This window comes from Klebsiella sp. 4_1_44FAA, assembly GCF_000238715.1.
Taxonomy (GTDB): Bacteria; Pseudomonadota; Gammaproteobacteria; order Enterobacterales; family Enterobacteriaceae; genus Klebsiella; species Klebsiella pneumoniae.
The window spans coordinates 630,410-681,635 of record NZ_JH414798.1 but is presented as its reverse complement, the minus strand read 5'-3'; the positions used below and the strand labels follow the sequence as shown (position 1 = coordinate 681,635).

The window sequence follows — 51,226 nt, the reverse complement described above, 5'->3', positions numbered from 1 at the left end:
CTTCTGCTGCTCGGCGACGGCGACCGGCGCGAGGCATACCGCGCTTTTGTTGATCGCCAGCTTGATCTTGTAGGGCTGCGGCAGGCGCAGCGCCGGATGGGCATCGCCGCCGGCCATGTCCGCCATATCATGAGCCCACAGCGGCAGAGAGACCCCGGCCAGCGCCAGGCCGCCGCTGAGCTGTAAAAAACGGCGGCGGGAAAAAGGGGTTCTGATCATGGCGTCACCTCGGCGGCGGGCACGCTAAAACGGCGGTCAAAGGTCGGCTTCACGTCCAGCCGGGTGCGGATCAGGCCGTTGGCGAGATAAAAGTCCGCCGTTGCCTGCTGCTGGGCCACTGTTTCCTCGGCCAGCGGCTGCCACTGCGACTGGCGGTTGGCAAACTGCGCGCGGGCGATCTCCGCCGGGAAGCGGATGATCTCCCCCAACGTTTTGCCGTAGCTGTGGAGATTGGCGTAGGCCCAGCGCTCGGCGCCGGCCAGGCGCTGGAGATAATCCTGCAGCGCGGCGCGTTTTTGCGGATCGTTAAGCGCGGAATCCGTTGCCGCGAGGAAGGTATTCCCCGGCAGCAGCCCTTTGCCGCTCACCAGGATCTGCCCCTCGTTGGTCTTCACCATTTGGGTGGTGTAGGGCTCCCAGGTCGCCCAGGCGTCCACCGAGCCGTTTAGCAACGCCACTTTGGCGTCCACCGGGCCGAGGAACACCCACTGCACCTCCTTCGGTGAAATCCCCGCCTGCTCCAGCGCTTTCAGCGCCACGAAATGACCAATCGACCCTTTACCGGTGGCGATGCGTTTGCCTTTTAAATCAGCGCCGCTTTTTAACGTGCTGCCGGGGGATACCAGCACCGCGGTCCCCGCCGGGTTGCTTTTATCCACGGCAATAGCTTTGACCGGCGCACCGTTGGCCAGGGCGAAGAGCAACGGCGCATCGCCGATGATCCCCGCGTCCACGGCGCCCGCGTTGAGGGCTTCCGCCAGCGGCGCGTCGGCCGGGAACTCGGCCCACTTAATGTCGTAAGGGAGATTTTGCAGGGCGTTGGCCGCCTCCAGCTGCGAACGCATGCCGCCTTTTTGATCGGCGATACGCAGGGTAAGCCGCTCCTGCGCTGTCGCGTAGCCGCCCAGCGCCAGCAGCATCAGCGCGGCCGCCAACCGGCCTGAAAATGATAGACGCATCGTGATTATCCTTGTGATTGAAAGACGAAGTTGCCGGCTGCCAGCCAGGCGCTGTCGCTCTGTGGGGTATGTACCCGTCCGCAGAGCACATTGCGGTAGTGGCGTTCCAGCGGGTTCTGTCGACTCAGGCCATGATTGCCGGTCAGCTCGAGCGCAATATTCACCGCCTGAATGGCGTTGTCGGTGATGGTGACTTTCGCCAGATTGGCTTCGATAGCGGAAAAGCGCAGCGCGGCGGCCTGCTCCAGCAGGCTGTGGTTGACCAGCAGCAGCCCGGCGATCTGCCCGACTTTCTCCTGCACCCGTGGCAGACGAGAGAGCGGATGGCCGAGACCGGCGGGCACCCGCCCCGCCAGCCACCTCACCAGCCAGTCGTGAGCGGCGTGGGCAATGCTGTCATAGATCGCCGCCAGCAGCGCTGTCTGCCGGTTGGCGAACAGGCGAAACGGTTCGGCCTGGGCGGCGGGTGGCGCATCGGCCGGCCAGACATCCACCGCGTGCTCTGCCGCCACCCGAACGTGGTTAAAAATAACTTCATGGCTGCCGGTGGCCCGCATCCCGGCGTGATCCCAGCTCTTCACCACCGTGATACCCGGGCTGTCGCCAGGCACCAGCCAGGTACCCACCAGCGGCGGGTTATCATCGCTTCTGGCCCACACCGCCAGCCAGCGCAGCCCTTCAATGCCGGTGGTATAAATTTTATGGCCGCTGATGTCCCAGCCCTCCGCGCGACGGATCGCCACGGTGTCCGGCAGGCCGCCCCGCGCCGGGGAGCCCAGCTCCGGCTCGACGCGCAGGCTGTTGATGAGGCCACCGTGTTCGACAGCATCGTGAAAAACCTGCTGGCGCAGCGGCGCGTGCCAGGCGTCATTTTCCGCCAGCCGCAAATGGTGGAGATACTGCATGCAGACGATCAGCGCTGTCGCCGGCTCTCCCCAGGCGATGGCGGCGATGACCTGCTGCAGCTGGGCCAGACTGGCGCCCGCGCCGCCGCAGGATGGCGGCACGGCGAGACTTAACCAGCCCCCCGCACGCAGATGGTCGATATTACGCCAGGGAAACTCGCCGCTGGCGTCAAGGCTGGCCGCCTGCTCCGCCATCTGCTGGCGAAGCGCCGTCAGCTGCCGGGCCCAGTCGTCGCGCTCAGGATGGATCACGATGCGCGCTCCGCCACCGCACGCCGCGCGGCTTTTTCCCGGGCGATCGGCAACAGCGCCCGGCCATAGTCGGCCGCGTCGTTCAGCGGATCGAAGCCGCGGATCAGGAAGTTACGCACCCCGAGGTCGTAGTAATCGAGCAGCGCATCCGCCACCTGCTCCGGGGTGCCCACCAGCGCGGTGGAGTTATGTCCGCCGCCCACCAGCTGGGCGATGCCGGTCCACAGGCGTTTGTCCACCACTCTGCCCTGCGCCGCAGTAGCCCGCAGCCGCTGGGCGCCGATGCTCTCCGGTTTGGCTTTGAACCCGCCCCCGCGCTGCGCCGCCTGCTCGGTGGCGACGTGCAGGATATGCTCGGCTTTCTCCCAGGCTTCGGCTTCGCTGTCGGCGATAATCGGCCGGAACGAGACGCTGAAGCCGATATCACGCTGGTGTTTCGCCGCTTCGGCGCGCACCCGCTGGATGGTCTCGCCGGTTTGCGCCAGCGACTCGCCCCACAGGGCGAAGACGTCGGCATGTTTGCCGGCGACGGCGATGGCCGCTTCCGACGAGCCGCCAAAATAGATCGGAAGATGCGGTTTTTGCAGCGGGCGAATGGCGGACCAGGCCTGCTCGGCCTGATAGAAATCGTTGTGAATATCCACCGGCTGCTCGCTGGTCCACACCTGGCGCACGATGTCGAGGAAGGCGTCGGTGCGGGCGTAGCGCTGGTCGTGGTCGAGATAATCGCCATCCCGGCGCTGCTCGGCATCGTTGCCGCCGCTGATGATATGCACCGCCAAGCGGCCCTCCAGCAGGTGCTCAAGGGTAGCGAATTTGCGCGCGGCAAGGGTTGGGGAAACAAAACCGGGACGATGGGCCAGCAGGTACTGAATTTTCTGCGTCGACAGTCCGGCCAGGGCCGTCACCAGAAAGCCGTCGGGTTGATCGGACCAGTGGCCGACCAGCAGACGATCAAACCCGGCGGCTTCATGGGTTTGCGCAAAGCGAACGATATAGTCGCGGTCAAAGATCGGCCCCACCGGGGCAATCGTTTCGGAAGAGAGGCGGTGGCCAATCATGCCGAGAAACTGAATGCTCATGAACAACTCCTTGCGTCAGGGTAATGGAGTGGCCGCGACAGCGGCGCTGGTCATAACCCTATACAGAGCGTGTTAATGAGCAAAATGCATTTTTATCATATCTTAATATGCTTAATTAGCATTAAACAAAAATACATAGTGCTTTCAGTCGGATACGGTCAGCTGCTGCATCACTTTGCTGGCAAAAAAGGTCAGCGGCGGCTGCAGGTTCGCCAGATACTGGGCGTGGATCAGCCACAGTGAGACCGCAGGCTGAAAATCGCTGAGGCTGAGGACCGCGACCTCGTCCCGCCACGGGCTGCTGGCCAGCGCCGCCCTCGGCACCAGACCCAGCCCCAGCCCCTGCGCCACCAGCGCTATCTGCAGCTGCGCGCCCGCGCTCTCGACGTTGAGCGTCAACCGCAATCCCTGGCTCTGCAGCTCGCGAATGAGCCCGGCGCGCAGGCCACAGCCGTCGGGGTTAAGGATCCAGCCCCGTTCGGCGCACTCCCGCAGGGATGACGCGCGCAAATTCAAACGCCGGCCGACGATCGGCACCACCTCCAGGGGACACAGCAGGCGCCCGCTGTAGCCCTCGGCGAAGCTTTGCTGGGCGGGCCCCATCGCCAGCATGCCGTCCAGCTCGCCGTTTTCCAGCCGGCGCTGCAGCTGTCCGCTCCAGCCGCAGGTGATCTGCGGCGACAGTCCGGGAAACTGCTGGCTCAGCGCCGACAGCGCCGCCGGCAGGGCAATCTCGCTGAGACTCTGCGGCACGCCGAGACGCAGCGCGCCGCGCGGCTCGCCTTGCGGATCCAACAGGCTGTAGAGTTTTTTCGTCTCACGCTTAATGCTCAGACACTGCTCGTACACCCGGTGTCCGGCGGCGGTCAGAGTCAGCGGGCGGGTCTGGCGCTCCAACAGCGTGACGTTCAGCTCCTGTTCCAGACGCTGCAGGCGCCGGGTGATGGCCGACTGGGTGATCCCCAGATATTCCGCGGCCTGATTGAGGGAGGAAAACTGCACCGTGGCCAGCAAAGCGTCGATATCGTCAATGCGCATAGGAACCTTATGTGAAATTTGCATATTAATATATGCGTAAATTGCATTTAAATAATATTAACGCCTCTGTTAGCGTTTTGACCAGTCCCTCTGACAGGAACCGCACATGACTGCACCACGACTGGAAAAATTACGCCATTTCATTCATGAGGTAGACCGCCTGCACCGCGAACACCACCAGACCGCCCCGCTGCTTGACGCCGTGGCGCAGCGGCTGGCGGCGCTGGTGCGTTACGACGACTGGCTGCCGGAAGAGTACACCCTGCCGCATCCGCACCATTACCAGCAGTATCTGCTGCATGCCGACTCCGGGGAGCGCTTCTCGATTGTCAGCTTCGTCTGGGGACCGGGGCAAGCGACGCCGATCCATGATCACCGGGTGTGGGGAGCCATTGGGATGCTGCGCGGCGCGGAGGAAAACCAGCGCTACCAGCTGGATGCCGATGGCATACCGCGCGCGCTGGGCGCCGCCACGCTTCTGGAAGCAGGCCAGGTGGAGAAAGTCTCCGCTGACGATGGCGATATTCATCGCGTCAGCAATGCGCTGGCGGATCGCGTCTCCATCAGCATTCATGTCTACGGCGGCAATATCGGCGCGGTGAAGCGCGCCGTGTATACCCCGGAAGGGCAGCAGAAACCGTTTATCTCCGGCTACTCTAACCGCCATTTACCCAATATCTGGGATTCCTCCCGCGAACATCAAGGATAACCACTATGTCCACCTACGCTTATCGCCAGGCCGCCGGGATCCGCCAGGCGCTGCTCGACCGTCGTGAACTGGCGCTGATCGACGTCCGTGAAGAGGCCGATTTCGCCACCGCTCATCCGCTGTTTGCCGTCAATCTGCCGCTCAGCAAACTGGAGCTGGAGGTCCGCCGGCGGATACCGCGCTTCACCACCCCGCTCACCGTCTACGACAACGGCGAGGGTCTGGCGGAGATCGCCGTCGAACGGCTGCGGTCCTGGGGCTATCAGGATGTGGCCCTGCTGGCCGAGGGTCTCGCCGGCTGGCGCCGCAGCGGCGGCGAGCTGTTTCAGGACGTCAACTCCGCCAGTAAAGCCTTTGGCGAGCTGGTGGAAAGCGTGCGTCACACACCGTCGCTCAGCGCCCAGGAGGTTCAGGCGCTCATCGACAGCCGGCAGGAGGTGGTGATCGTCGACGCCCGGCGCTTCGATGAGTACCAGACCATGAGCATCCCCGGCAGCATCAGCGTGCCCGGCGGCGAGCTGGCCCTGCGGGTGGAGAGCCTGACGCCCTCCCCGCAGACGCCGGTTATCGTCAACTGCGCCGGACGCACCCGCAGCATCATCGGCACCCAGTCGCTGATCAACGCCGGCGTGCCAAACCCGGTCCATGCCCTGCGCAATGGCACTATCGGCTGGACGCTGGCCGGCCAGACGCTGGCGCACCAGCAACAGCGGCAATACGATCCCTCCGCCCGCGCCTCCGGCGCCCGGGCCGCTGAGGTGGCGCATTTTGCCGAACGGGCCGGGGTGGCGGTCATCGATGAGGCCACGCTGCAACGCTGGCTGCAGCAGAGCGACCGCACCACCTTCCTGTTTGATGTCCGCAGCCCCGAAGAGTACGCGGCGGGTCACTATCCCGGCAGCCTGAGCGCGCCAGGCGGCCAGCTGGTGCAGGAGACCGACCACTTCGCCAGCGTACGAGGGGCGCGCATTGTGCTGCTGGATGACGATGGCATCCGGGCGGCGATAACCGGCTCGTGGCTGGCGCAGATGGGCTGGGAGACGGCGCGGCTGAGCGCGCTATCGACCAGCCAGTTGAGCGAACGCGGGGTGCCTGCCGCCGAGGTGCCGCCCGGTCCGCAGGCGGAGGAGATAAGCCCGACGCAGCTGGCGCAACAGCTGGAAGAACCCGGTACGGTGGTGCTCGATTTTACCACCAGCGCCAACTTTGTCGCTCGCCATATCCCCGGCGCGTGGTGGCTAACGCGCTCGCAGCTGCGCCAGGCCCTGGAAGCAATCCCTCCCGCCCAACGTTACGTGGTGACCTGCGGCAGCAGTCTGCTGGCCCGCTACGCGGTGCCGGAGGTGGCGGCCTTGACCGGTAAACCGGTGCAGTTGCTTACCGGCGGGACGCTGGCGTGGATCACCGCCGGTCTGCCGCTGGCGCATGGCGACAGCGGCCTCGCCGTCGAGCGCCGTGACCGCTATCGTCGTCCGTACGAAGGAACCGATAATTCCGCCGAGGCCATGCAGGCCTATCTGGAGTGGGAGTATGGCCTCGTGGATCAGTTGGCCCGCGACGGCACCCACGGTTTTCGGGTGCTCTAGCGCGAGCCCGCCTCAGGCTTCGCGCATGATCCACGAATACTGAAAGCTCTTCGGCGCCGGAAAATGGGTCCGGCGCCGGTAGGAGCCCAGCGACTGCGGGGTGCAGTAGGTACAACTCCCCAGCCATTCAACGCTCGCCGGCGCCACCCCCGCCTCTGCGAAGATCGCTTCGGCAAAGGCGCGCAGATCAAACCACAGATTATCGCTGCCACGCGCGGCGGCTTTGAGCGGATCGCTGACCGGGCCCGAACGGGAGTGGAACAGCCGCTGGCGATGGCGGGCCACCCGGTCACCGCCGGGCTGGTCCAGCAGTTGCTGATAGAATCCGGCGGAGACTTCGTAACAGCAGGGGTGAATATACGGCCCCACGGCGATGACCAGATCGGCCAATGCCACCCCCTGCTGGCGAAAACAGGCCAGACTGTTGTCGACAATACCGCTGACCAGCCCCTGCCAGCCGGCATGCACGCTGCAGACGTAGCGACCGTCGCGCGAGGCGATCAGCAGCGGCAGACAGTCGGCGGTCACCACCCCCACCTTTTGCCCGGCTACCGCGGTAAACACCGCGTCGGCGTGCGGGCGCGTCGGCAGCGGCTGCTGATAATGATGAACCTCATTACCATGCACCAGCTTCACCGGAGCCAGCTCGGCATAGGGAAAGGCGGCGGTTTCATGGACATCGAGAAAAGCGTGGCGGATGCCAGGGATCGCATTGAGCAAACGGGAGGTGTAAGCCATAGGGACGATAAGCGTCAGGGAATGATGTCTTACCTTAGGCCAGGGGACGCGGACAGGCAAGGCGGCGGCCCGGCATTTTTTTACCAGGCCGCCGGATGCATATCAGACCATGGCCGCGCGCTGCTGGCGATGCATCAGCCAGAACACCGCCACGCCGGCCAGCACAATGCCCGGCGCCGAGGCCGCCATCACCCCGACGGTGCCGGCGCCGAGGGCCAGCATCTTGCCGGCCAGCAGCGGGCCGCTCATCGCCCCAAGACGCCCCACCGCCACGGCGGTGCCCACCCCGGTGGCGCGGATGGCCGCGGGATAAAAAAGCGGCGCCAGAGCGTAAAGCACACTTTGTCCGCCGGTGGCGAACAGCCCGGCGACAAACCCCGCCAGCAGCATGCCAGTCAGCGACGACGCGCTGCCCAGCGCCAACAGCGACGCCAGAATGCCGCTGTAGATCAGGAGCGACATCCGCAGCGGGGTGAGCTTATCCATTAGCGCCCCCAGCAGCAGCGTGCCGCAGGCGGCGCCGATCTGCAGAGAGAACATCACCCCCGCCGCCTGGCTGGCGCGGAATCCCTGGCCCACCAGCAGCATCGGCAGCCAGTTGATCAGCATATAGACCACCAGCAGGGTGAAAAAATAACCCAGCCACAGCAGCAGCGTAGCGGCGGCCTGGCCCGGGGCAAACAGGGTGCGCAGCGGCACGCTGGCCTCCGCGCGCTGAAACGCCTGCGACTCCGGCAGCCAGCGCATCAGCAACGGGATCAGCAGCAGCGGGACCACGCCGCCAATCCAGAAAATAGTCTGCCAGGCCGCGGCGAGACCGGAAAAGCCCAGCGCTGCCGCCAGCGCGGCGCCAATGGGTACGCCGCAGTACATCAGGCTTACCGCCCGGCCGCGGAAACGTGAGCCAGCGGCTTCCGAGGTTAAGGCAATCAGGTTCGGCAATGCCGCCCCGAGCCCGACGCCGGTGAGCAGGCGCGCCAGCAGCAGCGTCGGGAAGCTCCATGCGAGCGCGGTGGTCAGCGAGAACAGGCCAAACAGCAGCACCGACCCCAACAGAATGCGCTTACGCCCGTGGCGGTCCGCCAGCATGCCGCCCACCAGCGCGCCGGGCAGCAGGCCGAGGATCCCGGCGCTGAAGATCCAGCCCATCTGCATTTTATCCAGCGCAAAGGCCTGCGCCATGCCGACGGCGGCGATCCCCGCCGCCTGCAGATCCAGCCCTTCCATCAGGGCCACCATAAAACAGAGCCCGATGGTGACCACCAGGCGCGAGGGGGTTGCAGTCGTTATCTTGGTCATAGGGTACCTTGGCGATAGCCGAACAAACGGAGCAGGTGACTGGCGGCCGATGCTTTGTCAGCCGCACGTTCTTAGTTATTTATTGCGGTTAAGCAGATCCAGCGCGACGTCGACGATCATATCCTCCTGGCCGCCGACCATCCGCCGCTTGCCCAGCTCGACGAGAATATCCACCGCGCTGAGGCCATAGCGCTTGGCCGCCGCTTCGCTGTGGCGCAGGAAGCTGGAGTAGACTCCGGCGTAGCCCAGCGCCAGCGTTTCGCGGTCGACACGCACCGGGCGATCCTGCAGCGGCCGCACCAGCTCATCGGCCGCGTTCATCAGGGCGTAGAGATCGGTGCCATGCTGCCAGCCGAGCTTGTCGGCGGCGGCAATAAACACCTCCAGCGGCGCATTGCCCCGCCCCCGCCCCCATCCCGGCCAGGCTGGCGTCAATGCGATCGCACCCCTCTTCCACCGCGACGATCGAGTTCGCCACCCCGAGGCTCAGATTATGATGGGCATGCATCCCGGTGGCGGTCTCCGGCTTCAGCACCGCCTTCAGGGCGCGGAAGCGGTCGCGAATGTCGTTCATGTTCATCGCCCCGCCGGAATCCACCACATAGATACAGGTCGCGCCATAAGATTCCATCTTCAGCGCCTGCTGCGCCAGCGCCTGCGGGGAGATCATATGGCTCATCATCAGAAAACCGACGGTGTCCATCCCCAGCTCGCGGGCAAAGGCAATATGCTGCGCGGCGACGTCCGCTTCGCTGCAGTGGGTGGCGACCCGCACCACCCGCGCCCCGGCCTGATACGCTGCTTTCAGATCGTGCAGCGTGCCGATGCCCGGCAGCAGTAAGGTGGCGATTTTCGCCTGGCTCACGACATCCGCCGCCGCTTCAATCCACGCGATGTCGCTGTGAGCGCCAAAGCCGTAGTTGAAGCTGGATCCCTGCAGGCCATCGCCATGGGCCACTTCGATGGAGTCGACCCCAGCCTTATCCAGCGCGCCGGCGATCTGCTGCACCTGCGCCAGGGAATACTGGTGACGAATAGCGTGCATACCATCGCGCAGCGTCACGTCCGAGATATAAAGTTTTTTACCGTTCATGCTGTCGCTCCCGCCGCGCTGTGCATTGCCCCGGCCATTTGCTCCGCCGTCGCCAGCGCCGCCGAGGTCATAATATCGAGGTTGCCCGCGTACGCTGGCAGATAGTGCGCCGCCCCTTCCACTTCGAGGTAAACCGCGGTTTTCAGGCCGGAAAAACAGCCGACGCCGGGCAGGTTGACCGGCTTATCCTCGGGGATAACCTCAAACTGCACCTGCTGCTTCAGCCGGTAGCCCGGGACGTAAGCCTGCACTGCCGCCGCCATTTCGGCGATCGAGGCGGCAATCGCCTCCTGCGACGCCAGCTCGCTCAGGACGTAGACGGTATCGCGCATCATCAGCGGCGGCTCCGCCGGGTTCAGTACAATAATCGCTTTGCCCTTGCCCGCCCCGCCGACTTTTTCAATCGCCTGCGAGGTGGTTTCGGTGAATTCGTCAATATTGGCCCGCGTGCCCGGCCCGGCGGATTGACTGGCGATCGAGGCCACAATCTCCGCGTAATGCACCTTCGCCACTCGCGAGACCGCGGCGACCATCGGGATGGTCGCCTGCCCGCCGCAGGTCACCATATTGACGTTGCCCTGATGGAGATTGTCCGCGAGGTTGACCACCGGTACGCAGTACGGGCCAATCGCCGCCGGCGTCAGGTCGATAACGCGGATCCCCGGCTTCGCTTCGCGCAGCGCGGCATCGTTTTTGATGTGCGCCCCGGCGCTGGTGGCGTCAAAAACAAAATCGATGTCGGCAAATTCCGCCATCTGCATCAGGCCGCCCACCCCTTCGTGAGTGGTCGCAACGCCCAGGCGCCGGGCGCGGGCCAGGCCATCCGACTGCGGGTCGATGCCGACCATCACCGCCATCTCCAGATGCTGGCCGTGGCGCAGGATTTTAATCATTAAATCGGTGCCGATATTCCCGGAGCCGATAATGGCGACTTTACGTTTACGCATCACGATCTCCTTCTCCGGCGGCAACGAAGCGTGCCGCGACTGAGCCAATACCTTCGATATGGGCGACAAAGCTGTCCCCCTCGTTAATCGTCACCATCGGGCCTAACGCCCCGGTCAGCACGATATCCCCCGCCCGCAGCGGTTCGCCGAGACTCGCCAGCTTGCGCGCCAGCCAGACTGCGGCGTTCAGCGGATGCCCCAGACACTCGCTGCCGCGGCCGCTGGAGACCAGCTCCTGGTTGCGGGTCATGTGCATGGCGCACTGCTTCAGATCCAGTCCCGCCGGGCGCTGCGCCGGGCCGCCAATGACGTACAGGCCGCAGGAGGCGTTATCGGCGACGGTGTCGACAAAGCCGATTGACCAGTCGCGAATGCGGCTGCCCACCACCTCCAGCGCTGGCAATACCCATTCGATGGCGTTATACAGTTCATCAAAAGTGGTATCGGCATGCGGCAGATCCTGCTTCAGCACCAGGGCGATCTCGGCCTCCACCTTGGGCTGCAGCACGCGGCCAAACGGCACCTCGGCGTTGTCGCCGTAGCACATGTCGGCAAACAGGGTGCCGAAGTCCGGCTGATTGACGCCCAGCTGCTGCTGCACTTTGGGATGGGTCAGGCCCACCTTGCGGCCCACCACCCGCCGGCCATGGGCCACGTGGTGCTGGACGTTCAGACGCTGGATGGCATAGGCGGCGTCGGCATTGTCGACGCCGAGAATATCGCGCAGCGGGGCGATCGCCTGGCCGCTCTGTTCCGCGTCGCGGAGCTGCCGGGCCAGCGCGTCAAGAGAAAAAGTCATCATTTACTCCTTAAGCCCGTGCGAGGAAATTGAGCACCAGCTGATTAAAACTGTCGGCATGTTCCCACTGCGCCCAGTGGCCGCAGTCGCGGTAAATATGCAGTTCCGAACCGGCGATCCCGGCGAGCAGGCGCAACCCGGCGTCCATCGGCACGAAGCGGTCATTGCGTCCCCAGACGATCAGAGTTGGCGCGCTGATTTCGCCCAGCCGCGGGCCAAAGTCAGGAAACTGCTTCGGGTTGGCTTCGAGGCTCTTGACGAAGTTGTCCAGATGGTCGCGGCGCGACAGCATATTGTTGAGACGCGCCTCGAACAGCGCCTCGGTGAGGTCGCGGGTGTCGAAGACGAAGATGCTCATCATCTTTTTGAGGTTTTCAATGGTCGGCTCGCGGTACAGGGCGTTCAGCAGCTTGATGCCCTCGGTCGGCATCGGCGTGAACAGGCTCATGCCGCCGGTCCCCCCGCCCATCAGCACCAGCTTAGCCACCCGCTCCGGCCAGCTCAGGGTGAAGGCCACCGCGCTATGGCCGCCCATCGAGTTGCCCAGCAGATGGACTTTATCGATCCCCAGCTGATCGACCACGCTTTTCAGAATGCGGGCGTTGAGGTCCGAACGCGAGCCGCTGTTGACGATAGCATCGCTTTTGCCCCACCCCGGACAGTCGAGGAGCAGCACGCGATAGCCCGCCTCGACCAGCGGGTCAATATTGCGACTGAAGTTAGCCCAGCCGGTGGCCCCCGGCCCGGAGCCGTGCAGCATGACCACGGTCTCTTTCCCGTCGCCGCAGTCATTGATATGGATACGCAGCGTGCGGCCCCCCTCGTCGACATTGAGGAATCGGCTGGTGGCGGCTTCAGTTTGCGGTTGATAGCTCATGTTAGTCTCCCGGTTAATCAAATCTCGGTGGTGGCGCTCAGCGAGCCGAATCCGGCGATCCACTCGGGGATCGGCCGGTAATAGCGGCCTTCACTGCGCCAGCGGCCAAAAGCGGATAGCGCGGCAAAAGCGGCCACCCAGGTCTTAATTTCGTGCGTCGATTTCCCGGCCATCGCCGACAGCTCGTCATTGCCGATCGCGTCCAGTTCGCTCAGCCGCCCCTGCTCCAGCAGGCTCATAAAGCGGTTGTCCCAGACCGGGTTGAGGGGATGGAGCGAGTGCGGGTCTTCGGTAAACCGTCGGGCGGCGCTGATTACTCGCTGCTGGCGCCGTTCGCGTTCGTCCGGCGGCAGCTGCTTTCCGCCGCCGAGCAGGCGATCGCGCAGATGGGCGTCGGCCTTCGCCAGCTCCGGCACCGGCGGCTGGTGCGAGAGTCCGCCCGAGCCGAGGATCAGCACCCGCTTATTGAGGGTATTGAGAAAGCGGCCCATCGCCTCGCCCAGCAGCCGGGTACGTTGAAAACCCGGCAGCGGCGCGGCGACGCCGTTAATAAACACCGGCAGCACCGGCACACGGTCCAGGCCACCCAGCAGAAACTCCAGCGGCTGGGCGAAGCCATGGTCCACCTGCATGTTGTACGACACCGCCAGGTCGATACCGCTGTTGAGGATGGCGTGGGCGCAGGCTTCCGCCAGCTCGGCGGGCACCGGCAGGTCGCCGGCGGCGCTGGCGAAGTCGCCAATCGCGGTGGCGCCGACCCCGAGGCAGAACGGCGGCATCACGTCATAGAAAAAACCGTTGTAGTGATCGGGGGCGAAGAGCACCACCAGCTCTGGATCGAATTCAGCGATCCGCCGCCGGGCGTCGGCAATCACCCCGTTCACTTCATCGAGGACCGCCTGCTCCGGGTCCACGAATCCCACCAGCGGGGTGTGGGAGAGACAGTGCAAATAGGCATGCATATCAGGCCACCTTCTCTTCAGCGTGGGCGGTATCCCCGGTTGCGAGGGCCATTTTTTCCGCCAGAGCGGTCAGCTGCGCGCCGAGGGTCTGCGGGATGGCGAGAGCGGCGACAAAGCGGTCCGGTCTGACCACGGCGATGGCGGTGTTATGCTGAGCAAACCAGCTCTTCAGGCGATTTTGCCTGTCGCCCACCCGCAGCGTGCCGGGGGCGTTATCCTGCTCGCGGTGGATCTGCACCTCCGGCACCACCTGGATAAAGCGCACGCCAATCGCGCGCCAGCGGGCGATCTGCCCGGCGTTGAGCCCCCACTGCGGGTTGCAGCCCCAGCCGATAATGGCGAAATTCGCCCCGATAACCTCGTCGAGCAGCACGCTCTCGCCGCTCTCCAGCGTCACCTGCGGTTGAATAAACATTTTGCCCACCGGCGAGGTCTTGCCGGCGCCGTCGGTCAGCAGCGCCCCCTCGCGGTACTGCGGCATCGGCTTAAAGCGCATCTCGAGGAAGTAGCGTTTCACCGGCGGCAGGTAATTCAGCAGCCAGGAGAGACCGTCGCGCACGGCCCCCTGCCAGCGCTTCGGCGGCGCCAGCACGTAGCCGGCGGTGACCGACAGATCAATCATCGCTTTAGCGTGGTCGCGGCGCTCCTGCTGGTAGCTGTCGAGCAGCGCCTCTCCCGCTTTACCGTTGACCACCAGCGCCAGCTTCCACGCCAGGTTGAAGGCGTCGCGCATGCCGCTGTTGTACCCCTGGCCCTGCCAGACCGGCATGATGTGCGCCGCATCGCCGGCCAGCAGCACCCGGTTAATGCGAAAGCGCTCGGCAAGGCGGGCGTTATGCGTATAGACCCGCTGGCGGATCAGCTCGACGCGGTCCGGGTCCGGCAGCACTTTGCTCAGCAGACGGCGCATATTGTGCGGCTCGCTGAGCTGGGCTTCGGTTTCTCCGGGCATCACCATAAATTCAAAGCGGCGCACACCGTGGGGCAGCGCGGCGGAAACGTAGGGTCGCACCGGGTCGCAGCACAGATAAACGTGTGGGGTGGCCAGCGGGTCGTTAGCGATATCGATGACGATCCACTGATTCGGCGCGGTCTTGCCTTCGAAGGGGATGTTCAGCATACGACGAATAAAGCTGGCGCCGCCGTCGCAGGCCACCAGCCAGTCCGCGCGCACCGTCTCCCGTTCGCCGTCCGGTCCTTTAAGATTTAACGTGACACTGTCACCGGTCTGGCTAAAGGCTTCCACTTCGCGGGAGAAGAGGCAGCGGACCTGCGGGAAACGCTGCAGACCGTGATACATCACCGCATCGACCTGCGGCTGAATGAAGGCGTTGCGCCGCGACCAGCCAAACTCATCGGTCATCGGCTGGATATCGGCAAAGCAGCGGCCTTTTGGGGTGAGAAAACGCATGGCGTGCCACGGCGTGGTATGCGGCAGCACGTCATTCACCAGCCCCACCGCCTGCATCGCCCGCAGGGATTCATCGTCAATGCCGATGGCCCGCGGGTAATCGATCAGTGTGGCGAGCTTTTCCACCACCAGCACGCTGATGCCCATCTGGCCAAGGTAGTTGGCCATCATCAGACCAACCGGACCGGCGCCAACGATGGCGACCTGAGCGGTATGCTGCACGGCGGGTTGAATATCGGGTGTAGATGTTGTCATTCTCAGCGACCTCACGACTCGGAAACTGCCCGGCTGACAGGCAATTTGTTAATCATGTGTAAACGTATTTTTATAATGGGCTGAGTATAGGGCGGGGGTTTTCGGCTACAATCAAAACATCATCGAATGTGCACCAGGTGCACAACACTGTTTTTAAAGCATTTTAAGGGAGGGTTTATGCGTGACAATGAGTCCGCAGCGTACAAAACGGTGCGCGGATTAAGCCGGGGTTTATTGTTATTAAAATTGTTAAATAAATTCGACGGCGGCGCGACGCCGGGCCTGCTGGCGGAGTTTAGCGGCCTGCATCGCACCACCGTGCGCCGGCTGCTGGAGACGCTACAGGAGGAGGGTTTTGTCCGCCGCAGCCGCTCCGATGACAGCTTCCGGTTGACCATTAACGTCCGCCAGCTGAGCGATGGATTTCGTGACGAACATTGGATTTCTGCCCTCGCCACGCCGCTGCTCGGCGAGCTGCTGCGCGAGGTGCAGTGGCCAACGGACATCACCACCCTCGACGTCGACGCCATGGTGGTGCGCGAGACTACCCACCGCTTCAGCCGACTGTCGTTTCACCGCGCGATGGTCGGACGGCGGCTGCCGCTGCTGCTCACCGCCTCCGGACTGACGTGGCTGGCCTTTGCCCCCGACGCGGAACGCGACGCCATCGTCAGCATGCTGGCCGCCCGTCCGGAAGCTGAGTATCAGTTGGCCCGCGAACCGGAACGGCTGGCGGCGATCCTCGCCCGCACCCGCCAGAACGGCTATGGCGAAAACTTCCGCGGCTGGCGGCAGGAGGAGAAAATCGCCTCGATCGCCGTGCCGGTCTGCAGTCAGCAGTGGGTTATCGGCTGCCTGAACCTGGTCTATATCGCCAGCGCGATGACCATTGAGCAGGCGGCGCAGAAGCATCTCCCTGCGCTGCAGAGGGTGGCGAGGCAGATAGAAGCCCGCATGGAAGAGGAAGAAGTGTGGTACGAAATGCCCTGATCGTGATGAGGATAAATGCGATCAACCATTGCGCCCGGCTTCGTTATATAATTTAATACACAACGAATTTTCACGCCATTCGGGCCACACCATGTCAAAACACCCCTTACTGCTGGGCCTGACGCTGCTCAGCGCCAGCCTGTTCACCGGCCAGACCTTCGCCGACCGCACCGTCACCGACCAGCTGGGTCGCCAGGTCACCCTCCCCGACCACGTCACCCGCGTTGTGGTTCTGCAGCATCAGACGCTCAACCTGCTGGTACAACTGCATGCGGCCGAGGATATCGTCGGCGTCTTAAGCAGCTGGCAGAAACAGCTCGGGCCGCAGTTCGCCCGCTTTATGCCCGAGATCGGGCAACTGGCGACCCCGGGCGATCTCACCCAGGTCAATATTGAAAGCCTGTTGGCGCTGCGTCCGCAGGTGGTTTTCGTCGCCAACTATGCGCCGCCGGCGATGATCGCGCAGATCCAACAGGCCGGGATCCCGGTGGTGGCCATCTCGCTGCGCCATGATGCCGCCGGGGAAAAAAATAAAATGAACCCCACCATGGCTGACGAAGAGCAGGCCTATAACGCCGGGCTGATGGAGGGGATCCGCCTTATCGGCGAGGTGGTCGAGCGCCAGCCCGAGGCCGAGGCGCTGATTCACTACACCTTCGAGGCGCGCAAGCAAGCCAATGCGCCGGTGGCCGATATTCCACCGAACCAGCGGGTGCGGGTGTACATGGCCAACCCCGATCTGAATACCTATGGCGCTGGCAAATACACCGGGCTGATGATGGCGCACGCCGGGGCGCTGAACGTGGCGGCCGCCAGCGTAAAAGGCGCCCGCCAGGTGTCGCTGGAGCAGGTGCTGGAGTGGAACCCCCAGGTGATCTTCGTCCAGGACCGTTATCCGCAGGTGGTCAAACAGATAGAGAACGACCCGCAGTGGCAGACGATCGATGCGGTGAAACATCACCGCGTGTGGCTGATGCCGGAGTACGCCAAAGCCTGGGGTTACCCGATGCCGGAGGCCCTGGCGCTGGGTGAGCTGTGGATGGCGAAAAAACTCTATCCTGCGCGCTACCAGAGCATCGATGTGGACAGTAAAGCCAGCGATTATTATCAGCGTTTTTACCGCGTGGCGTGGACGCCAGATGCCCGCTAACTCTCAGCCCTGGCTGGTGCAGGGAAGCCTGGCGCTGGCGACGCTGGCGATCGCGGTCGCCTCGCTCTGTTTCGGCCAGTACCCGTTAAGCCTGAGCGCCGTTGGCCACACCCTGGTCCATCTGCCGCCAGGAGAAGGGGTGATCGGGCAGATCGTCTGGTCGGTTCGCCTGCCGCGCGTGGTGATGGCCCTGCTGGCCGGGGGCGCGCTGGGGCTGTGCGGCGCCACCTTGCAGGGCGTGTTCCAAAACCCGCTGGTGGACCCGCACATCATCGGGGTAACCGCCGGCTCCGCCTTCGGCGGCACGCTGGCGATCCTGTTGGGCGTCGGCAGTCTGCTGATGATGGCCTCGACCTTTTTCTTCGGCCTCGTCGCGCTGGGGCTGATTTACGCCCTCGCCGCCCTGCAGGGGCGGGACAGCACGCTGGGGCTGATTCTGTCCGGGATCATTCTCAGCGGCTTCTTCGCCGCGCTGGTCAGCCTGATGCAGTACCTCGCCGACAGCGAAGAGACGTTACCGAACATCGTTTTCTGGCTGCTCGGCAGCTTCGCGACCGCCAGCTGGCATAAGGTACTGCTTATGTCCCTGCCCCTGGCGGTGGCTGCCGGGGCGCTGTGGAAGCTGCGCTGGCGTATCAACCTGCTGGCCCTGGAGGAACGCGATGCCCGCAGTCTTGGCGTTCCGGTGGCCGCGCTGCGTCGCGGCGTGCTGGTTTGCTGCGCGGTGCTGGTGGCAGCCCAGGTGGCGGTCAGCGGCAGCATCGCCTGGATGGGTCTGGTGGTCCCGCACCTCGCCCGTCTGCTGGTAGGGGCTGACCATCGTCGCCTGCTGCCCACCGCCTTCTGGCTCGGCGCCGCCCTGATGCTGGTGGTGGACGATCTGGCGCGTACGCTGACCCAGGCGGAGATCCCGATCGGGATCATCACCGCCCTGCTCGGGGCGCCGCTGTTTACCGTGTTGCTGGTGCAATCCCGACGCCGGAGTACGACCCGATGAACAGCTCATTATCGCTGCAAGCGCTACGCTACGGCCACCGTCAGCCGCTCTTCGCCCCGCTCACGCTGGCCTGCCGGCCCGGTGAGATCTGGGCGGTGCTGGGCGCCAATGGCCGGGGAAAAAGTACCCTGCTGGATACCCTGACCGGCGTGTTGCCGCCGCTGGGCGGCGAGATGCAGTGCGAGGGCGGCGTGGCCCTGGTTCCGCAGTCGTTTCGTCCCGCTTTTCGCTGGCGCGTGAGCGATGTGGTGCTGATGGGCCGGGCCCGTCACGTGGATCTCTTTGCCCAGCCGGACGAGGAGGATGCCCGGCGGGTTGAGCAGGCGCTGGCGCAGCTGGGGATTGCCGCCCTGGCCGAAGATGACTTCGGCGCCCTCTCCGGCGGCCAGCAGCAGCTGGTGTTGATTGCCCGCGCGCTGGTCAGCGCCAGCCAGAATATCCTGCTGGATGAGCCCTGCTCGGCGCTGGACCTTGGTAACCAGCAGGTGGTATTGCAGCTGATCGGCGATCTCGCCCACCGCCAGGCGCGCACCGTCCTGTTCACCACCCATGATCCCAACCACGCCCTACAGGTGGCCAGCCATACGCTGCTTCTGCTGCCGGAGGGCCGGTGGCTGGCGGGTGAGACCGCCGACGTACTGAGCGAAACGCATCTCCGGCAAGCGTACGGCCTGCCGGTACGCCTGATCCGCCATGCCGCCTCCGCGTTCCCTCTGCTGGCGCCGGGGTTTACGCTGCGTCGCTGAACGGCATAAAACCCGCCTGCCGGAGATACCCCTGGCCAACGTCGTCGAGGATAAAGCGATACAGGGCCAGCGCGGCGGGATCGGCCCTGAGACGCGCCAGCTGGTAATCGCAGCGAATATTCCACGGCGCCGGGATGGTCAGGGTACGCAGATCGTCGCAGGTGGCCAGCGCGGGGCCATAGTGCGCATAGCCGATAAACAGATCCGCCAGATTCTGGCGAATAAGCCACGCGCCGGCTATCTCTCCCGGCGGCACGCTCAGTGAGTCTCTGCCGCCGACCAGCTGCTGCGCCCGCCCGGCCATCGCGTTGCCCAACCCTGGATAGCGTGCCTCAATTCGGGCGAACAGCTGCCAGGTATAATCTCCCGACGGATCGCAGCCCGGCGTGGAGGTCGCCAACCGCAGGCGGGTCGTGCTGAGCAGCGCCAGCCAGTCCAGGCCATCGTTATCCGGCGACCGCCGGGCGGTCAGCATCAGCTGGTTGCTGGCAAATCCCTGGCATTCCTGCGCCAGACCCGCCTGCAGCAGCGCCTGCGGGTGCGCCGCGTTGGCGGAAGCAAAAACCGCGCACGGCGACCCGGCTTCGATCCGCTCGCGCAGCAGGCCGGCAGGGCCAAACTGCGCATCGACCGCCAGGCCAGTGTGCTGCCGAAAGTGCGCCACCAGCGGCAGGAAAGCGCTTCTCAGGCTTCCCGCCGCCAGCAGCGTGAGAGTGGTGTTTGTCATAAGAGGTCGCTATAAACAGGATAATATAGCGTTATATTACCCGGTTTGCCGTCGCGTCAGTAACGAATTTCTGCCAGGGTCCGCAGCTGCTCGGGGGTGGCTACCGGTAGGTCAAAAAAGCGCAGATAGGCAGGGATCATTTCAAACAGCATGTCGGTCCCGCGCTGGATGTGGCACTGTCGTGCCTGAGCGGCCCTCAGCAGCGGGGTGTACTCCTGAGTCATGACGACTTCCCCCACCCAGGCGCCTGGCGCCAGACGGTCAACGTCCAGCGGCAGCGGATCGCTGGCCTTCATCCCCAGCGGGGTGGCATTGACCACCAGCTCGTGTCCGGCAGGATCGGGCTGCATCAGGGTGATATCGAGCTGCGGATAGTGCTGATGCAGCCGCCCGGCGAGGGCGTGCGCCACCTCGGGCCGGGTATCGTACAGGGTCAGGGCGCTGACCCCCGCCGCCGCGAGGGAGGCGGCGATAGCCGATCCCACCCCGCCGCTGCCAACCACCAGCGCCCGCGTCCCCTGCGGGTTAAACCCTTTACGACGCAGGCCCAGCACAAATCCCTCGCCATCGAACATGTCTCCGCTCAGGCTACCGTCAGCCTCGCGGCGGATGGCATTGCAGGCGCCAGCGATGGCCGCCGTCGGGCTCAGGCGCTGCACCAGATCGCAGGTGGCGATTTTATGCGGCATCGTCACCAGCGCGCCGATGATATTGGTCATCGTAAACAGCGGCGGAATAAACGCGGCGTAGTCCTCCGGCCTGACCCCCATCGGCACCACCTTCACGTCCACCTGCTGGTCAACGAACCACGGGTTGTAGATCATCGGCGCCTTAAAACTGGCGGTCGGATAGCCAAGGTGCGCTATCAGCCGCGTATGCCCACTAATCACCATGCCTTGCTCCTTTGCTTACTGCGATAACTCGATACGTTTGACGTCGCCGAGGATAAACAGATAGGCCACCACGCCCAGCAGCGCGGCGCCGCCGATGTAGATCAAGGCGTAGAAGAAATTGCCGAACCCGGCAACGATAAAGCCGATCACCAGCGGGGTGATGATCCCCGCGAGGTTGGCGCAGAAGTTAAACAGGCCGCCGGTCAGGCCGCCCAGCCCCTTCGGGGCGATATCGGAGATCAGCGTCCAGCCGAGACCCACCATCCCCTGGCCAAAAAAGGCAAACGACATCACCAGGATCACCGCCAGGTCGCTCTCCAGCCAGTTGGCGGTAATGATGCAGCTGGCCATCAGCAGACCGGCGACGATCGGCAGCTTACGGCCAAGGTTGGCCGACCCGGTGGCCTTGAGCAGTTTGTCGGAGAGCCAGCCGCCAAACATCACCCCGCCGGCGGCGGCGACAAACGGCAGGATGGAGAAAAAGCCGACCTTCAGCCAGGGCATATGCCGCTCGGTGGCCAGCCAGGTGGGGAACCAGGTGAGAAAGAACACCAGCACGGTATTGCCGGCAAACTGGCCGATACTGGCGCCGATGATCTGCCGTTTGCTCAGCAGCTGGCGGACCAGCGGCCAGCTGAACGCCACCTGCTGGTCGGTCGGGGCGCTGAGGCCGCCGCCGTTTTCGATATGCTCGCGCTCCTGCGGGCTAAGACGCAGGTCTTCATGCGGTTCGCGGTAGCAGCGCCACCACACCAGGGCAAACAGAATGCCGACGGCGCCAACGCTGACGAACAGCACCCGCCAGCCGAAACCGTCCATGATCCAGAACAGCAGCGGCGCAAAGCAGGCCAGCCCGAGATACTCCCCCACGGTGTACACCGCCGTGGCCTTCGCCCGCTCCTGCTGTGGGAACCAGGCGCTGACCACCCGGCTGTTGACCGGAAAGCACGGCGCTTCGCTAATACCGAGCCCGAAGCGGCACAGCAGCAGCGTCTTCAGCCCCACCGCCATGCCGTGGAACAGGGTAAACAGCGACCACAGGGTCAGTGACAAAAAGTAGGTCACTTTGTTGCCAAAGCGGTCGAGAAACAATCCGCCGGGGATCTGCGCCAGAGCATAGGTCCAGGCGAAGGCGGAGAAGAGGATTCCCATGATCGCCGGGTCGATCCACAGCTCAGCGGTGAGCTTTGGGGCGGCGATCCCCAGTACGGTGCGATCGAGATAGTTGATCATGGTGCCAATGGCCAACAGCGCAAGAATGCCGATACGCCGCCGGGAGCGGCGCACGGTGACGGCTGGCTGGGCGGCAGCCGTCGGGTTAGGGCTATATGAGCTCATAGTCGGTTCCTGTCTCGGGTACAGAGGGTGTTGTTATTGTGTTTAACGCATAATGAACCATTTGATTCAGGCTAACAATACTGCATCGCCGCCAGACGGACGGCCGCATTCGCTGCGCCATAGAGCGCATAGCCAGCCCGGCGCTCGGTTAACTCAAAGAAAAAGCGGCCGGCGGTAAACGGCCGGGTGTAAAGGTGCAGGAAATCTCCCCCCTGCGGATCGCGGTCATAGAGGAGCTGCTGGCGCTGAAGCTGCCCGACGTCCAGCTCGCCGCCAAAGCGCGCCAGCAGATCGTCATAATAATTGGCCGGGATCGGCAGCGTATGGCGGGCAACCTCGGCAAGCTGGTCGCAGGCGGCCGGCAGATCGCGGCAGGCAAAGGCGGCATGCTGCAGCCCCGCCCCCTGGTAGCAAGCGACGGAGCGGGCGATCTGCGTCGCCCGGCTCTGCGAAATATTCAGCGCCAGACGGATATCGCCCTGCGGGCTGCGCACCGCCAGGCTGCGCACCAGTCCATACGGGTCCGGCAGCGTCTGCTCATGCTCAAGGGAAAAACCAAACACCGTACGGAAGAACATCACCCAGTTATCGCGGCTGTCGGCCTCCATTCCCAGCGCCAGATGATCGATACCGAGATAATCCTCGCGCACCGTCACGCCATCACGCAGATGAAAATCGCGCTCGTAGATAGCCTCCCCGGCGTCGATGAGATAGATAAGGCTGCCGTCGGGGGCGCAGATCGCCGGGATCGGCGTTTCGTTCGGCCCGGCGTCGCCCTGCCAGGTGGCATACCCCAGCGCGCGGGCGCGGGCGACAAGCGACGCGCTGTGCTCGACCCGCAGCGCCATCGCGCAGAGCGATACCCCGTGGCGTTGATAAAAATGGTCGGCCCAGCTGTGCGGCTGATGGTTGATGACGATCCGCGCCCCGCCGTTGCGCCACAGCGTCACCTGTCTGGAGCGGTGGCTTCCCTCGTGCTGAAAACCCAGCGCCTGCAGATGTTGCCCCAGGCGCTGCGCCTCGGCGGCGCTGGCGGCGAATTCGATAAACTCCAGCCCGTGATAGACCGGCAGCGGCGGCGGTGAAAACAGATCGGCATCGCACGTCGGGAGCCGGCGGCGGGTTTGCTCCTCCAGCCACAGCAGCGAACGATAACCATCTTTGGCCGTCGCGCCGTTCGGCGAGGCGCGAAAACCGTCATTGAAGATCTCCAGCGACCAGGGGCCGCGGTAGCCACAGCGGGTGATCTGCTCGGCAAACGCCTCCAGCGGCAGCTCCCCCTGTCCGGGAAAGCAGCGGAAGTGGCGGCTCCACTCCAGCAAATCCATTTTCATATACGGCGCATCGGCGAGCTGTACAAAGGTGATTTTCTCCACCGGCACCGACGGTAGCGCGTCCAGCGTGTCGCCGCGGGCCAGAATATGGAAACTGTCGAGCACCAGGCCCAACGCCGGGCTGTCCACCCGCCGCACCCGCTCCCAGGCCTGCTGCCAGCGGTTCACATGGGTTCCCCAGGCCAGGGCCTCATAGCCGATAGCGATCCCCTCCTCTTCCGCCAGCGTGGCCAGCGCCCGCAGGTCCGCGACCTGCAATTCGCTATCCGCCGAGCAGTCCGGCTGTACATTGCTGCACAACAGCAGCGTCTCGCAGCCCAGCTCGCGCATCAGAGCAAACTTGCGCCGAGCGCGGGCCATATTCGCCGCAAACTGCGCCCGACTGGCGCCTTCAAAATCGCGAAAGGGTTGAAAAAGCGTGATTTTTAACCCTAAATCGGCGGCAAGCTGGCGGATTTCCGCCGGCGTCCCCGTATAATAGAGCAGATCGTTCTCGAAAATTTCCACCCCCTGATACCCCGCCGCCGCAATAGCGTGCAGCTTCTCAGGCAAGGTGCCGGAAATCGAAACGGTGGCGATAGAGCGCAGCATAAGGTCCTCGGGTCAACAGCTGACGTAAACCTTGAATATGTATCATTTGGTTCATTTGCGCCATACTAGGTTGCTAAATTGTGATCATTATGTGTATTTTTTGTCACCCAAAAAAAAGGAGTTGCCATGACCGTCGTTGCCCATGATGAAGCACAATCCCTGAAGGCGCGGATCTTCAGCGCCGCTATCGCTGTCTTTGCTGAACACGGGCTGTCAGGCGCCCGCATGGAGCAGATCGCCACCGAGGCGCAGACCACCAAACGCATGGTGGTTTACTACTTCAAAAGCAAAGAACAGCTCTATCAGGAGGTGCTGCAGCATGTGTATGCGCGGATCCGCGAAACCGAGCAGCAGCTGGGGCTGGAGAATGTGCCGCCGGTGGAGGCGCTAGTGCGGCTGGTGCGCTGGAGCGTGCGCTATCACGCCACCCATGCGGACTATATGCGCGTCATTTGCATGGAGAATATGCAGCGCGGCAAGTGGTTAAAAAGCTCGGGTGAACTGAAGCCGCTGAATCGTACCGCCCTGTCGATACTGGAAGACATTTTACTGCGCGGCCAGCAGCAGGGCGTCTTTCAGGCGGGGCTCGACGCGCGCGATGTCCACCGGTTAATCAGCAGCTTCAGCTTTTATCAGGTGTCGAACTTCTACACCTTCAGCAGCCTGTATCTTGACGATCCGCTACCCGCCATCGACGATGAAGCGATGGTGGCTCACCATTGTGACATTGCCGTCAGGGCGGTGATCCGCTTCGTGATTTCCTGACCCGCCGGCGCAAGGGATCAGTGCCCGGAAAGCGCATGAATGACTTTCTCCATAGCCTCCACGGTGAGCGGCGAACGCTGGATTTTGCGGTTCGCCAGCGAGGTGCGCAGCACACCGGCAATGACAATGTGTTTCGGCTCCTGACCCAGGTCACGCATTTCCAGCACGACTTTACCCACCACGCGGCACATTTCCTGGTACAGGTCGTCGTCTTTCGCTTTATTTCCCATAGAATTTGGCTCGTATTTTATCATTATCAATCAAATCATTATTGTTAGATTTCCCGCACAACGCAAACCATCGCCACTTTAAAGGTTCAATGACGCATTTTACCGGCTCATGATGGCGAAATAATCCATTTCTTTTACCCTTTTTCATAGCCGGTGACGAAAAAGTGTGTTGCGTAGATTTTTGCATAACGTGCCGGTTTTGTTACGCGTTTTGTCCATAATTTGAAACGAGGTTTTTATTTTCCTTTTTGATTTCGGCAGCGTATAATGCGCTTCGATTCTTTCTTGAATGGTTTCAGCGCATTGGACTGCATGATAAAACGCATAACACCTTGCCACATTTCATGGGCTGAACCGCCAGCACACATTCTTCTGCACGCTTCAGGGTTGTCACCTATCCTTAGGGCGTGGCTTAGCAACTTTCGTAATACAGGTTTGGCTCCCCGGCAGTGCGCCCGCGGAGCGAGAATTCCATATCCTTCACAACTTAAAGACTAAAACTGTCATGAAAAAGACCAAAATTGTTTGCACCATCGGTCCGAAAACCGAATCTGAAGAGATGCTGACCAAAATGCTGGAAGCCGGCATGAATGTGATGCGTCTGAACTTCTCCCACGGTGACTATGCGGAACACGGTCAGCGCATCCAGAACCTGCGCAATGTGATGAGCAAAACCGGTAAGAAAGCCGCTATTCTGCTGGACACCAAAGGGCCGGAAATCCGTACCATCAAGCTGGAAGGCGGCAACGACGTCTCCCTGAAAGCAGGCCAGACCTTCACCTTCACTACCGATAAATCCGTCATCGGCAACAACGAAATCGTTGCGGTAACCTATGAAGGCTTCACCTCCGACCTCGCCGTCGGCAACACCGTCCTGGTGGACGATGGCCTGATCGGCATGGAAGTTACGGCTATCGAAGGCAACAAAGTTATCTGTAAAGTGCTGAACAATGGCGACCTCGGCGAGAACAAAGGCGTTAACCTGCCGGGCGTCTCCATCGCCCTGCCGGCGCTGGCTGAGAAAGACAAACAGGATCTGATCTTCGGTTGCGAACAGGGCGTGGACTTCGTCGCGGCCTCCTTCATCCGTAAACGTTCCGACGTCGTCGAGATCCGTGAGCACCTGAAAGCCCACGGCGGTGAAAACATCCAGATCATCTCCAAAATCGAAAACCAGGAAGGCCTGAACAACTTCGACGAAATCCTCGAAGCGTCTGACGGTATCATGGTTGCGCGTGGCGACATGGGCGTGGAGATCCCGGTTGAAGAAGTTATCTTCGCCCAGAAAATGATCATCGAAAAATGTATCCGCGCGCGTAAAGTGGTTATCACCGCCACCCAGATGCTGGACTCCATGATCAAGAACCCGCGTCCGACCCGCGCTGAAGCCGGCGACGTGGCTAACGCCATCCTCGACGGCACCGATGCGGTGATGCTGTCCGGCGAATCCGCGAAAGGTAAATACCCGCTGGAAGCGGTCACCATCATGGCGACCATTTGCGAACGTACAGACCGCGTGATGACCAGCCGTCTGGACTTCAACAACGACAACCGTAAACTGCGCATCACCGAAGCGGTGTGCCGCGGCGCGGTAGAAACCGCTGAGAAACTGGAAGCGCCGCTGATCGTGGTCGCCACCCAGGGCGGTAAATCCGCACGCGCTGTGCGCAAATACTTCCCGGATGCCACCATCCTGGCGCTGACCACCAACGAAACCACCGCTCGTCAGCTGGTGCTGAGCAAAGGCGTGGTACCGCAGCTGGTGGAAGAGATTGCCTCTACCGATGATTTCTATCATCTGGGCAAAGACCTGGCGCTGAAGAGCGGCCTCGCGCGTAAAGGCGACGTAGTGGTGATGGTTTCCGGCGCATTAGTGCCGAGCGGCACGACTAATACCGCTTCCGTACACGTGCTGTAATAATTTACAGGTTAATTGGTTTTTTTTAATAAAGCGCCTCGCGGGGCGCTTTTTTTTATTCATTGATTAGCTCTTCCTATTAAAAATGCAAATCGGAATTTACTATTTAATAAGGGATTATCTAAGATGAATCCGATGGAAGCGCGCTGTTTTCACTCGCCTTTTTCAGCGATTCTGAGCAATTCGATGCTTCTTTGAGCGAACGATCAAAAATAAGTGCGTTCAGGTAAAAAAAATATTCTCATCCCAAAAAACTTTGTGTAATACTTGTAACGCTACATGGAGATTAACTCAATCTAGAGGGTATTAATAATGAATCGTACTAAACTGGTACTGGGCGCGGTAATCCTGGGTTCTACTCTGCTGGCTGGTTGCTCCAGCAATGCTAAAATCGATCAGCTGTCTTCTGACGTTCAGACTCTGAACGCTAAAGTTGACCAGCTGAGCAACGACGTGAACGCAATGCGTTCCGACGTTCAGGCTGCTAAAGACGACGCAGCTCGCGCTAACCAGCGTCTGGACAACCAGGCTCACTCTTACCGTAAGTAAGAGTTCTGGTAATAAAAATGGCGCACTCTGTGCGCCATTTTTTTTGCCCTCAGCATGAGGGCTATTGGGTAAGCAGACCGTTGTCAGACGAGCTATTCTGCGCCGACAGCGACGTCGCCGTGCTACCTGCCCCCGCCGACACCACCACCGGATACCCCGCCCTTCTCGACATCGCTTTTTTCAACTGCAGATCATCCACTGCTTTATCCTCTGCGAAGGCGTGAAACGCCGCTGGCAGCGTGTAAGCGATGGTCCGGGTGTTTTCCCCTTCGGTCTGCGAAAGCGGCCTGTGGACTTCGACATAGCGTTTACCATCCGGCTCGACGGCAAACTTCACCGGCTGATTGATAATCCGTACCGGCGTCCCGGTTTTCACCTGGCTGAACAGCGCTTTGATGTCATCAGCGTTCATCCGCATACAGCCCGAGCTGACGCGCAGACCAACGCTGTCTGGGGCGTTAGTTCCGTGGATGAGATATTCACCGTTACCGTAGGCCAGACGCAGCGCATAGCGGCCCAGGGGATTGTTCGGTCCGGCCGGGACCACTGCCGGCAGCGTCACCCCTTTCTCCAGCGAGCGCGCGCGGATGCCGGCGGTAGGCGTCCAGGTAGGGTTAGGGATCTTCTGCCCCACGCGGGTGGTCATCTCCGGCGTTTCCAGACCTAACTGGCCAATGCCCAGCGGATAGACCTGCACCTGATTCTCTCCCGGCGGGAAGTAATACAGCCGCAGTTCGGCGAGGTTGACGACAATGCCCTCCCTCGGCACGTCGGGCAGCAGCATCTGAGAAGGGATAAGGACCTGAGTGCCGGGCTTCGGCTGCACCGGCGCAATCGTATCGTTGGCTTCGAGGATCAGCATCGCCGCGGTATCGAAATGGCGCGCAATCGCCTGCAGGTTGCGATCTCCCTCCTGGACCGTCCAGTACTGATTCTGACCAATCAGCCGACTGTTGGCGGGAGGAAGCGGATAATCAACGGCCCAGGCGGCCGTGGAGGCGCCAAGGGCGCTGAGAAGGGCTAAGGTGATCATCGTTTTGCGTTTCATACTGAGATTCCTTCTTTCGCTGATAAAACGCCAGGAGACTGAACGGCGGCAGGGTCAGCGCCCTGCCGGACGTAACAGAATGAAATCTACCTGTTTATTCTAGCTAATATTTGCCGCTTTCGCGCGTATCGCGCGGATCATGGCTTCGAGGCCTTGCGAGCGGGAGGGGGTGAGATGCTGGGTGAGCGCCATTTTTTCAAACCACGGACGCACGTTGAACTCGGTGATGTCCTGAGCGGTCATCCGGTCATAGAGGATAAACACAACCGCTATCAGACCCTTGACGATCGCCGCATCGCTATCGCCGCGCAGGGTGATCACGCCTGTGGGATCCTGGTCCATCACGATCCAGACCTGGCTTTGACAACCCTGAATAATGTTCTGCACGCTATGTTCTTCCGGGCTTAGCGGCGCCAGACGCTGGCCAAGCTCGATGATATAAAGATACTTCTCTTCCCAGTTGGCGCAACGGCTAAAGTTACGCAACAGTTTGTCTTTGTCCGGTAGTGCCGCCATTGTCCCGTCCTTTACCCTAACAGTTTGCGGATCCGCTGGAGGCCGGCCACCAGGCGGTCCACCTCTTCCGTGGTATTGTACATCGCCAGCGATGCCCGACACATAGCCGGTACCTGATACCGGGCCATCAACGGCATCGCGCAGTGGTGTCCGGTCCGCACGGCGATCCCGTAGTTATCGAGGAAGCTGCCGACGTCATAGGCGTGATGCTGACCGAGGTTGAAAGCAATTACCCCTTTACGCTGCACCGGGCCGTAAAGGATCAGATCCGGTACCGCGCGCAGGGCATCGAGCGCGTAGCGCATCAGCGTCTGCTCATACTCGGCAATCTGCGTCAGTCCCAGCTGGCTGACGTAGGTCAGCGCCGCGCCGAGGCCAATGATCCCCCCGGTATTCGGCGTGCCGGCCTCAAAGCGCCACGGCGCCTGATTCCAGGTGGTGCCCTCCGTCAGGCTGACGGTGGCGATCATCGACCCGCCCCCTTCCCAAGGCGCCATCGTCTGCAGCAGCTCGGACCGGGCGTAGAGCACGCCGATCCCGGTCGGCCCATACAGCTTGTGGGCGGAGAAAACATAAAAATCGCAGCCCAGCGCCTGGACGTCTACCGGGTGGTGCATCACCGCCTGGGCGCCATCCACCAGCACTTTCGCGCCATGCTGATGCGCAAGAGCAATCAGCGCCGCCAGCGGGTTTTCCGTCCCCAGCACGTTGGAGACCTCGGTTATCGCCAGCAGGCGGGTGCGCGGGTCAAACAGTCCCGGGACAACATCCAGTTGCAGCGTACCGTCCGGGTTCAGGGGGATCACCCGCAGCTCAGCCCCGACGCGGGCGCACAGCATCTGCCACGGCACAATATTGGCGTGGTGCTCCATTTCGCTGATGATGATGTTATCCCCGGCGCCGACGTTGGCGTTTCCCCAGCTGTTGGCCACCAGGTTGATACCCTCGGTGGTGCCGCGGACGAACACCACTTCCTCCGCCGACCCGGCGTTAAGGAAGGTGGCCGCCTGCTGACGCACGGCTTCCATCCGCGCGGTGGCTTCCGCGCTGAGGGTATGGATGCCACGATGCACCGCCGCGTAGCCGTGGCGATAGAATTCCGCTTCGGCGCCGATCACTGCCTCCGGCTTCTGGGCGCTGGCGGCGCTGTCGAGATAGACCAGCGGCTGACCGTTGACCTCCCGGTTCAGTACCGGAAAATCGGCGCGAACCTGTTCTACTGAAAATGTCATACTGTGCCTCCCGGCAAACGCTGTCCAATACGCGCCAGCACCTGCTCTCTGAGCGCGTCGCTGCGGATAGCCTCGGTGAGCTCGGCGGCGAAGGCGTAGAGGATCATCTGCTGCGCCGCCTGCTGTTCGATACCGCGCGAGCGCAGATAGAACAGCTGCTCTTCGTCAATGCGCCCCACCGTCGCCCCGTGGCTGCATTTCACGTCATCGGCGTAAATCTCCAGCTGCGGTTTGGTGTCGACCTCCGCCAGCCGCCCGAGCAGCAGATTATTGTTGGTCATCTGACCGTCGGTTTTCAGCGCGAGCGGCGCGACGTTGATCAGCCCGTTAAACACCGCCCGCCCCTTATCGCTGACGATGGTTTTGTGCAGCTGGCGGCTGGTGCAGTAGCCGACCTGATGGTCGAGCCAGGTGCGGCTATCGCAGACCTCATTTTTCACCGGCATCGCCAGCGAATTGAGGCGCAGGTTGCTGTTTTCGCCGCCCAGGCGGGTGCTGGTCTGGTGACGCAGCACCTGGCCGCCAAGCAGGAAACTGCTGCTGAAGGCCGAGGCGTCGCGGCCCAGCAGCAGGTCGTTATGGGCGAAGTGATAGCTGCGGGCATTCTCAAATGCCAGCTTGATATGCTGGAGGTGCGCGTTATCGGCCACCGTCATGGTCAATCGCCCGCCGGTGAAATGCGGCTGCTCATTGAGGCTCAGGTAATGCTCGACAATCGTCGCCTCCGCCCCGCTCTCCAGCGCCAGATGATGGCGATAGTGGGCGGTATTCAGCGCATCGCCGGCCAGGCCACTGGTGATATGCATCAGCAGCAGCGGTTTATCCAGGCGGCGGTTGCGCGGCACGCGAATGCGGGTCACCGTCTGGGCCAGGCTTTCGGTCAGATGGAGAAACACCTCCGGCTGCAGGGCATCCGGCAGATGCTGGCGCTGATTATCGACACTGACCTCCACGCCGCTGGCGGCAAGATCGTCGCTCAGCTGAGGATGATAGCGGCCATCGATAAACACCAGCCGCCAGGCGTCCAGCGGCAGCGCCAGCGCATCACGCTGTTCAGCACTGAGAGAGGCTCCCTCATCGGCGACAAAGCGACCGTTAAGTAGGGCATCCAGCGGAGTGTATTTCCAGTCCTCGTGCTTGCGCGTCGGCAGCCCAAGGCGCAGCAGCTGCTGCAGATGCTGACTGGCCTCCGGGGTACGCGGGCCGCCCTGCGCTTCAAACAGATGGTGCCACTGTTGCAGCGCGTTACTGCTGTTCGGTAAGCCAGCCATAGCCCTGCTCCTCCAGCTGTTTGACCAGAGAGAAATCGCCCGACTTCACAATCCGCCCCTGATACAACACATGGACATAGTCCGGCTTGATATAGTCAAGGATGCGCTGATAGTGGGTGACAATGATAAAGGCGCGTTTGCCGTCGCGCAGGGCATTCACTCCCTGCGAGACGATTTTCAGGGCATCGATATCCAACCCCGAATCCGATTCATCGAGAATGCACAGCTCCGGCTCAAGCACCGCCATTTGCAAAATATCGTTGCGCTTTTTCTCACCGCCGGAGAAGCCAACGTTCACCGAGCGGGTCAGGAGATCTTCCGGCATCTGCAGCAGCTTGATCTTTTCTTCCATTAAGTCCTGGAAATCGAAACGATCCAGCGCCTCCTGGCCACGATAGTTGCGCACGGCATTCAGCGCAGTCTGCAGGAAGAACTGGTTGCTGACGCCGGGGATCTCTACCGGATACTGGAAGGCCATAAAGATACCTTCCCCGGCGCGATCTTCCGCAGCGAGTTCGAGCAGGTTTTTGCCCTTAAATTCGACGCGACCGCCAGTCACCTCATAATCTTCACGCCCGGCCAGGGTGGCCGAAAGCGTACTTTTGCCTGAGCCGTTCGGCCCCATAATGGCATGGACCTCTCCCGGGCGCACCTCAAGGTTCAGCCCGCGCAGGATCGCTTTATCTTCGACGGCGACGTGTAAATCTTGAATACTTAACATCTTTTTTCCTTAATTATCAGCCGACGCTATGTTCAAGGCTAATGGCCAGCAATTTTTGCGCCTCTACAGCGAACTCCAGCGGCAGCTCGGAGAAGACGTCTTTACAGAAACCGTTGACGATCATCGAGATGGCATCGTCTTCGCTGATCCCGCGCTGCAGGCAGTAGAACAATTGATCTTCGCCAATCCGCGAGGTGGTCGCCTCGTGCTCCAGCTGGGCGCTATTGTTGCGGCATTCTACATACGGGAAGGTATGCGCCCCGCAGTCCGGGCCGATCAGCATCGAATCGCACTGGGTATAGTTGCGGGCGTTGGTGGCGGTCGGCATGATTTTGACCAGCCCGCGATAGCTGTTCTGACTGTGTCCGGCGGAGATCCCTTTCGAGATGATGGTCGAGCGGGTGTTCTTGCCGATATGGATCATTTTGGTGCCGGTGTCCGCCTGCTGATGGCCGCTGGTCAGCGCCACCGAAAAGAATTCGCCGATCGAGTTATCGCCGCGCAGGATGCAGCTGGGGTATTTCCAGGTGATGGCCGAGCCGGTTTCCGACTGGGTCCATGACATTTTGCTGTTCTCCCCTTCGCACAGGGCGCGCTTGGTGACGAAGTTGAGGATCCCGCCGGTGTTGTTATCGCCGGGGAACCAGTTCTGCACCGTGGAGTATTTCACTTCCGCGTCTTTATGGATGATGACTTCAACGACCGCGGCATGCAGCTGATAGCTGTCGCGCACCGGCGCCGAGCAGCCTTCAATATAGCTGACGTAGCTGCCTTCATCGGCCACCAGAATGGTGCGTTCAAACTGCCCGGTCTTTTCGGCGTTGATGCGGAAATAGGTCGACAGCTCCATCGGGCAGCGGACGCCCTTCGGCACATAGATAAAGGTGCCGTCCGAAGCCACCGCGGCGTTCAGCGCGGCAAAGAAGTTGTCATTCCCCGGCACTACGGTGCCCAGATACTTTTTCACCAGTTCCGGATGATCGTGGATCGCCTCGCCGAAAGAACAGAAGATGATCCCCTGCTCGGCCAGCTTTTCTCGGTAGGTAGTCGCCACCGACACCGAGTCAAATATCGCGTCCACCGCCACCTCGCGCCCTTCGCGTACCGGCACGCCCAGCTGGTTAAAGGCTTCTTCCACCTCGCTGGTCAGAAAGGTATTGGCCCCGGTCTGCTGCACCGCGCCAGGCTCGGAGGCACAGGTCTCATCGCAGTTGCCGCAGGAGGGCGCGGAATAGTAGCTGTAATCCTGATAATTCAGCTTATCGTAATGCGCTTTCAGCCAGTGCGGCTCCTCCATTTCCAGCCACGCCCGGTAGGCATTCAGACGAAACTCCAACATCCACTGCGGCTCATTGCGGCGAGCCGAGATAGCCCGAACGACTTCTTCATTAATGCCTTTGGCCAGCTCATCGGTTTGCAGGCGAGTAAAAAAGCCCTCTTTGTAGTTGAGCGGGCCGCCGGTCCAGGTTTTGACATCGTCAGTTGCTTCAGTATTACGCGACATAGTTACTCCGCCTGCACCCCAAAACTTTCGCCGCAGCCGCACTCATGCTGCGCTTTCGGGTTATGAAATTTAAAGATTTCATTTAAACCTTCCCGGACATAATCCAGCTCGGTGCCGTCGATGAACGGCATCGCCTGCAGCGGCGCAAACAGCTTCGCCCCGTCAGATTCAAAGAGCAGATCGTCGGGCGCCGGCTCGGCAATCATTTCGAGCACATAGCCAAAACCGGCGCAGCCGCTGGTTTTAATGCCCAGCCGCAGCCCTTTCTTATCCGGCTGCTTGCGCATCAGATCGCGGATATGCGCGGCAGCGGCCGGCGTCATGGTCAGTCCCTGCCAGCTGAAATCGGCGGGATTAAAAGTTCCTGCTTGTACTTCCATCGATAGACCTCCAGGTTGGCGCCATCAAGGCATACCGCCATGTTAGTGATAATGATTATCACTTCAACCCTTCTGCAGCAGGGGTATTGCCTCATTTAGCGCTTTTTATAAGCATAGACCCTCGCCCGGGGATTATCAGGGCGTGCAAATAGAACTTAATGGATTGATTTATAATATGTTATTTTGAAATCATTCTATCTCCGCACGCAATGGCAAAGATGTATCGAAAATACCGATTTATGCAATAGCGGCAGACCACCTTGCTGGTTATCCTTTGCAGGCGAGCATAAAGTGACAACGTAACAGAAGGCCCATGCCAGCGCGGGGCGCGGCCCCGGCCATGCGCTAGAAAAAAGCGGGTAGTGAAAGCGCCCGCCGGTAACGCTTCAGGAAAGGAATAAGCGCCGCTCGCCTGGCCGCGTTCGGGAAATAAAAACCAAAATAAAACGGGCAAACGGGGCTGCCAGGCGGGATACCGGCTGGCTAGGTGCCTTTACTCACCAGCCGGGCGGCCTGGACAAAGACCTCATCCTCTACCCCGTCCCCCTTCTGTCTGCCCAGCCTCACCAGTTCATCCACGATACTCCCCTGATTAATCTGCTTTTGTGTAGCCACTAAGCTAATGACCGCCGCGCCGATGGCCATGCCAATCAATGCCGTTTGTTCATCTTTATCTTTCATGGTGTCGCTCCGTCTGTCCTCCTCAGAAAGGCTAGCAAAAGATACCATCTGCTCAATTTCAAATTCACCTTCTTTACGTCTGACGCAAAGCCTGCGGCAGGGCACCTGGCAGGAGAAAAACAAACTAAGCGGCTGATTACAATGGCATAACACTAATGGACAATTAACAGACTTGTGAGTCTTGAAATTATTTTTTAGACTCATTGGTCTGTTAATTATCAATTGCGTAAAATCTTATGCCTAATTCGACCTTATTTTTCATCACCCTTTGTCTCTCTCGCGTCCTGGTGACCTTCTTCTTCTGGATGGCAGGCATCTACGGCGTCTTTCATTTCGCGGAGATCGTTCAAGAGATGGTGACCGTCGGCCTGCCGTGGCCGGTCTTGTTCGCGGCGGGCACGATTTTTTGCCAGCTGGCGGGTTCGGCGCTGATCGTTTTTAATCCTGCCGGCTACGGCTGGATTGGATCGGGGATGCTGATTGTGTTTACATTACTCACTATTCCGCTGGGACACGCCTTCTGGGCCTTCAGTGAACCCCGGCGCACTGAGGAATTCCATATTGCGCTTGAACACATTACCGTGGTCGGAGGATTAATTATGAGCGCGCTGTTTGCAGGCTATCGGCGATGAGCGAAACCCCTCGTCAGAAAGGTCGGCCAAAAGATCCATTGAAAACGCAGGCGATACTTCAGGCCGCCCGTAAGCTGTTTCTGGAACAGGGCCTGGAGGTGACAACGGCCGAAATCGCCCGCGTAGCCGGGGTGGCGAAAGCCACCCTGTATGCCAATTTCAGCGATAAAGAACATCTGATAGAGGCGGTCTTACGCCAGGAATCGGATCTCACCATCAGTGACCATGATTTCGCCCAGCGCCATCATCTGCCGCTGATCGAGGTGCTGACGGCGTTTGGCTATCGCTTTGTCCGCTTTATCAACCAGCGGGAACTGACCGGCTGGGACCGACTGATCGCCTCGGCTGCCGTGCGTCACCCCGATCTCCCCGGCCGCTTTTATGCCGCCGGGCCGGGGCGCGCGCAGCAGATGCTGGAAGCGATCATCGCCGAGGCGATCGAAGCCGGTACTTTACGAGCCTGCGATCCGCAGGAGGCTGCCGACGAACTGGCCGGTTTATGGCTGGGAATGACCAGCCTGGCGATAAAACTTGGCGCAAGACATCCGCTGTCCGACGACGAAATCAAACAGCGGGTTGAGCGCGCCCTGGACGTCTTTCTGCGCGCGTATTCCCTGGCGCCGGGCTGATCCCTCCTTCCCCTTTTCAGTGCTGTGGCCTGGCGCAAGGCTGATTTATTGTGCCCAATCCGCGCCCGGCGCAAAAAATATGTCCTTGCCGATTAGCATTAAAAGAAAATAACAACCACAGAGTGCAACGCAGATTATTCCATGAGGGAATAGTGGGAATGCTAATATTTCATTTCCTCGCCGGTTTTTAGAGGCCTATAGTTTTTTTACCTGCAGAACATCCACTAAGGTTAAAAAACATAAGGACATAATAATGATTGTTTCAGCCCCCAGCGATTATCGCGAAGCCGCTCGTCGTCGTCTGCCCCGCTTCCTTTTCGATTATATTGACGGTGGCGCGGTGGCGGAAAACACCATGAACGCCAACGCCGCCGAGCTTGCCTCGGTAGCTCTTCGCCAGCGCGTACTGTGCGGGGCCGGCGAACCGACGCTGGCGACCACGATCCTTGATGCCCCATGGGCGATGCCCGTGGCGCTGGGGCCCGTCGGCGCCACCGGGATGTACGCCCGCCGCGGCGAAGTCCAGGCGGCCCGCGCCGCCTCCCGCGCCGGGATCCCGTACACCTTATCCACCGTGTCGGTCTGCTCGATTGAAGAGGTGGCGAGCCACGCCAGCGGCGCGCTCTGGTCCCAGCTGTACGTACTGAAAGATCGCGGCTATATGCGTAACGCGCTGGAGCGCGCCTGGGCCGCTGGCATGAAAACCCTGGTATTTACCGTCGATATGCCAATCCCCGGCTCGCGGTATCGCGATAACCGCTCAGGGATGTCCGGGCCGCACGCCACCCTGCGACAATATCTCCAGGCTTGCACCCATCCGCGCTGGGCGATGAACGTCGGGCTGGCGGGCAGACCCCTGTCGTTTGGTAATATCGAAGCCTACACCGGCCACAAAATGACCATGGACGACTATATGGGGTTCATCAGCAACAACTTCGACCCGTCCATCGCCTGGCACGATCTGGAGTGGATCCGCGACAGCTGGCAAGGAAAATTAATCATCAAAGGGATCCTCGATGCCGACGATGCGCGCAATGCCGTGCGGCTGGGCGCCGATGGTATTGTGGTGTCAAATCATGGAGGCAGACAGCTCGATGGCGCCATCCCCACCGCCCGGGCGCTGCCCAGGGTGGTGGATGCGGTCGGCGACGATCTGACAGTGCTTGCCGATTCCGGGGTGCGCTCCGGCGTGGACGTTATACGTCTGCTGGCCCTCGGCGCGAAAGGCGTGCTGCTCGGTCGGGCCTATATTTATGCCCTGGCCGCGGCGGGCGAAGCGGGCGTGGCGCATCTGCTGCGCTTATTTGCCGAGGATATGAAGGTTACCATGACCCTCACCGGCGCGACCTCGCCATCGGCCATCAGCCTCGATTGCCTTGATCGCCTCGAACAGGATCAACACCGCATTCATGCGGTGCCGGTATCCTTACCCGCCTGACGCTGCCCGGGACCTGGCCTGGCCATGTGCCTCGCCCAGGTCCGGCAAAGTGGAATTACCTCTGAAGGTGCAACTCTGTCTGTTGTAGCGTGTTCTCCGGACGGATGCGGAACCAGATCGCGTACATGGCCGGCAGGAAGATAAGGGTCATGATGGTTCCCCCCAGCGTCCCGCCAATCAGCGTATAGGCGAGCGTTCCCCAGAAGACCGAATGAGTGAGCGGAATGAACGCCAGGATCGCCGCCAGCGCGGTCAGCAGAACCGGGCGGGCGCGCTGCACCGTCGCCTCCACCACCGCGTGGAACGGATCGAGCCCCGCCTGTTGGTTATGATGGATTTGGCCAATCAGGATCAGCGTATTGCGCATCAGGATCCCCGACAGGGCGATCAGGCCCACCAGGGCATTGATGCCAAACGGCTGATTGAACAGCAGCAGCGTCGGGACCACGCCAATCAGCCCCAGCGGCGCGGTCAGGAAAACCATGACCATCGCCGACAGCGAACGCACCTGCAGGATAATGATCAGCAGCGTGAGGGCGATCATTATCGGAAATAACGGCACCATCGCCCGGGTGGCCTTGCCGGATTCCTCAATCGACCCCGCCGTCTCGATGCGATAGCCAGGCGGCAGCGAGTCGATAATGGGCTGCAGCGGCTTCATCAGCGCGGTGGAGACATCCGGCGGCTGCAGGTTCTCCGCAACATCTCCGCGGACGGTGATGGTCGGCGTGCGGTCGCGACGGCGAAGCAGCGGGTCCTCCATCCTGATCGACACGTCGCCAATCTGTGACAAGGGAACCCGCTGCCCGCCGCTGCCCACCAGGGTGAAGTCGGCGATTTTCGCCGGATCCAGACGGATGTCGCCCGCCGCGCGGCCGATCACCTGCACGGCGCGAATATCTTCCCGGACGGTGGTGATCGGGATCCCTGACAGCAGGAACTGCAGCTGCTGGGCGACGGACTGGGAGCTGAGTCCGCTCGCCTGCAGCCGGTCCTGATTGAGGCTGAAATGCATCACCGGTACCCGCGAACCCCAGTCGGTATTGACGGTGCGCATCAGCGGACTGGCCTGCAGCACCGATTTAACCCGATCGGCGATGTCGAGCAGAGCGTGCGGATCCGGCCCCATCACCCGCCAGGCGACCGGATAAGGCGAATAAGGGCCAAACACCAGCTGAGTGACGCGCACCCGCGCCTCCGGCGCCAGGCCATTGGCCACCGCCTCCCGCAGCCGCCGCTTGAGCGCCTCGCGGGCACCCTGCCCGTCGGTCAACACCACCAGTTTGGCGAAGGAGGGATCGGGCAATTCCGGAGCCATCGCCAGGTAAAAGCGCGGCGCGCCCTGGCCGATATAGCTGGTGACAATCTTCGCCTCCGGCTGCCGCTGCAGCCAGTGCTCAATTTTCGCCGCCGCGGCGCTGGTCTGGCTAATCGACGACCCGTAAGGCAGCTGCACTTCAACCAGCACTTCCGGACGATCGGAGGTGGGGAAAAACTGCTTTTTCACCACGCTCATGCCCAGGATCGCCACGATAAACAGCGCCACCACCCCGGCGGCCACGCGCCATTTGTGAACAATAACCCGGGTCAGCAGCCGACGGAAGCGCTGATAGCGCGGGGTGTCATACAGCGCGGCGTGGCCGGCCGCCGCGGGTTTTCTGTCCGGCAACAGGTGCACCCCCAGCCAGGGGGTAAAAATCACCGCCACAATCCAGGAGGCAATCAGCGCGATACCGACGATCCAGAACACATTGCTGGCGTACTCCCCGGCGGTGGACTGCGCAAATCCATTGGGCATAAAACCCAAGGCCGTCACCAGGGTACCGGCCAGCATGGGCGCCGCGGTATGGCTCCAGGCATAGGCCGAGGCTTTGAGGCGGTCATACCCCTCTTCCATTTTGACCACCATCATTTCGATGGCAATGATGGCATCATCCACCAGCAGCCCCAGGGCGAGGATCAGCGAGCCGAGAGTGATGCGGTCGAAGTTTTTGCCGGTCGCCGCCATCACCACAAACACCACGGCGAGGGTTAAAGGCACCGCCGCCGCGACCACCACGCCCACGCGCCACCCCATGCTGACAAAGCACACCGCCATCACCACCAGCAGGGCGACAAAGAATTTGATCATGAACTCATCGACCGCGGCGCTGATATTCACCGACTGATCGGTCACCTTGGTCAACGACATGCCGAGCGGCAGGTTCTGATTGATGCTGGCCGTTTCGGCATCCAGCGCTTTTCCCAGCGCCAGACCATTCCAGCCCTCGCGCATCACCACGCCCAGCAGCAGCGCCGGTTCGCCCTGATGGCGGATCAGGAAGGTGGCGGGATCTTCATATCCCCGCTCAACCGTGGCGACATCGGCCAGTTTCAGCGTTCTGCCCCCGGCAATAATCGGCGTGTCGCGGATCTGCTGCAGGCGGTCGAACGCCCCGTCGAGGCGGATAAAGATCTGCCCGCCCCGGGTCTCGATAGCCCCGGCGGCGGTCAGCACATTCTGGCTGTTCAGCGCGGCAAAAATCGCCTCCGGCGAGAGACCCAGAGTGGCGAGACGGTCATGAGAAAACGAGAGATAAATGCGCTCCGCCTGTTCGCCGAGGATATTCACTTTTTTCACCCCGGATACATGCAGCAGCTGCTGGCGCAGGGCTTCAGCGTCACGCACCAGCTGCCGCGGCGGCTCTCCCCGCGCCTTCAGAGCAAAGAGGGCAAAGGTGACATCGGCGAATTCGTCATTCATCATCGGGCCGGAGACGCCGGCAGGCAGGTTTTTCGCCTCATCCCCGAGCTTTTTGCGCGCCTGATAAAACTGCTCCGGCACCTCGGAAGGCGGGGTCTGATCCTGCAGCGACAGGGTGATCAACGCCATGCCAGGCCGGGTATAGGTCTCCGTGCGATCGTACCACTTTAGCTCCTGGAGCCGTTTTTCCAGCGGCTCGGCGACCTGATCCTGCATCTCCTGCGCGGTGGCGCCGGGCCAGACGGTAATGACCGTCATTTGCTTGACCGTAAAGGGCGGATCTTCCGCTCGCCCGAGTCCGAAGAACGCCACCAGCCCGGCGACGGAGATAAGGATAATCAAAAACAGGGTCACCGACCGCTCGCGGACGGCCAGCGCGGAGAGATTAAAACGCCCGGCGCTCATGGCTGGCTCCCGGCGGCATTATGCTCGCGTCGTTCCGCCAGACGCACCGCCTCGCCCTGGTGCAGAAGATGGGCGCCCAGGGCGACGATCGGCTCGCCGGGCTTCAGCGGGCCGGTCACCCGCGCGGTTTCATCATCCAGGCCGAGCACAGTTACCGGTTGCCAGGAGACGGTGGTCGGACGAGAGGCAATGCGCCAGACGCCAGGGCCGTTACCCGGATCGTAGACCGACGCCAGGGGCACCGCCATCACCTGGCCTGGCGCCTGGTCGTTGCCGATGCGCAGGGTCACGGTAGACCCCAGCGGGGCATTCGCCAGCGCGCCGTTCAGTACATAGCGCGCTTCAAAGGTGCGGGTGGTGGCGTCAGCCGCGTCCGAAAGCAGGCGCAGGGTCGCCGTGACCGGCTGAGATTCGCTGCCATAGCGTGTCGCCAGCGCCTCGCTGCCGACCGCCGGGCGCAGCGTCTCCGGCAGTTGCACCCGCGCTTCGCGCTGCCCCGCCCGCGCCAGGCGGATCACCACCTGCCCGGCGCTGACCACCTGTCCCGGCTCAGCGAGGGTTTCCACCACCACGCCGTCAGCATCCGCCAGCAGTCCGGCATAGCCGGTGGCGTTTTGCGCCACATTGGCCTGCGCCTGGGCCGCGCTGAGGTCGGCTCTCGCCGCCTCTGCTGCCGCGTTAATCTGGTCGAATTCCGCGGCAGAGATGGCGCCGCTCGCCACCAGGCCGCGATAGCGGGCCAGATCGTTGGCCGCCTTTTTGGCTCGCGCCCGCGCGGCATCTACGGCCCGCTGTTGGGACTGCGCCTGCAAGGCTAGATCAGCCGGATCCAGGCGCAGCAGCAGCTGACCGCGCTTGACGCTCTGCCCGGTTTCCACCCGCCGTTCAAGCACTTTTCCCGCCACCCTGAAGCCGAGGTCGCTTTGGGTTCGGGCCACTACCACGCCGGTAAAGGCCCGCGAGCTGGCCTCCGCGCGCTCGACGGTCGCCACCCGGACCAGCGGCGGCCGGATGCGGGGGTCGTCATGATCGGCAGGTTCGCCGCAGCCCGCGAGGGCCAGCGGCAGGAGGCAGACGGCAAGATGGACGGCATTGAGCCTGAGCATGGGTCACCTTAATGAAAAGACCGGATGGTGACCGCATTCTCAGACTAGTGACTAATAAAGTCAATAGTCACTAATCAGGGGGAGAGACTTCTCAGGATCAGGGAGGCAAGCAGCACCGCCGCGGTGGGCGCGGTGTCGAGATTGTATTGCAACTGCACCGGATTGATGAAAGGACACATCACCATATACACCGCCAGGGTCGCTTCATCCAGCGGGGTTTTGCGCTCGAACTCACCCGCCTGGCGGCCTTCGACAAGGATTTGACCAATCAGCTGCTGCAGATGACCGGCATACTGTTCCGTTGAAGGCCATTTATCGCGCGCCGCGACGGCGGCGATGTCGTACAGTTTGCGATCCTCGAAAAACAGTTCACTGCCGGCCTCGGTCAGCGCCCGGAACAGGCGGCGCAGTTTCTCGCTGGCGGACGGCGCATCGGCGATGGCCTCGCTAACGGCCACCATGATCTTCTCCAGCCGGCTGGCGCAAATCGCCTCGCCAATCGCCTGCTTGGAGTCAAAGAATTTATAGATATAGGCTTTGGAAAAGCCTATCGCTTTGGCGAGATCGGTGACCGTCGTTTTCTCATAGCCATAGCGACTAAAGTGCGCCATGGCCGCGTCAAGAATCTGGTCCCGAACGCTGTGGTCATGGGGACCACGGCTTGCAGGGGTGGGGGTATTTTTCGTCATCCGTTTAGCTTAATGCGATCGCTATCGTTTGACAACGAGTGACGTTATTATGATTTAGTCACAATAACGCCCCGCTCTGTGATCCTCTTGCCGCGTTACGCCTCACCCGCCTCTTGGTTTATCGCGCCGGCGGGCAGACAACCCAGGCCTTGCAGCGTCTGATAAACCGCGCTGTCGAGCGGGGTATGCGGTTCCGCGCCTAAAAAATCAACCAGTTTATCGTTGCGCAGGCGTACCGGCAGACGCCAGAGATAGTGCATCTCGACCATTTCGCGCAGGGTGGCGTTGAAGGGCGCCGCCAGCTTTACCAGCCACCAGGGAAAAGACTTCACTGCCGCTCGGCCGCCATAGCGGGCGACCACCCGCTGGATCGCCTGACTCATTTCGCTGCCGTCCGGGTCCCAGTGGCCCTGCATATGAAAGCGGGCGAACGGCTCAAGCTCGCGCCTGCGGGCGAGCAGCGCGGCGATGGTGGCGGCGACGTCGGGCAGCCAGGCCCACTGATGCCCCACGCCGATCGCCCCCGGGTAGCTAATGACTCGGGGAAGCTGACCAGGCTTGACCAGCCCCTGCGAAAACCAGTTATTTCCGGCGCGTGGACCAAAAAAATCGCCCGCCCGAACAATCAACGCCCGGCCGCCGCGCTGCACGTAATCCTTCAGCGCCAGCTCCATCGCCACCCGGATGGCGCCTTTGCGGGTCACCGGCTGTTGTGCGGCCTCTTCAGCAATCAGCGGAAAGGCATCCGGTCCATAGTTGTAGACCGTGCCGGGCAGGACTACAAGCGCCCGCTGCCGTTCGGCAGCCTGCAGGGTGTTGCGCAGCATGGGCAGTACCTGTTGCCGCCAGTGCCGGTAGCCCGGCGGATTCACCGCATGGACGATGACGTCGCAACCGGCAGCCGCCGCCGCGACCTGGCCGCCATCCAGCGCGTCGCCGGCTATCCACTGTATGCCATCTTCGGGATCACGCATCCGGGCGCCGCGCTTCAGCGCCCGAACCTGCCAGTTGTCTGCCACCAGCCGGCGCGCCACTTCCCCGCCGATGCCCCCGCTTGCTCCCAGAATAAGTACCTTGCCGCTGCTGTTCATCCTCTTTCCCCGTTCGCTAATGGATGCTTGACAGCCTACCTGCGGCTCATATCAAATGAAATTGCATACCATCGTCGAGCGGCTATACATATTTGTATGAATACCTCTATTCCCTGGGAGTGGTACCGAACCTTTCTCGCCGTCCTGCAGGAAGGCTCTTTATCGGGCGCATCGCGTACCCTGAACATCACTCAGCCGACGGCGGGGCGCCATATTGCCGGGCTGGAAAACGCCCTCGGCCAGGCCTTATTTACCCGCTCGCAAACCGGCCTGCTGGCGACCGACGCGGCGCTGGCGCTGCGGGTGCACGCCGAGGCGATGGACAACACCGCCCGGGCGCTGGAACGCACGGCGGCTAACTTCAGTCGCGACAGAGCCGAGCTGCGTGGCGTGGTGCGGGTGGCCGCCAGCGAGGTGGTCGGCGCCGAGGTGCTGCCGCCGCTGGTTGCCCGGCTCAGGCAGGCGTGCCCGAATATCGTCATCGAACTGATGCTCTCCAATCGGTTTCAGGATCTGCTTCACCGGGAGGCGGATATTGCGGTGCGGATGGTCGCCCCGCAGCAGGAGCAGCTTATCGCCCGCCGTCTCGGCAGGATCGAGCTTGGGTTACATGCCACCGCCGCCTACCTGACGCGGCAGGGCCTGCCCGCGACCCTCGACGATCTGGCCAGCCACGCGCTAATTGGTTTCGATAGCGCCACCCCTCTCGTGCGCCGGGCGCTGCAGGCTTACCCCCGTTTTCAGCGCGAGGCGTTCGCGATGCGGACCGATAGCGACCTCGCCCAGTTGAGCCTGATCCGCGCCGGAGCGGGGATCGGCATCTGCCAGGCGCCTCTTGCGGATGGCATTATTCCCCTGCAGCGAGTGCTGGCGGCCGACTTTTCTCTGTATCTTGATACCTGGCTGGTAATGCATGAGGATCTGCGCCACAGCCCTGCCTGTAAGCGGGTATTTGATTTTCTCGCCCAGGGGTTGCAGGCGTATATTCGTGGCCCACTGGCGAGCTGACCCACCCCATCGCGCGGTCATTTCATTGCCTGCGGAAATAGTCACTCATTGACACTGTAAATATGGCATTGTATAAAACCCCGCCCCAATAATGAGTTTCATTTGCATTACTCCCATTTGCTGGTCATCCACTCGCCTGTTTACAAGGATAGCGTTTAATGAAGAAGGTCCTTTGCGCGTTAGGCTTGATGTTCACCGCCGTCAGTTCCGCGCTGGCAACAACCTACCCCCTGACGATTGAAAACTGCGGCTATCAGGAGACCTTCACCCGGCCGCCGGAGCGCGTGGTCGCGCTGGGGCAAAATACGGTCGAAATTCTGCTGCTGCTCGGGCTGCAAAAGCAGGTGGTCGCCAGCGCCTTTTGGCCGACCAGCGTTTTACCGCAGCTGGCTGAGCAAAACGCGAAGATTAAAACCTTGACGGTGGAAATTCCGAGCCTGGAATCGGTGCTGGCGCAAAATCCCGATTTCGTTCCCGCCCAGTTGCCGCTGCTGCTGGGGCCGGAAAGCAAAGTCGCCAGGCGTGAAGATCTCGCTACCGTCGGCGTAAACAGCTACGTCTCACCGGGGATGTGCGCCACCAAAAAGGCCACCGGCGATATGTACGGCAGCCGGCAAAAGCTGTGGGATATGACCTGGCTGTATCAGGAAATTAGCGATTTTTCCCGCATTTTCAACGTCGAAGATCGTGGTCAGGCGCTGATTGCCGATTTCAAAAAACGTGAAGCCGACCTGCGCCAGGAGTTTGGTAAAAGCAAAAAGGATCTCTCCTTCGTCTTCTGGTTCTCCAGCGCCTCACCTTCGGCCGATGCCTATGTCGGCGGCAAAAACAGCGCCTCCGGATTTATCGCCAGCGTGCTGGGCGGACATAATGCGATTACCTCCGAAACCGAGTGGCCCACGGTGAGCTGGGAGAGCATTATTGCCGCCAACCCGGATGTGATCGTGGTCGCCAGCCTGGACCGTAACCGCTGGGCGCTGGATAAGGCCGAGGAGAAGATCAAATTCCTCAAAAGCGATCCCGCCGTCAGCCAGCTGGAGGCGGTGAAAAAAGGCCATATCGTGGTCATGGACGGTCAGGCGATGAATCCGACCATTCGCACGCTTTACGGCGCGGAACAGGTGGGCGAGCAGCTGAGAAAAATGGGGCTGAACTGATGAGCGTCGCCGCGATTGAGACGCGCCGCAGCATACTGCTCACCGGCTGGTGTGTACTGGCAGCGATCGTGCTGGCGCTGGTGATCGCTGTGGGCGTCAGCGTTGGCGAGCTGGCCATCCCGCTGCAGAATGTCTTTTACGCTATCAGCAACAGAACCGGCTTAACCGCTGAGCCGCTCAACCGTATCTATGAGAGCGTAATCTGGGATTTCCGCCTCAGCCGCGCGCTGGTCGCCGCCTGCTGCGGCGCAGGCCTCGCTATCTGCGGCGTCGTGCTGCAAAGCCTGCTGAAGAATGCCCTCGCGGAACCCTACGTCCTCGGCGTCTCCGCCGGGGCCTCCACCGGCGCGGTGTCGATCGTGGTGCTGGGCCTTGGCGCTGGCGCAATTTCCCTCTCGGCAGGCGCCTTTGCCGGGGCCTTCGCCGCCTTCGCCTTTGTCGCCTTGCTGACTAACGGCGCGCGCGGCGGCAATGAGCGTACGATTCTGGCGGGCGTTGCCGCCTCGCAGTTATTTAACGCCATCACGGCTTACACCATCAGCACCTCCGCCAGCGCGCAGCAGGCGCGCGATGTGATGTTCTGGCTGCTGGGCAGCTTCAGCGGCGTTCGCTGGCCCGAATTCCAGCTGGTCATTGTGGTGGTGCTCGCGGGTCTGGCGGTCTGCCTGTGGTATGCCCGGGCGCTGGATGCGTTCACCTTCGGCGATGATGCCGCCGCCTCGCTGGGGATTGCCGTGCCGCGCGTGCGCCTGATCCTCTTCACCACTGCGGCGCTGATCACCGCCACCATCGTCAGCATGGCCGGCTCAATCGGCTTTGTTGGCCTGGTGGTGCCGCACGTGATGCGTTTCTTCTTTGGCCCGCTGCACCGAACGTTGCTGATCGCCAGCGCGCTGGCAGGGGCGATATTGATGGTACTGGCGGACATTGCGTCGCGCCTGCTGATTGCCCCGCAAAGTCTGCCCGTTGGGGTAGTAACCGCCCTGGTTGGGGTGCCTTTCTTTGCCGTGATTATCTACCGCTCAAGGAATAAGTGATGAGTATTTGCGCTGAAAATATCACCTGGAAGGCAGGCAAAAAGGTCATCGTCAATAATGTCTCGCTGCGGGTGCCGCGAGGCGAAACGGTCGGACTGCTGGGGCCCAACGGCTGCGGCAAATCCTCGCTGCTGCGCGTTCTGGCGGGCCTGCGCCGCCCGGATGCAGGTCGCGTCACCCTCGACGGCCAGGATATCGCCCGGATGGCGAAAAAGCAGCTCGCCCGCCGCGTGGCTTTCGTCGAGCAACACGGCATGACCGAGGCCAATATGCGGGTGCGCGACGTCGTGCGCCTGGGACGCATTCCCCACCACTCTCCGTTCTCAAACTGGAGCGCTCAGGATGACGAGGCGATTGCCGCCGCGCTGCAGCGGGTAGCGATGCTGGAGAAAAGCGAACAGGGATGGTTAAGCCTCTCCGGCGGCGAGCGGCAGCGGGTGCATATCGCCCGCGCGCTGGCGCAGAGCCCGAGCGAAATCCTGCTGGATGAGCCGACCAACCATCTGGATATACACCATCAGATGCAGTTAATGCAGTTGATCAGCGAGCTGCCGGTAACCAGCATTGTGGCCATTCACGATCTTAACCATGCCGCGATGTTCTGCGATTCGCTGATCGTGATGCAGCAGGGGCAGATCCTCGCCAGCGGGACGCCGGAGGAGATTTTGTCCGAAGCGCTGCTGTGGGACGTTTTCCGGGTGAAAACCAAAATCGAGATCTCCCCTTACCACGGCAAAAAGCACATTCATTTCATCGTTTAGGTTGGGCGGATATGCCTCTTTTCTCCCTGCGCCCTGCGGCAACCCTCTGGCCTCCGGTGTTACTGGGAAGCCAGTTCGTTTTTAATATTGGCTTTTACGCGGTCGTTCCTTTCCTCGCCCTCTTCCTGCGCGACGACATGCTGCTCTCAGGCGGACTTATCGGCCTGATCCTCGGGCTGCGTACCTTCTCCCAACAGGGGATGTTTATCCTCGGCGGGACGCTGGCCGACCGCTATGGCGCTAAGGCAATCATTCTCGCCGGCTGCGTCGTTCGCGTCGCCGGTTTTCTCCTGCTGGCGTGCGGGGCGTCGCTGTGGCCCATTATCCTCGGCGCCTGCCTGACCGGCGTCGGCGGCGCCCTGTTCTCCCCGTCGATAGAGGCCCTGCTGGCGCGGGCCGGTACCCACAGCCAGGCCAACGGGAAACGCAGCCGCGCCGAGTGGTTTGCGCTGTTTGCGGTATGCGGTGAACTGGGAGCGGTGATCGGCCCGGTGGCCGGAGGCGTGCTGAGCGGGATCGGCTTTCGGCATATCGCCCTCGCCGGTGCGGGAATATTTCTTCTGGCGCTGGCGGTGCTCTTTTTCTGTCTGCCCGCCGACGGGCACACGACAACAACGCGCAGACGAGTCCCATGGTGGACGCCTTTGCGCCAGCCGCGCTTTGTCGCGTTTATTCTCGCCTACAGCTCATGGCTGTTGAGCTACAACCAACTGTACCTCGCCCTGCCGGTGGAGATCCAACGTTCCGGCGGCCGCGAGCAGGATCTGGCGCCGCTCTTTATGCTGGCCTCGCTGTTGATTATCACCCTCCAGCTCCCTCTCGCCCGCTTCGCCCGGCGAATGGGCGCCGTGCGCATCCTGCCGGTGGGCTTTCTGCTGCTGTCGGCTTCCTTTGCCAGCGTGGCGTTATTCGCCGCCGCCCCACCCGCCGAAGGTTGGCTGCGGTTAATGCCGGCGGCTGGTTTTGTCACGCTGCTCACCCTCGGCCAGATGCTGTTAGTGCCCGCAGCCAAGGATCTGATCCCGCTGTTCGCCGAGGAGTCGACGCTGGGCGCCCACTACGGAGCGCTCGCCACCGCAGGAGGGTGCGCGGTGTTAGCCGGGAATTTACTGCTCGGTCATTTGCTTGACCAGGCGCTCATTCCGTCGCCGCAGGCGGTTTATCCCTGGCTTCTGCTGGCGCTGTTTCCGCTGTGCAGCGCCGTCGCCCTGCGGGCGATCTGTCGCCCGCTGGCGGCAACATGACGCAGAGCGGGTAACAGCCCGCTCTGGAAGTGAACCGACGATAAAGTACACCGCCTGGGGAAGATAACGGGCGCGCCCCGCCTTACTTTGCCGCCAGCTCGCGACGAATAATCTCGGCGCCGGCGCTCAGGGCGTGCAGTTTGCCGGTCGCGACATGGCGCGGCAGCGGCGCCATACCGCAGTTGGTGGACGGGTAGAGTTTGTCGGCATCGACGAACGCCAGCGCCTTGCGCAGGGTTCCAGCCACCTCTTCCGGGGTTTCGATCGCATGGCTGGCGACATCGATCGCCCCGACCATCACCTTTTTACCGCGGATCAACTCCAGCAGATCCATCGGCACGCGCGAGTTGTGGCACTCGAGAGAGATAATATCAAGGGACGATTTCTGCAGCTGCGGGAAAGCCTCTTCATACTGTCGCCACTCGGAGCCCAGCGTCTTTTTCCAGTCGGTATTGGCCTTGATGCCATAGCCGTAGCAGATATGCACCGCTGTCTCACACTTCAGCCCTTCGGTGGCTCGTTCTAAGGCGGCGATCCCCCAGTCGTTGACCTCATCGAAGAAGACGTTAAAGGCCGGCTCATCGAACTGAATAATATCAACCCCCGCAGCCTCTAACTCTTTCGCTTCCTGATTGAGGATTTTAGCAAATTCCCAGGCCAGCTTTTCCCGGCTTTTATAGTGGTTGTCATACAGCGTGTCGATCATGGTCATCGGGCCCGGAAGCGCCCATTTGATCGGCTGACTGGTGAGCTGCCGCAGATAGCGAGCGTCCTCCACGAAGACCGGTTTCTGGCGCTCCACGGCGCCCACCACCGTCGGAACACTGGCCTCATAGCGGTTACGAATTTTCACGATCTCGCGTTTGGCAAAATCCACCCCGCTGAGATGCTCGATGAAGGTGGTGACAAAGTGCTGCCGCGTTTGCTCGCCGTCGCTGACAATATCGATCCCGGCCCGCAGCTGGTCGTCGAGGGATAACCGCAAGGCGTCGCGCTTGCCGGCCAGTAATTCTTCGCTGGACAGTTTCCAGGGCGACCACAGGGTCTCTGGCTGCGCCAGCCAGGAAGGTTTCGGTAAACTGCCGGCGGTCGATGTCGGAAGCCATGTTTTCATAGTCATTAGCCTTTTATATGGGTTTAGCAAAGCGCGAAATTAGCAGACCATTGCTCAAGCAACGTCTTGTGCGGGTTGATAAAATGTTGTTGTGTAAATTTCCCCTGCTCAATCGCCAACAGGCTGCGCTCTTCCCGGTCATAGACGATTTTTGTTAATGAATGATCCAGGTGGCTGAGATTGGGCTGATAGTATTGCCCCGCCGGGGAGTTGGCATTGTAGATCTCCGGGCGATATATTTTCTGAAACGTCTCCATCGTGCTGATGGTGGCGATCAGTTCCAGGCTGGTGTAATCGCTGAGCAGATCGCCGGTAAAATAAAAGGCCAACGGCGCGACGCTGTTTTTTGGCATAAAATAGCGTACCTGCAGCCCCATTTTGCTGAAATAGCGCTCGGTCAGCGAGACGCCTTCCTGAGCATATTCAATGCCGAGGACCGGATGTTCGTTACCGGTGCGATGGTAAACATCTTTACTGGAGACGCTCAGGCAAATCACCGGCGCCTTGCTGAAGTTGGCGCGCCAGGCGCTGGATTGCACAAAATCCTTAAAGATATTGCCGTGCAACTCGCCAAAGTTTTCCGGTACGCTGAAGCGACTCTGGTCCTTATTATGTTCCAGAAGCAGTACGCTAAAATCGTAATCCCGCACATAGGAGGAGAAGTTATTGCCGACGATACCGGCATGACGCTCCCCGCTCTTTTTATCGACAATATGCGTTTGCAGGATCTCAATCACCGGGAAGCTGGCGCTATCCTGAGCAATATTCATCTCGACAGAAATAATATCCAGTTCCACCGCATAGCGATCGTTATGGGGATTATCCCAGTGGGCCAGGCTATTAAAACGGTTATTCATCATGATTAACGTATTGCGCAGATTTTCCTCACGGTTCACCCCTCTGGCTAAATTAGCGAAGTTGGTGGTAATACGCGTATTTTCCGCAGGGTTATAGTTTTCATCAAACCGGGTGCGCTTAATCGTATAGGTAAATTTATTATTCATGGCGATTGTCCATCCTGATGGCGGGCATAAAGCGAACCCGGCGGAATACTCTCCACCAGCCTGGCGACGCGGAGTCAGGCCGGGCGCGCTTCAACCGGTAAATGTTGTTGATTCGTTAATGAACCTATTTTTGCCAGAGTCAGCGCTGGAGGGAAAGCGACTTAAATTCAATGCAACATGAGCCATCCTCATGTTGCTCCAGGCGGTGGCCGATGGCCGACGCAGGCCGACAATATTAGTCAATAAACGTTTGTTCAATGGATGTCGGCAGGGTACACTCTTTAACCACTATAAGATGGGCTTTTACCTGCCCGCCGTACCCGTTTAGCTGGAGCTTTTGTCGTACAGAATGATTGTTGATATCAGTATTATGTCGATGTGCATGGCCGTACTGCTGATTATGAGCGTACTGCTGAATTAAGAGGCTCCCGAACGCAATGACACTCGCTCTCATCT

General features: G+C 61.4%; 50 protein-coding genes and 2 pseudogenes. 18 read left to right on the top strand and 34 right to left on the bottom strand.

What is annotated here, in order from left to right; translation table 11 throughout:
* From HMPREF1024_RS22375 to HMPREF1024_RS22395, 5 genes and pseudogenes are all read right to left on the bottom strand, one after another.
* A partial coding sequence (locus HMPREF1024_RS22375) for a twin-arginine translocation signal domain-containing protein (RefSeq protein WP_009307641.1) occupies nucleotides 1-219 on the bottom strand: 219 nt, incomplete at its 3' end.
* Entirely contained in the window at nucleotides 216-1,178 is a 963-nt protein-coding gene (locus HMPREF1024_RS22380) for an ABC transporter substrate-binding protein (protein ID WP_009307640.1), read from the bottom strand. The genes HMPREF1024_RS22375 and HMPREF1024_RS22380, both read right to left, overlap by 4 nt.
* 5 nt (nucleotides 1,179-1,183) lie before the next feature.
* On the bottom strand, nucleotides 1,184-2,335 hold the full coding sequence (locus tag HMPREF1024_RS22385) for an acyl-CoA dehydrogenase family protein (RefSeq protein WP_009307639.1): 1,152 nt from the start codon (nucleotides 2,333-2,335) through the stop codon (nucleotides 1,184-1,186).
* Nucleotides 2,322-3,417 (bottom strand): annotated as a pseudogene (locus HMPREF1024_RS22390) (LLM class flavin-dependent oxidoreductase). Before HMPREF1024_RS22390 ends, HMPREF1024_RS22385 begins: the two are co-directional and overlap by 14 nt.
* Before the next feature lie 144 nt (nucleotides 3,418-3,561).
* On the bottom strand, nucleotides 3,562-4,455 hold the full coding sequence (locus tag HMPREF1024_RS22395; RefSeq protein WP_009307638.1) for a LysR family transcriptional regulator: 894 nt from the start codon (nucleotides 4,453-4,455) through the stop codon (nucleotides 3,562-3,564).
* A gap of 106 nt (nucleotides 4,456-4,561) precedes the next feature.
* Between HMPREF1024_RS22395 and HMPREF1024_RS22400 the strand changes: the two genes are divergently transcribed.
* Together HMPREF1024_RS22400 and HMPREF1024_RS22405 are read left to right on the top strand one after the other, a co-directional pair.
* Nucleotides 4,562-5,164: a cysteine dioxygenase gene (locus HMPREF1024_RS22400; protein WP_002908526.1), complete on the top strand. Its 603-nt coding sequence runs from the start codon at nucleotides 4,562-4,564 to the stop codon at nucleotides 5,162-5,164.
* 5 nt (nucleotides 5,165-5,169) lie between these two features.
* A complete protein-coding gene (locus HMPREF1024_RS22405; protein WP_009307637.1) occupies nucleotides 5,170-6,750 on the top strand; it encodes a rhodanese homology domain-containing protein in 1,581 nt (526 codons plus the stop codon).
* Nucleotides 6,751-6,762: 12 nt separating this feature from the next.
* Here HMPREF1024_RS22405 and HMPREF1024_RS22410 read toward each other — a convergent pair whose 3' ends face one another.
* The 8 genes and pseudogenes from HMPREF1024_RS22410 to HMPREF1024_RS22440 all read right to left on the bottom strand — a co-directional run bounded on the left by HMPREF1024_RS22410 (nucleotide 6,763) and on the right by HMPREF1024_RS22440 (nucleotide 15,131).
* Nucleotides 6,763-7,488: a polyphenol oxidase family protein gene (locus HMPREF1024_RS22410; protein ID WP_009307636.1), complete on the bottom strand. Its 726-nt coding sequence runs from the start codon at nucleotides 7,486-7,488 to the stop codon at nucleotides 6,763-6,765.
* 102 nt (nucleotides 7,489-7,590) lie between these two features.
* Nucleotides 7,591-8,787, bottom strand: coding sequence for a 3-(3-hydroxy-phenyl)propionate transporter MhpT (gene mhpT, locus HMPREF1024_RS22415; protein ID WP_009307635.1), 1,197 nt, complete (start codon nucleotides 8,785-8,787; stop codon nucleotides 7,591-7,593).
* A gap of 75 nt (nucleotides 8,788-8,862) precedes the next feature.
* A pseudogene (mhpE, locus tag HMPREF1024_RS0125600) lies at nucleotides 8,863-9,880 on the bottom strand (4-hydroxy-2-oxovalerate aldolase).
* On the bottom strand, nucleotides 9,877-10,827 hold the full coding sequence (gene mhpF, locus HMPREF1024_RS22420) for an acetaldehyde dehydrogenase (RefSeq protein ID WP_009307632.1): 951 nt from the start codon (nucleotides 10,825-10,827) through the stop codon (nucleotides 9,877-9,879). The pseudogene mhpE and the gene mhpF overlap by 4 nt, the downstream one beginning before the upstream one ends.
* Nucleotides 10,820-11,626, bottom strand: a complete 807-nt coding sequence (mhpD, locus tag HMPREF1024_RS22425) for a 2-keto-4-pentenoate hydratase (protein ID WP_002908598.1) — start codon at nucleotides 11,624-11,626, stop codon at nucleotides 10,820-10,822. Before mhpD ends, mhpF begins: the two co-directional genes overlap by 8 nt.
* Before the next feature lie 10 nt (nucleotides 11,627-11,636).
* On the bottom strand, nucleotides 11,637-12,503 hold the full coding sequence (gene mhpC / locus HMPREF1024_RS22430) for a 2-hydroxy-6-oxonona-2,4-dienedioate hydrolase (RefSeq protein WP_004151837.1): 867 nt from the start codon (nucleotides 12,501-12,503) through the stop codon (nucleotides 11,637-11,639).
* A 17-nt stretch (nucleotides 12,504-12,520) separates the two neighbouring features.
* Entirely contained in the window at nucleotides 12,521-13,465 is a 945-nt protein-coding gene (gene mhpB / locus HMPREF1024_RS22435) for a 2,3-dihydroxyphenylpropionate/2,3-dihydroxicinnamic acid 1,2-dioxygenase (protein ID WP_009307631.1), read from the bottom strand.
* A gap of 1 nt (nucleotide 13,466) precedes the next feature.
* The gene (locus tag HMPREF1024_RS22440; RefSeq protein WP_009307630.1) at nucleotides 13,467-15,131 is read right to left on the bottom strand and encodes a bifunctional 3-(3-hydroxy-phenyl)propionate/3-hydroxycinnamic acid hydroxylase; all 1,665 of its coding nucleotides are present in this window, start codon (nucleotides 15,129-15,131) and stop codon (nucleotides 13,467-13,469) included.
* Between the two features lie 177 nt (nucleotides 15,132-15,308).
* Between HMPREF1024_RS22440 and HMPREF1024_RS22445 the strand changes: the two genes are divergently transcribed.
* The 4 genes from HMPREF1024_RS22445 to HMPREF1024_RS22460 all read left to right on the top strand — a co-directional run bounded on the left by HMPREF1024_RS22445 (nucleotide 15,309) and on the right by HMPREF1024_RS22460 (nucleotide 19,014).
* The gene (locus HMPREF1024_RS22445) at nucleotides 15,309-16,121 is read left to right on the top strand and encodes a DNA-binding transcriptional regulator (RefSeq protein WP_009307629.1); all 813 of its coding nucleotides are present in this window, start codon (nucleotides 15,309-15,311) and stop codon (nucleotides 16,119-16,121) included.
* Between the two features lie 91 nt (nucleotides 16,122-16,212).
* Nucleotides 16,213-17,271, top strand: a complete 1,059-nt coding sequence (locus tag HMPREF1024_RS22450) for an ABC transporter substrate-binding protein (protein WP_009307628.1) — start codon at nucleotides 16,213-16,215, stop codon at nucleotides 17,269-17,271.
* Nucleotides 17,261-18,268, top strand: coding sequence for an iron ABC transporter permease (locus HMPREF1024_RS22455; RefSeq protein ID WP_004151840.1), 1,008 nt, complete (start codon nucleotides 17,261-17,263; stop codon nucleotides 18,266-18,268). The genes HMPREF1024_RS22450 and HMPREF1024_RS22455 overlap by 11 nt, the downstream gene beginning before the upstream one ends.
* On the top strand, nucleotides 18,265-19,014 hold the full coding sequence (locus HMPREF1024_RS22460; RefSeq protein ID WP_004151841.1) for an ABC transporter ATP-binding protein: 750 nt from the start codon (nucleotides 18,265-18,267) through the stop codon (nucleotides 19,012-19,014). Before HMPREF1024_RS22455 ends, HMPREF1024_RS22460 begins: the two co-directional genes overlap by 4 nt.
* On the opposite strand, the gene HMPREF1024_RS22465 is transcribed toward HMPREF1024_RS22460, so the two are convergent.
* The 4 genes from HMPREF1024_RS22465 to HMPREF1024_RS22480 form a co-directional block, all read right to left on the bottom strand.
* The gene (locus tag HMPREF1024_RS22465; protein ID WP_009307627.1) at nucleotides 18,998-19,741 is read right to left on the bottom strand and encodes a substrate-binding domain-containing protein; all 744 of its coding nucleotides are present in this window, start codon (nucleotides 19,739-19,741) and stop codon (nucleotides 18,998-19,000) included. The genes HMPREF1024_RS22460 and HMPREF1024_RS22465 overlap by 17 nt on opposite strands.
* 56 nt (nucleotides 19,742-19,797) lie before the next feature.
* The gene (locus HMPREF1024_RS22470; RefSeq protein WP_004189497.1) at nucleotides 19,798-20,634 is read right to left on the bottom strand and encodes a shikimate dehydrogenase; all 837 of its coding nucleotides are present in this window, start codon (nucleotides 20,632-20,634) and stop codon (nucleotides 19,798-19,800) included.
* 15 nt (nucleotides 20,635-20,649) lie between these two features.
* The gene (locus HMPREF1024_RS22475) at nucleotides 20,650-21,972 is read right to left on the bottom strand and encodes an MFS transporter (protein ID WP_009307626.1); all 1,323 of its coding nucleotides are present in this window, start codon (nucleotides 21,970-21,972) and stop codon (nucleotides 20,650-20,652) included.
* Nucleotides 21,973-22,043: 71 nt separating this feature from the next.
* Complete coding sequence (locus HMPREF1024_RS22480) at nucleotides 22,044-23,897, bottom strand: bifunctional sugar phosphate isomerase/epimerase/4-hydroxyphenylpyruvate dioxygenase family protein (RefSeq protein ID WP_004148702.1); 1,854 nt, start codon at nucleotides 23,895-23,897, stop codon at nucleotides 22,044-22,046.
* Nucleotides 23,898-24,023: 126 nt separating this feature from the next.
* Between HMPREF1024_RS22480 and HMPREF1024_RS22485 the strand changes: the two genes are divergently transcribed.
* Nucleotides 24,024-24,662 (top strand): TetR family transcriptional regulator, encoded by a 639-nt coding sequence (locus tag HMPREF1024_RS22485; RefSeq protein ID WP_002908844.1) that lies wholly within the window; start codon nucleotides 24,024-24,026, stop codon nucleotides 24,660-24,662.
* A gap of 17 nt (nucleotides 24,663-24,679) precedes the next feature.
* On the opposite strand, the gene fumD is transcribed toward HMPREF1024_RS22485, so the two are convergent.
* The 3 genes from fumD to HMPREF1024_RS31080 all read right to left on the bottom strand — a co-directional run bounded on the left by fumD (nucleotide 24,680) and on the right by HMPREF1024_RS31080 (nucleotide 25,260).
* Nucleotides 24,680-24,892: a fumarate hydratase FumD gene (fumD, locus tag HMPREF1024_RS22490; protein ID WP_004180357.1), complete on the bottom strand. Its 213-nt coding sequence runs from the start codon at nucleotides 24,890-24,892 to the stop codon at nucleotides 24,680-24,682.
* Complete coding sequence (locus HMPREF1024_RS0125595) at nucleotides 24,882-25,040, bottom strand: hypothetical protein (protein WP_014907411.1); 159 nt, start codon at nucleotides 25,038-25,040, stop codon at nucleotides 24,882-24,884. Before HMPREF1024_RS0125595 ends, fumD begins: the two co-directional genes overlap by 11 nt.
* A gap of 88 nt (nucleotides 25,041-25,128) precedes the next feature.
* Nucleotides 25,129-25,260 (bottom strand): hypothetical protein, encoded by a 132-nt coding sequence (locus HMPREF1024_RS31080; RefSeq protein WP_004217210.1) that lies wholly within the window; start codon nucleotides 25,258-25,260, stop codon nucleotides 25,129-25,131.
* 137 nt (nucleotides 25,261-25,397) lie between these two features.
* On the opposite strand from HMPREF1024_RS31080, the gene pykF reads away from it, so the two are divergent.
* Both pykF and HMPREF1024_RS22500 read left to right on the top strand, forming a co-directional pair.
* A complete protein-coding gene (pykF, locus tag HMPREF1024_RS22495) occupies nucleotides 25,398-26,810 on the top strand; it encodes a pyruvate kinase PykF (RefSeq protein ID WP_002908859.1) in 1,413 nt (470 codons plus the stop codon).
* 312 nt (nucleotides 26,811-27,122) lie between these two features.
* Entirely contained in the window at nucleotides 27,123-27,359 is a 237-nt protein-coding gene (locus tag HMPREF1024_RS22500; protein ID WP_002908860.1) for a major outer membrane lipoprotein, read from the top strand.
* 61 nt (nucleotides 27,360-27,420) lie between these two features.
* Here the strand turns inward: HMPREF1024_RS22500 and HMPREF1024_RS22505 are convergent, their stop codons facing one another.
* The 8 genes from HMPREF1024_RS22505 to HMPREF1024_RS22540 all read right to left on the bottom strand — a co-directional run bounded on the left by HMPREF1024_RS22505 (nucleotide 27,421) and on the right by HMPREF1024_RS22540 (nucleotide 34,712).
* Nucleotides 27,421-28,407, bottom strand: a complete 987-nt coding sequence (locus tag HMPREF1024_RS22505) for a L,D-transpeptidase family protein (RefSeq protein ID WP_004143241.1) — start codon at nucleotides 28,405-28,407, stop codon at nucleotides 27,421-27,423.
* A 99-nt stretch (nucleotides 28,408-28,506) separates the two neighbouring features.
* Complete coding sequence (sufE, locus tag HMPREF1024_RS22510) at nucleotides 28,507-28,923, bottom strand: cysteine desulfuration protein SufE (protein WP_009307623.1); 417 nt, start codon at nucleotides 28,921-28,923, stop codon at nucleotides 28,507-28,509.
* Nucleotides 28,924-28,934: 11 nt separating this feature from the next.
* Nucleotides 28,935-30,155 carry a cysteine desulfurase SufS gene (gene sufS, locus HMPREF1024_RS22515; protein WP_009307622.1) on the bottom strand — a complete coding sequence of 407 codons (1,221 nt, stop codon included), beginning with the start codon at nucleotides 30,153-30,155 and terminating at the stop codon, nucleotides 28,935-28,937.
* Nucleotides 30,152-31,426 carry a Fe-S cluster assembly protein SufD gene (gene sufD / locus HMPREF1024_RS22520; protein WP_002908869.1) on the bottom strand — a complete coding sequence of 425 codons (1,275 nt, stop codon included), beginning with the start codon at nucleotides 31,424-31,426 and terminating at the stop codon, nucleotides 30,152-30,154. The genes sufS and sufD overlap by 4 nt, the downstream gene beginning before the upstream one ends.
* Nucleotides 31,401-32,147, bottom strand: a complete 747-nt coding sequence (gene sufC, locus HMPREF1024_RS22525) for a Fe-S cluster assembly ATPase SufC (protein WP_002908876.1) — start codon at nucleotides 32,145-32,147, stop codon at nucleotides 31,401-31,403. The genes sufD and sufC overlap by 26 nt, the downstream gene beginning before the upstream one ends.
* Before the next feature lie 16 nt (nucleotides 32,148-32,163).
* Nucleotides 32,164-33,651 carry a Fe-S cluster assembly protein SufB gene (sufB, locus tag HMPREF1024_RS22530; protein WP_002908877.1) on the bottom strand — a complete coding sequence of 496 codons (1,488 nt, stop codon included), beginning with the start codon at nucleotides 33,649-33,651 and terminating at the stop codon, nucleotides 32,164-32,166.
* A 2-nt stretch (nucleotides 33,652-33,653) separates the two neighbouring features.
* Nucleotides 33,654-34,031, bottom strand: a complete 378-nt coding sequence (gene sufA / locus HMPREF1024_RS22535) for a Fe-S cluster assembly scaffold SufA (RefSeq protein WP_004143232.1) — start codon at nucleotides 34,029-34,031, stop codon at nucleotides 33,654-33,656.
* Nucleotides 34,032-34,514: 483 nt separating this feature from the next.
* Nucleotides 34,515-34,712, bottom strand: a complete 198-nt coding sequence (locus tag HMPREF1024_RS22540) for a hypothetical protein (protein WP_002908880.1) — start codon at nucleotides 34,710-34,712, stop codon at nucleotides 34,515-34,517.
* On the opposite strand from HMPREF1024_RS22540, the gene HMPREF1024_RS31075 reads away from it, so the two are divergent.
* The 4 genes from HMPREF1024_RS31075 (at nucleotide 34,711) to lldD (ending at nucleotide 37,411) form a co-directional block, all read left to right on the top strand.
* Nucleotides 34,711-34,848, top strand: coding sequence for a hypothetical protein (locus HMPREF1024_RS31075; protein WP_014343173.1), 138 nt, complete (start codon nucleotides 34,711-34,713; stop codon nucleotides 34,846-34,848). The two genes, HMPREF1024_RS22540 and HMPREF1024_RS31075, sit on opposite strands and share 2 nt — an antisense overlap.
* 100 nt (nucleotides 34,849-34,948) lie before the next feature.
* A complete protein-coding gene (locus tag HMPREF1024_RS22545; protein ID WP_004143228.1) occupies nucleotides 34,949-35,344 on the top strand; it encodes a DoxX family protein in 396 nt (131 codons plus the stop codon).
* Entirely contained in the window at nucleotides 35,341-35,973 is a 633-nt protein-coding gene (locus HMPREF1024_RS22550; RefSeq protein WP_009307616.1) for a TetR/AcrR family transcriptional regulator, read from the top strand. The genes HMPREF1024_RS22545 and HMPREF1024_RS22550 overlap by 4 nt, the downstream gene beginning before the upstream one ends.
* Nucleotides 35,974-36,226: 253 nt before the next feature.
* The gene (gene lldD / locus HMPREF1024_RS22555) at nucleotides 36,227-37,411 is read left to right on the top strand and encodes an FMN-dependent L-lactate dehydrogenase LldD (protein ID WP_004180360.1); all 1,185 of its coding nucleotides are present in this window, start codon (nucleotides 36,227-36,229) and stop codon (nucleotides 37,409-37,411) included.
* A gap of 55 nt (nucleotides 37,412-37,466) precedes the next feature.
* Here the strand turns inward: lldD and HMPREF1024_RS22560 are convergent, their stop codons facing one another.
* From HMPREF1024_RS22560 to HMPREF1024_RS22575, 4 genes are all read right to left on the bottom strand, one after another.
* Nucleotides 37,467-40,559, bottom strand: a complete 3,093-nt coding sequence (locus tag HMPREF1024_RS22560; protein ID WP_009307615.1) for an efflux RND transporter permease subunit — start codon at nucleotides 40,557-40,559, stop codon at nucleotides 37,467-37,469.
* Nucleotides 40,556-41,665, bottom strand: a complete 1,110-nt coding sequence (locus HMPREF1024_RS22565; RefSeq protein WP_009307614.1) for an efflux RND transporter periplasmic adaptor subunit — start codon at nucleotides 41,663-41,665, stop codon at nucleotides 40,556-40,558. Before HMPREF1024_RS22565 ends, HMPREF1024_RS22560 begins: the two co-directional genes overlap by 4 nt.
* Nucleotides 41,666-41,739: 74 nt before the next feature.
* Nucleotides 41,740-42,354, bottom strand: coding sequence for a TetR/AcrR family transcriptional regulator (locus HMPREF1024_RS22570; protein WP_002908963.1), 615 nt, complete (start codon nucleotides 42,352-42,354; stop codon nucleotides 41,740-41,742).
* 95 nt (nucleotides 42,355-42,449) lie between these two features.
* A complete protein-coding gene (locus tag HMPREF1024_RS22575; RefSeq protein WP_009307613.1) occupies nucleotides 42,450-43,445 on the bottom strand; it encodes an NAD-dependent epimerase/dehydratase family protein in 996 nt (331 codons plus the stop codon).
* A gap of 96 nt (nucleotides 43,446-43,541) precedes the next feature.
* On the opposite strand from HMPREF1024_RS22575, the gene HMPREF1024_RS22580 reads away from it, so the two are divergent.
* The 5 genes from HMPREF1024_RS22580 (at nucleotide 43,542) to HMPREF1024_RS22600 (ending at nucleotide 48,652) form a co-directional block, all read left to right on the top strand.
* The gene (locus tag HMPREF1024_RS22580; protein WP_004180365.1) at nucleotides 43,542-44,453 is read left to right on the top strand and encodes a LysR family transcriptional regulator; all 912 of its coding nucleotides are present in this window, start codon (nucleotides 43,542-43,544) and stop codon (nucleotides 44,451-44,453) included.
* A gap of 158 nt (nucleotides 44,454-44,611) precedes the next feature.
* A complete protein-coding gene (locus tag HMPREF1024_RS22585; RefSeq protein WP_004175650.1) occupies nucleotides 44,612-45,610 on the top strand; it encodes an ABC transporter substrate-binding protein in 999 nt (332 codons plus the stop codon).
* The gene (locus HMPREF1024_RS22590; protein WP_001545318.1) at nucleotides 45,610-46,647 is read left to right on the top strand and encodes an iron ABC transporter permease; all 1,038 of its coding nucleotides are present in this window, start codon (nucleotides 45,610-45,612) and stop codon (nucleotides 46,645-46,647) included. Before HMPREF1024_RS22585 ends, HMPREF1024_RS22590 begins: the two co-directional genes overlap by 1 nt.
* Nucleotides 46,647-47,408 carry an ABC transporter ATP-binding protein gene (locus HMPREF1024_RS22595; protein ID WP_004212506.1) on the top strand — a complete coding sequence of 254 codons (762 nt, stop codon included), beginning with the start codon at nucleotides 46,647-46,649 and terminating at the stop codon, nucleotides 47,406-47,408. The genes HMPREF1024_RS22590 and HMPREF1024_RS22595 overlap by 1 nt, the downstream gene beginning before the upstream one ends.
* A gap of 56 nt (nucleotides 47,409-47,464) precedes the next feature.
* Nucleotides 47,465-48,652: an MFS transporter gene (locus tag HMPREF1024_RS22600; RefSeq protein ID WP_004225487.1), complete on the top strand. Its 1,188-nt coding sequence runs from the start codon at nucleotides 47,465-47,467 to the stop codon at nucleotides 48,650-48,652.
* A gap of 82 nt (nucleotides 48,653-48,734) precedes the next feature.
* Here the strand turns inward: HMPREF1024_RS22600 and HMPREF1024_RS22605 are convergent, their stop codons facing one another.
* On the bottom strand, nucleotides 48,735-49,766 hold the full coding sequence (locus HMPREF1024_RS22605) for a methionine synthase (protein ID WP_002909005.1): 1,032 nt from the start codon (nucleotides 49,764-49,766) through the stop codon (nucleotides 48,735-48,737).
* A gap of 23 nt (nucleotides 49,767-49,789) precedes the next feature.
* The gene (locus HMPREF1024_RS22610) at nucleotides 49,790-50,770 is read right to left on the bottom strand and encodes a DUF1852 domain-containing protein (RefSeq protein WP_002909008.1); all 981 of its coding nucleotides are present in this window, start codon (nucleotides 50,768-50,770) and stop codon (nucleotides 49,790-49,792) included.
* Nucleotides 50,771-51,226 lie beyond the last annotated feature (456 nt).

Coding starts and splice junctions, on each gene's coding strand:
- HMPREF1024_RS22550 (WP_009307616.1), top strand. CDS start 35,341: ATGAGCGAAACCCCTCGTCAGAAAGGTCGGCCAAAAGATCCATTGAAA.
- HMPREF1024_RS22480 (WP_004148702.1), bottom strand. CDS start 23,897: ATGCTGCGCTCTATCGCCACCGTTTCGATTTCCGGCACCTTGCCTGAG.
- HMPREF1024_RS22575 (WP_009307613.1), bottom strand. CDS start 43,445: ATGAACAGCAGCGGCAAGGTACTTATTCTGGGAGCAAGCGGGGGCATC.
- mhpC (WP_004151837.1), bottom strand. CDS start 12,503: ATGAGCTATCAACCGCAAACTGAAGCCGCCACCAGCCGATTCCTCAAT.
- sufS (WP_009307622.1), bottom strand. CDS start 30,155: ATGACATTTTCAGTAGAACAGGTTCGCGCCGATTTTCCGGTACTGAAC.
- HMPREF1024_RS22405 (WP_009307637.1), top strand. CDS start 5,170: ATGTCCACCTACGCTTATCGCCAGGCCGCCGGGATCCGCCAGGCGCTG.
- HMPREF1024_RS22540 (WP_002908880.1), bottom strand. CDS start 34,712: ATGAAAGATAAAGATGAACAAACGGCATTGATTGGCATGGCCATCGGC.
- lldD (WP_004180360.1), top strand. CDS start 36,227: ATGATTGTTTCAGCCCCCAGCGATTATCGCGAAGCCGCTCGTCGTCGT.
- HMPREF1024_RS22595 (WP_004212506.1), top strand. CDS start 46,647: ATGAGTATTTGCGCTGAAAATATCACCTGGAAGGCAGGCAAAAAGGTC.
- sufE (WP_009307623.1), bottom strand. CDS start 28,923: ATGGCGGCACTACCGGACAAAGACAAACTGTTGCGTAACTTTAGCCGT.
- mhpD (WP_002908598.1), bottom strand. CDS start 11,626: ATGACTTTTTCTCTTGACGCGCTGGCCCGGCAGCTCCGCGACGCGGAA.
- sufC (WP_002908876.1), bottom strand. CDS start 32,147: ATGTTAAGTATTCAAGATTTACACGTCGCCGTCGAAGATAAAGCGATC.
- HMPREF1024_RS0125595 (WP_014907411.1), bottom strand. CDS start 25,040: ATGAAAAAGGGTAAAAGAAATGGATTATTTCGCCATCATGAGCCGGTA.
- sufA (WP_004143232.1), bottom strand. CDS start 34,031: ATGGAAGTACAAGCAGGAACTTTTAATCCCGCCGATTTCAGCTGGCAG.
- mhpB (WP_009307631.1), bottom strand. CDS start 13,465: ATGCATGCCTATTTGCACTGTCTCTCCCACACCCCGCTGGTGGGATTC.
- mhpF (WP_009307632.1), bottom strand. CDS start 10,827: ATGCGTAAACGTAAAGTCGCCATTATCGGCTCCGGGAATATCGGCACC.
- HMPREF1024_RS22560 (WP_009307615.1), bottom strand. CDS start 40,559: ATGAGCGCCGGGCGTTTTAATCTCTCCGCGCTGGCCGTCCGCGAGCGG.
- HMPREF1024_RS22475 (WP_009307626.1), bottom strand. CDS start 21,972: ATGAGCTCATATAGCCCTAACCCGACGGCTGCCGCCCAGCCAGCCGTC.
- fumD (WP_004180357.1), bottom strand. CDS start 24,892: ATGGGAAATAAAGCGAAAGACGACGACCTGTACCAGGAAATGTGCCGC.
- HMPREF1024_RS22450 (WP_009307628.1), top strand. CDS start 16,213: ATGTCAAAACACCCCTTACTGCTGGGCCTGACGCTGCTCAGCGCCAGC.
- sufD (WP_002908869.1), bottom strand. CDS start 31,426: ATGGCTGGCTTACCGAACAGCAGTAACGCGCTGCAACAGTGGCACCAT.
- HMPREF1024_RS22585 (WP_004175650.1), top strand. CDS start 44,612: ATGAAGAAGGTCCTTTGCGCGTTAGGCTTGATGTTCACCGCCGTCAGT.
- sufB (WP_002908877.1), bottom strand. CDS start 33,651: ATGTCGCGTAATACTGAAGCAACTGACGATGTCAAAACCTGGACCGGC.
- HMPREF1024_RS22580 (WP_004180365.1), top strand. CDS start 43,542: ATGAATACCTCTATTCCCTGGGAGTGGTACCGAACCTTTCTCGCCGTC.
- HMPREF1024_RS31075 (WP_014343173.1), top strand. CDS start 34,711: ATGGTGTCGCTCCGTCTGTCCTCCTCAGAAAGGCTAGCAAAAGATACC.
- HMPREF1024_RS22570 (WP_002908963.1), bottom strand. CDS start 42,354: ATGACGAAAAATACCCCCACCCCTGCAAGCCGTGGTCCCCATGACCAC.
- HMPREF1024_RS22445 (WP_009307629.1), top strand. CDS start 15,309: ATGCGTGACAATGAGTCCGCAGCGTACAAAACGGTGCGCGGATTAAGC.
- HMPREF1024_RS22545 (WP_004143228.1), top strand. CDS start 34,949: ATGCCTAATTCGACCTTATTTTTCATCACCCTTTGTCTCTCTCGCGTC.
- HMPREF1024_RS22395 (WP_009307638.1), bottom strand. CDS start 4,455: ATGCGCATTGACGATATCGACGCTTTGCTGGCCACGGTGCAGTTTTCC.
- HMPREF1024_RS22470 (WP_004189497.1), bottom strand. CDS start 20,634: ATGGTGATTAGTGGGCATACGCGGCTGATAGCGCACCTTGGCTATCCG.
- HMPREF1024_RS22455 (WP_004151840.1), top strand. CDS start 17,261: ATGCCCGCTAACTCTCAGCCCTGGCTGGTGCAGGGAAGCCTGGCGCTG.
- HMPREF1024_RS22440 (WP_009307630.1), bottom strand. CDS start 15,131: ATGACAACATCTACACCCGATATTCAACCCGCCGTGCAGCATACCGCT.
- HMPREF1024_RS22485 (WP_002908844.1), top strand. CDS start 24,024: ATGACCGTCGTTGCCCATGATGAAGCACAATCCCTGAAGGCGCGGATC.
- HMPREF1024_RS22590 (WP_001545318.1), top strand. CDS start 45,610: ATGAGCGTCGCCGCGATTGAGACGCGCCGCAGCATACTGCTCACCGGC.
- HMPREF1024_RS22565 (WP_009307614.1), bottom strand. CDS start 41,665: ATGCTCAGGCTCAATGCCGTCCATCTTGCCGTCTGCCTCCTGCCGCTG.
- mhpT (WP_009307635.1), bottom strand. CDS start 8,787: ATGACCAAGATAACGACTGCAACCCCCTCGCGCCTGGTGGTCACCATC.
- HMPREF1024_RS22460 (WP_004151841.1), top strand. CDS start 18,265: ATGAACAGCTCATTATCGCTGCAAGCGCTACGCTACGGCCACCGTCAG.
- HMPREF1024_RS22500 (WP_002908860.1), top strand. CDS start 27,123: ATGAATCGTACTAAACTGGTACTGGGCGCGGTAATCCTGGGTTCTACT.
- HMPREF1024_RS22400 (WP_002908526.1), top strand. CDS start 4,562: ATGACTGCACCACGACTGGAAAAATTACGCCATTTCATTCATGAGGTA.
- HMPREF1024_RS22610 (WP_002909008.1), bottom strand. CDS start 50,770: ATGAATAATAAATTTACCTATACGATTAAGCGCACCCGGTTTGATGAA.
- HMPREF1024_RS22605 (WP_002909005.1), bottom strand. CDS start 49,766: ATGAAAACATGGCTTCCGACATCGACCGCCGGCAGTTTACCGAAACCT.
- HMPREF1024_RS22380 (WP_009307640.1), bottom strand. CDS start 1,178: ATGCGTCTATCATTTTCAGGCCGGTTGGCGGCCGCGCTGATGCTGCTG.
- pykF (WP_002908859.1), top strand. CDS start 25,398: ATGAAAAAGACCAAAATTGTTTGCACCATCGGTCCGAAAACCGAATCT.
- HMPREF1024_RS22505 (WP_004143241.1), bottom strand. CDS start 28,407: ATGAAACGCAAAACGATGATCACCTTAGCCCTTCTCAGCGCCCTTGGC.
- HMPREF1024_RS22465 (WP_009307627.1), bottom strand. CDS start 19,741: ATGACAAACACCACTCTCACGCTGCTGGCGGCGGGAAGCCTGAGAAGC.
- HMPREF1024_RS22410 (WP_009307636.1), bottom strand. CDS start 7,488: ATGGCTTACACCTCCCGTTTGCTCAATGCGATCCCTGGCATCCGCCAC.
- HMPREF1024_RS31080 (WP_004217210.1), bottom strand. CDS start 25,260: ATGTGTGCTGGCGGTTCAGCCCATGAAATGTGGCAAGGTGTTATGCGT.